The organism is Actinoplanes cyaneus (assembly GCF_016862095.1).
Lineage (GTDB): Bacteria > Actinomycetota > Actinomycetes > Mycobacteriales > Micromonosporaceae > Actinoplanes > Actinoplanes cyaneus.
Genome location: NZ_BOMH01000064.1, coordinates 1 through 56,877, shown reverse-complemented (window position 1 = coordinate 56,877; position 56,877 = coordinate 1). Strand labels below are relative to the sequence as shown.

51 protein-coding genes and 1 pseudogene are annotated in these 56,877 nt (G+C 72.5%); 22 read left to right on the top strand and 30 right to left on the bottom strand.

The annotated features are described in order from the left end of the window. Positions 1–61: 61 nt before the first annotated feature. Entirely contained in the window at positions 62–982 is a 921-nt protein-coding gene (locus Acy02nite_RS37375) for an STM4015 family protein (protein WP_203752353.1), read from the top strand. A 1-nt stretch (position 983) separates the two neighbouring features. Then, positions 984–2,351: an STM4014 family protein gene (locus Acy02nite_RS37370; RefSeq protein ID WP_203752350.1), complete on the top strand. Its 1,368-nt coding sequence runs from the start codon at positions 984–986 to the stop codon at positions 2,349–2,351. A 218-nt stretch (positions 2,352–2,569) separates the two neighbouring features. Here Acy02nite_RS37370 and Acy02nite_RS37365 read toward each other — a convergent pair whose 3' ends face one another. From Acy02nite_RS37365 to Acy02nite_RS37355, 3 genes are read right to left on the bottom strand one after another with little or no spacing between them, the layout of a single operon-like run. Further along, positions 2,570–3,841 carry a DUF6745 domain-containing protein gene (locus Acy02nite_RS37365; RefSeq protein WP_203752347.1) on the bottom strand — a complete coding sequence of 424 codons (1,272 nt, stop codon included), beginning with the start codon at positions 3,839–3,841 and terminating at the stop codon, positions 2,570–2,572. Between the two features lie 12 nt (positions 3,842–3,853). Next, positions 3,854–4,171, bottom strand: coding sequence for a DUF8820 family protein (locus Acy02nite_RS37360; RefSeq protein ID WP_203752346.1), 318 nt, complete (start codon positions 4,169–4,171; stop codon positions 3,854–3,856). A 38-nt stretch (positions 4,172–4,209) separates the two neighbouring features. Continuing rightward, positions 4,210–6,042, bottom strand: a complete 1,833-nt coding sequence (locus Acy02nite_RS37355) for an NAD-binding protein (RefSeq protein ID WP_203752344.1) — start codon at positions 6,040–6,042, stop codon at positions 4,210–4,212. 268 nt (positions 6,043–6,310) lie between these two features. On the opposite strand from Acy02nite_RS37355, the gene Acy02nite_RS37350 reads away from it, so the two are divergent. From Acy02nite_RS37350 to Acy02nite_RS37340, 3 genes are all read left to right on the top strand, one after another. Continuing rightward, the gene (locus tag Acy02nite_RS37350; protein ID WP_203752342.1) at positions 6,311–6,478 is read left to right on the top strand and encodes a hypothetical protein; all 168 of its coding nucleotides are present in this window, start codon (positions 6,311–6,313) and stop codon (positions 6,476–6,478) included. Then, positions 6,475–6,654, top strand: a complete 180-nt coding sequence (locus Acy02nite_RS37345; protein ID WP_203752340.1) for a hypothetical protein — start codon at positions 6,475–6,477, stop codon at positions 6,652–6,654. Before Acy02nite_RS37350 ends, Acy02nite_RS37345 begins: the two co-directional genes overlap by 4 nt. A gap of 106 nt (positions 6,655–6,760) precedes the next feature. Then, entirely contained in the window at positions 6,761–7,339 is a 579-nt protein-coding gene (locus tag Acy02nite_RS37340) for a dihydrofolate reductase family protein (protein ID WP_203752338.1), read from the top strand. A gap of 8 nt (positions 7,340–7,347) precedes the next feature. Here the strand turns inward: Acy02nite_RS37340 and Acy02nite_RS37335 are convergent, their stop codons facing one another. The 9 genes and pseudogenes from Acy02nite_RS37335 to Acy02nite_RS37295 all read right to left on the bottom strand — a co-directional run bounded on the left by Acy02nite_RS37335 (position 7,348) and on the right by Acy02nite_RS37295 (position 17,336). Then, complete coding sequence (locus tag Acy02nite_RS37335) at positions 7,348–8,286, bottom strand: glycosyltransferase family 9 protein (protein ID WP_203752336.1); 939 nt, start codon at positions 8,284–8,286, stop codon at positions 7,348–7,350. Beyond that, positions 8,283–8,966, bottom strand: a complete 684-nt coding sequence (locus Acy02nite_RS37330) for an SDR family oxidoreductase (protein ID WP_203752334.1) — start codon at positions 8,964–8,966, stop codon at positions 8,283–8,285. Before Acy02nite_RS37330 ends, Acy02nite_RS37335 begins: the two co-directional genes overlap by 4 nt. Before the next feature lie 5 nt (positions 8,967–8,971). Next, positions 8,972–10,375, bottom strand: coding sequence for a PfkB family carbohydrate kinase (locus Acy02nite_RS37325; protein ID WP_203752384.1), 1,404 nt, complete (start codon positions 10,373–10,375; stop codon positions 8,972–8,974). 228 nt (positions 10,376–10,603) lie between these two features. Next, positions 10,604–10,969: pseudogene (locus Acy02nite_RS47815) on the bottom strand (D-sedoheptulose-7-phosphate isomerase); the annotation flags it as partial. Continuing rightward, positions 10,969–12,171: a glycosyltransferase gene (locus tag Acy02nite_RS37315; protein ID WP_203752331.1), complete on the bottom strand. Its 1,203-nt coding sequence runs from the start codon at positions 12,169–12,171 to the stop codon at positions 10,969–10,971. The pseudogene Acy02nite_RS47815 and the gene Acy02nite_RS37315, both read right to left, overlap by 1 nt. Then, positions 12,156–13,082, bottom strand: coding sequence for a glycosyltransferase (locus tag Acy02nite_RS37310; RefSeq protein ID WP_203752329.1), 927 nt, complete (start codon positions 13,080–13,082; stop codon positions 12,156–12,158). Before Acy02nite_RS37310 ends, Acy02nite_RS37315 begins: the two co-directional genes overlap by 16 nt. Further along, the gene (locus tag Acy02nite_RS37305) at positions 13,079–14,656 is read right to left on the bottom strand and encodes an HAD-IIIA family hydrolase (RefSeq protein WP_203752328.1); all 1,578 of its coding nucleotides are present in this window, start codon (positions 14,654–14,656) and stop codon (positions 13,079–13,081) included. Before Acy02nite_RS37305 ends, Acy02nite_RS37310 begins: the two co-directional genes overlap by 4 nt. Further along, positions 14,656–15,711, bottom strand: coding sequence for a glycosyltransferase family 2 protein (locus Acy02nite_RS37300; protein WP_203752327.1), 1,056 nt, complete (start codon positions 15,709–15,711; stop codon positions 14,656–14,658). Before Acy02nite_RS37300 ends, Acy02nite_RS37305 begins: the two co-directional genes overlap by 1 nt. Further along, on the bottom strand, positions 15,708–17,336 hold the full coding sequence (locus Acy02nite_RS37295) for a carbamoyltransferase family protein (RefSeq protein ID WP_203752325.1): 1,629 nt from the start codon (positions 17,334–17,336) through the stop codon (positions 15,708–15,710). The genes Acy02nite_RS37300 and Acy02nite_RS37295 overlap by 4 nt, the downstream gene beginning before the upstream one ends. 111 nt (positions 17,337–17,447) lie before the next feature. Here Acy02nite_RS37295 and Acy02nite_RS37290 point away from each other — a divergent pair, with 111 nt between their 5' ends. Further along, positions 17,448–18,854 carry an aldehyde dehydrogenase family protein gene (locus tag Acy02nite_RS37290; RefSeq protein WP_203752323.1) on the top strand — a complete coding sequence of 469 codons (1,407 nt, stop codon included), beginning with the start codon at positions 17,448–17,450 and terminating at the stop codon, positions 18,852–18,854. Positions 18,855–19,115: 261 nt separating this feature from the next. Here the strand turns inward: Acy02nite_RS37290 and Acy02nite_RS37285 are convergent, their stop codons facing one another. The 3 genes from Acy02nite_RS37285 to Acy02nite_RS37275 form a co-directional block, all read right to left on the bottom strand. Further along, positions 19,116–21,617: a sialidase family protein gene (locus Acy02nite_RS37285; protein ID WP_203752321.1), complete on the bottom strand. Its 2,502-nt coding sequence runs from the start codon at positions 21,615–21,617 to the stop codon at positions 19,116–19,118. A gap of 89 nt (positions 21,618–21,706) precedes the next feature. Then, positions 21,707–22,651, bottom strand: a complete 945-nt coding sequence (locus tag Acy02nite_RS37280) for a glycosyltransferase family 2 protein (protein ID WP_203752319.1) — start codon at positions 22,649–22,651, stop codon at positions 21,707–21,709. 131 nt (positions 22,652–22,782) lie between these two features. After that, positions 22,783–24,057: an MFS transporter gene (locus Acy02nite_RS37275; protein ID WP_239175544.1), complete on the bottom strand. Its 1,275-nt coding sequence runs from the start codon at positions 24,055–24,057 to the stop codon at positions 22,783–22,785. A gap of 217 nt (positions 24,058–24,274) precedes the next feature. Between Acy02nite_RS37275 and Acy02nite_RS37270 the strand changes: the two genes are divergently transcribed. After that, positions 24,275–25,390: a sigma-70 family RNA polymerase sigma factor gene (locus Acy02nite_RS37270; RefSeq protein WP_203752317.1), complete on the top strand. Its 1,116-nt coding sequence runs from the start codon at positions 24,275–24,277 to the stop codon at positions 25,388–25,390. Here the strand turns inward: Acy02nite_RS37270 and Acy02nite_RS37265 are convergent. The 4 genes from Acy02nite_RS37265 to Acy02nite_RS37255 all read right to left on the bottom strand — a co-directional run bounded on the left by Acy02nite_RS37265 (position 25,379) and on the right by Acy02nite_RS37255 (position 27,744). Next, the gene (locus Acy02nite_RS37265; RefSeq protein ID WP_239175543.1) at positions 25,379–26,110 is read right to left on the bottom strand and encodes an ATP-binding protein; all 732 of its coding nucleotides are present in this window, start codon (positions 26,108–26,110) and stop codon (positions 25,379–25,381) included. The two genes, Acy02nite_RS37270 and Acy02nite_RS37265, sit on opposite strands and share 12 nt — an antisense overlap. A 60-nt stretch (positions 26,111–26,170) precedes the next feature. Further along, a complete protein-coding gene (locus tag Acy02nite_RS47335) occupies positions 26,171–26,305 on the bottom strand; it encodes a hypothetical protein (protein WP_264653382.1) in 135 nt (44 codons plus the stop codon). A gap of 112 nt (positions 26,306–26,417) precedes the next feature. Further along, on the bottom strand, positions 26,418–26,813 hold the full coding sequence (locus Acy02nite_RS37260) for a ChaB family protein (RefSeq protein ID WP_203752313.1): 396 nt from the start codon (positions 26,811–26,813) through the stop codon (positions 26,418–26,420). Positions 26,814–26,889: 76 nt separating this feature from the next. Next, entirely contained in the window at positions 26,890–27,744 is an 855-nt protein-coding gene (locus Acy02nite_RS37255) for a Rieske (2Fe-2S) protein (RefSeq protein WP_425548265.1), read from the bottom strand. 124 nt (positions 27,745–27,868) lie between these two features. Here Acy02nite_RS37255 and Acy02nite_RS37250 point away from each other — a divergent pair, with 124 nt between their 5' ends. Then, positions 27,869–28,213 (top strand): STAS domain-containing protein, encoded by a 345-nt coding sequence (locus Acy02nite_RS37250; RefSeq protein WP_203752310.1) that lies wholly within the window; start codon positions 27,869–27,871, stop codon positions 28,211–28,213. Between the two features lie 61 nt (positions 28,214–28,274). On the opposite strand, the gene Acy02nite_RS37245 is transcribed toward Acy02nite_RS37250, so the two are convergent. Then, complete coding sequence (locus Acy02nite_RS37245; protein ID WP_203752307.1) at positions 28,275–28,997, bottom strand: ATP-binding protein; 723 nt, start codon at positions 28,995–28,997, stop codon at positions 28,275–28,277. A 201-nt stretch (positions 28,998–29,198) separates the two neighbouring features. Here Acy02nite_RS37245 and Acy02nite_RS37240 point away from each other — a divergent pair, with 201 nt between their 5' ends. The 4 genes from Acy02nite_RS37240 to Acy02nite_RS37225 all read left to right on the top strand — a co-directional run bounded on the left by Acy02nite_RS37240 (position 29,199) and on the right by Acy02nite_RS37225 (position 32,366). Further along, positions 29,199–29,681: a hypothetical protein gene (locus tag Acy02nite_RS37240; protein ID WP_203752305.1), complete on the top strand. Its 483-nt coding sequence runs from the start codon at positions 29,199–29,201 to the stop codon at positions 29,679–29,681. 25 nt (positions 29,682–29,706) lie between these two features. Continuing rightward, positions 29,707–30,645, top strand: a complete 939-nt coding sequence (locus Acy02nite_RS37235) for an LLM class F420-dependent oxidoreductase (RefSeq protein ID WP_203752303.1) — start codon at positions 29,707–29,709, stop codon at positions 30,643–30,645. A gap of 52 nt (positions 30,646–30,697) precedes the next feature. Further along, positions 30,698–31,699: an NAD(P)H-dependent flavin oxidoreductase gene (locus tag Acy02nite_RS37230; RefSeq protein ID WP_203752301.1), complete on the top strand. Its 1,002-nt coding sequence runs from the start codon at positions 30,698–30,700 to the stop codon at positions 31,697–31,699. Positions 31,700–31,856: 157 nt separating this feature from the next. Next, on the top strand, positions 31,857–32,366 hold the full coding sequence (locus tag Acy02nite_RS37225) for a hemerythrin domain-containing protein (protein WP_203752299.1): 510 nt from the start codon (positions 31,857–31,859) through the stop codon (positions 32,364–32,366). Positions 32,367–32,553: 187 nt separating this feature from the next. On the opposite strand, the gene Acy02nite_RS37220 is transcribed toward Acy02nite_RS37225, so the two are convergent. Both Acy02nite_RS37220 and Acy02nite_RS37215 read right to left on the bottom strand, forming a co-directional pair. After that, positions 32,554–33,372, bottom strand: coding sequence for a hypothetical protein (locus Acy02nite_RS37220; RefSeq protein WP_203752297.1), 819 nt, complete (start codon positions 33,370–33,372; stop codon positions 32,554–32,556). 153 nt (positions 33,373–33,525) lie between these two features. Beyond that, positions 33,526–34,536, bottom strand: a complete 1,011-nt coding sequence (locus tag Acy02nite_RS37215; protein ID WP_239175542.1) for an alpha/beta hydrolase fold domain-containing protein — start codon at positions 34,534–34,536, stop codon at positions 33,526–33,528. A gap of 92 nt (positions 34,537–34,628) precedes the next feature. On the opposite strand from Acy02nite_RS37215, the gene Acy02nite_RS37210 reads away from it, so the two are divergent. Next, positions 34,629–36,026, top strand: coding sequence for a protein adenylyltransferase SelO (locus Acy02nite_RS37210; protein ID WP_239175541.1), 1,398 nt, complete (start codon positions 34,629–34,631; stop codon positions 36,024–36,026). Here the strand turns inward: Acy02nite_RS37210 and Acy02nite_RS37205 are convergent, their stop codons facing one another. The 4 genes from Acy02nite_RS37205 to sigK all read right to left on the bottom strand — a co-directional run bounded on the left by Acy02nite_RS37205 (position 36,027) and on the right by sigK (position 38,251). Further along, positions 36,027–36,188, bottom strand: a complete 162-nt coding sequence (locus Acy02nite_RS37205; RefSeq protein WP_203752388.1) for a hypothetical protein — start codon at positions 36,186–36,188, stop codon at positions 36,027–36,029. It lies immediately after the preceding gene. Next, the gene (locus Acy02nite_RS37200; protein WP_203752293.1) at positions 36,188–36,838 is read right to left on the bottom strand and encodes a fasciclin domain-containing protein; all 651 of its coding nucleotides are present in this window, start codon (positions 36,836–36,838) and stop codon (positions 36,188–36,190) included. Before Acy02nite_RS37200 ends, Acy02nite_RS37205 begins: the two co-directional genes overlap by 1 nt. A 70-nt stretch (positions 36,839–36,908) precedes the next feature. Next, on the bottom strand, positions 36,909–37,646 hold the full coding sequence (locus Acy02nite_RS37195; RefSeq protein WP_203752290.1) for an anti-sigma factor: 738 nt from the start codon (positions 37,644–37,646) through the stop codon (positions 36,909–36,911). Beyond that, positions 37,643–38,251, bottom strand: a complete 609-nt coding sequence (sigK, locus tag Acy02nite_RS37190; protein ID WP_203752287.1) for an ECF RNA polymerase sigma factor SigK — start codon at positions 38,249–38,251, stop codon at positions 37,643–37,645. Before sigK ends, Acy02nite_RS37195 begins: the two co-directional genes overlap by 4 nt. 104 nt (positions 38,252–38,355) lie before the next feature. Between sigK and Acy02nite_RS37185 the strand changes: the two genes are divergently transcribed. Further along, entirely contained in the window at positions 38,356–38,718 is a 363-nt protein-coding gene (locus Acy02nite_RS37185) for a DUF1304 domain-containing protein (protein WP_203752284.1), read from the top strand. Between the two features lie 46 nt (positions 38,719–38,764). Here the strand turns inward: Acy02nite_RS37185 and Acy02nite_RS37180 are convergent, their stop codons facing one another. After that, positions 38,765–39,079, bottom strand: coding sequence for a dihydrofolate reductase family protein (locus Acy02nite_RS37180; RefSeq protein WP_239175539.1), 315 nt, complete (start codon positions 39,077–39,079; stop codon positions 38,765–38,767). 376 nt (positions 39,080–39,455) lie between these two features. Here Acy02nite_RS37180 and Acy02nite_RS37175 point away from each other — a divergent pair, with 376 nt between their 5' ends. Both Acy02nite_RS37175 and helR read left to right on the top strand, forming a co-directional pair. Next, a complete protein-coding gene (locus tag Acy02nite_RS37175) occupies positions 39,456–40,613 on the top strand; it encodes a glycosyltransferase (RefSeq protein WP_203752281.1) in 1,158 nt (385 codons plus the stop codon). After that, positions 40,610–42,721, top strand: a complete 2,112-nt coding sequence (helR, locus tag Acy02nite_RS37170; protein WP_203752278.1) for an RNA polymerase recycling motor ATPase HelR — start codon at positions 40,610–40,612, stop codon at positions 42,719–42,721. The genes Acy02nite_RS37175 and helR overlap by 4 nt, the downstream gene beginning before the upstream one ends. Here helR and Acy02nite_RS37165 read toward each other — a convergent pair. After that, positions 42,690–43,172 (bottom strand): hypothetical protein, encoded by a 483-nt coding sequence (locus Acy02nite_RS37165; protein WP_203752276.1) that lies wholly within the window; start codon positions 43,170–43,172, stop codon positions 42,690–42,692. The two genes, helR and Acy02nite_RS37165, sit on opposite strands and share 32 nt — an antisense overlap. Further along, complete coding sequence (locus Acy02nite_RS37160) at positions 43,165–43,785, bottom strand: DUF6346 domain-containing protein (protein ID WP_203752273.1); 621 nt, start codon at positions 43,783–43,785, stop codon at positions 43,165–43,167. Before Acy02nite_RS37160 ends, Acy02nite_RS37165 begins: the two co-directional genes overlap by 8 nt. Before the next feature lie 696 nt (positions 43,786–44,481). Here Acy02nite_RS37160 and Acy02nite_RS37155 point away from each other — a divergent pair. Further along, complete coding sequence (locus Acy02nite_RS37155; protein WP_203752270.1) at positions 44,482–46,716, top strand: non-ribosomal peptide synthetase; 2,235 nt, start codon at positions 44,482–44,484, stop codon at positions 46,714–46,716. Positions 46,717–46,749: 33 nt separating this feature from the next. Here the strand turns inward: Acy02nite_RS37155 and Acy02nite_RS37150 are convergent, their stop codons facing one another. Further along, the gene (locus tag Acy02nite_RS37150; RefSeq protein WP_203752267.1) at positions 46,750–47,904 is read right to left on the bottom strand and encodes an MFS transporter; all 1,155 of its coding nucleotides are present in this window, start codon (positions 47,902–47,904) and stop codon (positions 46,750–46,752) included. A gap of 54 nt (positions 47,905–47,958) precedes the next feature. Between Acy02nite_RS37150 and Acy02nite_RS37145 the strand changes: the two genes are divergently transcribed. From Acy02nite_RS37145 to Acy02nite_RS37125, 5 genes are read left to right on the top strand one after another with little or no spacing between them, the layout of a single operon-like run. Beyond that, positions 47,959–48,693 carry an AraC family transcriptional regulator gene (locus tag Acy02nite_RS37145; protein WP_203752264.1) on the top strand — a complete coding sequence of 245 codons (735 nt, stop codon included), beginning with the start codon at positions 47,959–47,961 and terminating at the stop codon, positions 48,691–48,693. Between the two features lie 39 nt (positions 48,694–48,732). Further along, positions 48,733–49,608 (top strand): ABC transporter ATP-binding protein, encoded by an 876-nt coding sequence (locus Acy02nite_RS37140; RefSeq protein WP_203752262.1) that lies wholly within the window; start codon positions 48,733–48,735, stop codon positions 49,606–49,608. Further along, positions 49,605–50,282 (top strand): ABC transporter ATP-binding protein, encoded by a 678-nt coding sequence (locus Acy02nite_RS37135; protein ID WP_203752259.1) that lies wholly within the window; start codon positions 49,605–49,607, stop codon positions 50,280–50,282. Before Acy02nite_RS37140 ends, Acy02nite_RS37135 begins: the two co-directional genes overlap by 4 nt. Then, a complete protein-coding gene (locus tag Acy02nite_RS37130) occupies positions 50,279–53,407 on the top strand; it encodes an FtsX-like permease family protein (protein WP_203752257.1) in 3,129 nt (1,042 codons plus the stop codon). The genes Acy02nite_RS37135 and Acy02nite_RS37130 overlap by 4 nt, the downstream gene beginning before the upstream one ends. Next, the gene (locus tag Acy02nite_RS37125) at positions 53,404–56,100 is read left to right on the top strand and encodes an FtsX-like permease family protein (RefSeq protein ID WP_203752255.1); all 2,697 of its coding nucleotides are present in this window, start codon (positions 53,404–53,406) and stop codon (positions 56,098–56,100) included. Before Acy02nite_RS37130 ends, Acy02nite_RS37125 begins: the two co-directional genes overlap by 4 nt. The last annotated feature ends 777 nt before the right edge of the window (positions 56,101–56,877 follow it).

Genomic DNA, 56,877 nt, shown 5'->3' with positions numbered 1-56,877 from the left:
GAAAGTGTCGGTGGGGCTTGCTAGCGTCTCGGCATTGTTGAGTTGCGGCCGAGGGAGTCCTGTGACCATCAACGAGCACCTGACCACGTTCGCCGGCTTGCCGATCGTCTCGGTCGACGACGAGCGGAGCCCGGCGGACCCTGCCGCGGTGGCCTGGCGCATCGACCTGGAGGAGTTCGACGCCGAGACCTCGGAGTTCGAGGCCGCCCTGGAGAAGGTGCTGGAACGGGCCGGTCCCGGTGGTCCCGCTGCGCTCGTCGTCGGGGAGTGGGGGTCGTCGTATGAGACCGGGTTCCCCGCTGAACTGTTGATCCGCGACGCGTCCCGGTTCAGCGGGCTGCGGGCGCTGTTCATCGGCGAGATGACCTACGAGCAATGCGAGATCTCCTGGATCAACCAGGGCAACCTCACACCGGTACTGGAGGCATTCCCGCGGCTCGAGCGGTTGTGGGTGCGCGGCGCGCAGGGCCTGGCGCTCGAACCGGGGCGACATGCGGCGCTGCGCGAACTCGTCCTGCAGTCCGGTGGGCTGCCGACACCGGTGATCCGGTCCGTCAGCGCCTGCGACCTGCCCGCCCTCGAGCACCTGGAGCTGTGGCTCGGCGTGGCGAACTATGGGGGCGACGCCCGCGCCGACGACCTCGCGACGATCCTCGGCGGGCGCACCCTGCCGGCGCTGCGCCACCTCGGGCTGTGCAACGCGGAGATCGCCGACGAGGTGGCGGCGGCGGTCGCTGCCGCACCCGTCGTCGCCCGGCTCGACCGGCTCGACCTGTCACTGGGGACGCTCGGCGACGCCGGGGCCGAGGCGCTGCTCACCGGGCAGCCGCTGACCCACCTGACCGCGCTCGACCTGCACCACCACTTCATGACGGCGGAGATGGCGCAACGGGTGGTGGACGAGTTGCCCGGGGTGGCCGTGGACATCTCCGACCAGCAGAAGGAGGAGCGCTGGGGTCGTTACACGGTCTGCGCTGAGTAACGTGCGTCTCGCCGTCGTCGGCAACCCGGAGAATCGGCGGGTCGCCCTCTTCGCCGCGGCCGTGGCACGCGCCGGGTTGCCCGCACCGGAGATCTTCCCGTGGCGTGACGTGCTGATCTCCGGTCGTGTCCCGGGGCCGGGCGCGCTCGTCCGGATCGACTCCCCGGGAGAGGACGCCGAGGTGGACCGGCTGCTGCGCGGCCTCGGCGGCGACCACGCCTCGTCATCACACAGGTCGCCACCACACGGCTCGCTGTCCCACGCCGCGCCGCCACACGGCTCGCAATCGCGCGCCGCGCCGTCGCACGCCGCGCCGTCGCACGCCGCGCCGCCACACGCCTCGCTGTCGCACGGCTCGCTGTCGCACGGTGAGATCGCGGGGGTCGCGGCCTGGTTCGCGGGGTTGTCGATCGTGCTGGACCGGATCGCGGCCGGTGGCGGCACACTGCTCAACCAGCCCACCGACATCCTGACGATGACGGCGAAGCCGCGCTGTCACGCCGCCCTGACCGCCGCCGGCATTCCTGTGCCGCCGGCCTTGAAGGCCCCCGCGCCCGAACTTCCCGACCCGTCAGCGCCGCCCGGCGACGCGGTCTCAGCCCCAGCCCAGCCACCCGGCGACGCAATCTCAGCCCCGGCCCGGCTGCCCGGCGACGCGGTCTCAGCTCCGGCCCGGCCGCCCGGCGAACTGGGGGTGGTGAGTGGCTACCAGTCGCTGCGCGCGGCGATGGAGGTTGCGGGGTGGAGCCGGGTCTTCGTCAAAGCGGCCTACGGATCGTCAGCCTCGGGCGTGCTGGCCCTGGCGGTCGGCGGCCGCCGCGGAACCGAAGCCGGCCGGCGGATCATGGCAGTGACCTCGGTCGAGCTGAGCGAGGGCAAGATCTTCAACAATCTGCGGGTACGACGTTACGACGACGAAGCCTCGATCGCGGCGATCATCGATCGACTGGCGCCGGACGGGTTGCACGTCGAGCGCTGGTACCCGAAAGCGGCCCTCGACGGCCGTGTCCTCGACCTGCGGGTGGTCGTGATCGCCGGCCGGGCGCGGCACATCGTCGTCCGCACCAGCCGCTCGCCGATGACGAACCTGCACCTCGGCAACGCCCGCGGCGACGTGTCCGCCGTCCGGGCCGCGGCCGGCGAGCGGGCCTGGGACGCGGCCATGGACACGTGCGTCCGAGCGGCCGCCTGCTTCCCGCGCACGTTGCACGCGGGCGTCGACCTGATGTTCCGCGCGGGCTGGCGCGATCACGCGGTGGCCGAGGTGAACGCTTTCGGTGACCTCCTCCCCCGGGTCCTGTCCGACGACGGCCTGGACACCTACGACGCTCAGGTGGCTGCCCTCCAGCAAGGCTGGACACCCGCATGATCCACCGCCACTGACGGCCCGCCGCGACCCGGGCAACGCTCACGGCCGGCCACCGCTCACTGCCCGAGCTGGTCCCCACGTGTGCTTCGCCCACCTGAAACACCCCTGACGTCCAGCCGAGCTGCCTGGGCTGGAAACCGCCTGAAGCACCTCTGAGGGCCAGCCGAGCGTCCAGCCGAACACGACGGCCGCGCCTGGCACCAGCGGGCGTGAACGGGTCAGGTCTGGAGCATGGGCTGGTACTCCTCAGCGGTGAGGCCGAACGTCCACGCGACCCCTTCGCGGGCGGTCCGGGACTCCGGTGGAACCCGGAGCCAGTAGACGCGGCTGGTTCCGTCCGGCTCCGGGGTGGAGTTGACCACCTCGACCATGACCAGGGGCTCGTCGCCGGGAAGGTCGAGCCGCCAGAGCACACCGGTCTCGTCCGAGCCGATCCGGGAGGCGCCGGCCTCGCGCAGGTACCGCTCATACCCGAAGTGCTCCAGCATCACGCGGCGGATCTCGGCGTTCTCCTCCCGGCGGATCCGGTCGACGGTCAGCGCGGGCAGCTCGGCGGCGAGGGTCACCGGGATCGGCATGCCACGCCAGGCCCACAGCCCGTAGCCGTCGGCGAAGTCCAGCGCCGCCCCGTCACCGCGGTGCAGCCGGCCGACGTTGTCCCTGGCGAGCAGCCGGGGGCGCTCGGTGAGCACGGCGACGCGCTCGTTGGCCCACCACCATCCGCTGTGCCGGGCCACCGCGGCCAGACCGGTCAGGCCGCTCATCAGCTCCGCGCCGGGGCACAGCCGGTCGGCCGCGTCGAACGTGCTCAGCCACGCACCGTCGTGCTGCCCGTAGATCGCGTCGAGCACCGGGCGCCGTGCCGCCCGGCCGGCGTCACCGGGCAGGTCGGTGGCGAGATCCTCGCCGAGCCGGAGTCGCAGCCGACCGGCCACCAGGTCCATCACCAGCGCCCAGGAACGCCGGCCGGCCGCGGCGCTGAGCTGGGCCCAGCCGTCCGAGCCGAGCGCCTCCACCGCGGCTTTCCGGGCGGACGCCCACGGCTCTGTCCTGACCCGGCGCCGGACGGAGGCCCCGGCCCTCTCCCCCGGCGTCCACCCCTGCCCGCGCAGTTCCCCGACCACGTCGGCGACCCAGCCCGGACCCGGCGCGGCCGAGAAGTCACCGGCGAGATCACCGGAAGCCGCGACAGCCATGCGGCCGACGGCGGGACCACCCGGGGTCGCAGCGGGCGGAAGGTCCCCGGCGAGCTCGCCGGAAGCCGGATCGGCCGCGAGCTCCCCGGAGAGCAGAGCCACCGCCACAGCGCCGGCGCGCGGCGAGCCGAGCCAGTAGATCCGTTCCGGCGCGGGCAGGCCGACCAGCCGGTACGCCTCCCGCACCCCCGCCTCGGCCGCGGCCCGGTCGCCCGGCCCGGTGTCGACCGCCGCGGCCAGCCACTGGTCCTCGACGGCCGCGGCCGTCGCCTCCTGCTCGTGGGTCAGTCTCATCGCCGGCCCCTCTCAGTCCGCGACCGGCCGGAACGAACCCGGCACGTACTCCCGCTGGCGGACCACCCGGTAGTGCCCGGACGGCAACGGGATCGGGCCGTGTTCCTCGTGCGAGATCCGCGCGTGCGCCGGCACCTCGACGAACATCGCCTCCGGATCGTCGAGGTCGGCGAGCAGTTGCACGCCGGGCCCGCCGATGACGTGCGCATGACCGGTGGCCTCGCCGCGCGCCAGCACCATCCGGCCCCGGCGGTCACGGGGAACCGGCGCGCACGCGGGCAGTTCGCCCTGGTCGACCGGGATGATCAGCACATCGCCCTGCCGGTACATCGGCCCTCCTGACAAGCTCGGCTGCAGTCGGAAGGAACCTATCCACCGGGTACGACAGTTTCCGGCGAAGACGAGGCCGGCGCCGACGGCGAAGCCGGTCCCAGCCCGGCCGTGGAGAGCGCATCCCGCCGCAGGACCTGCAGCAACTCCTCGTACGGCCCGATCAGGAACGCCTGGTCCCCGGCCGCGAACCGGGTGTCGCGCCGCGGCGGGTGCTCCAGAGTCCCGCCGCCGGTGGCACGCCGGATCGCCACCACCCTCGTACGCGCGGAAAGGTCCTGCATGGCGAGCCCGTCGAGCCCGCCGCCGGGCGCCACTGTCAACCGCCCGACCAGCATCAACTGTGACCCGACGTAGAACGTGGCCAGCACGTCGAGGCCCAGCGCCGCCCCGACGAACCAGGGTGCCGCGAGCGCCGCTGTCGACCGGGTGACGCCGAGGCTGAGCGTGTGCTCGACGGTGGCCGCCAGCGTGCGGTCGAACAGCCGCAGCACGACCGGCACCGATCCCCACCGTTCGCCGAGGCGGTCCTTCACCGCCAACCCGGTCTCCAGGTTCACCAGGTCGTCGCTGGTCAGGACGGCGACCGCGCGGGCTGACCCGAGCTGGACCCGGTCCAGGGTGCGGGCCAGCGTCGCGTCCGCGATGATCACCGGCACGCCGCTGTCGCGCACCTGGGCGACGTACCTGTTGTTCTCGTCGGACTCGATGACGACGACGCCGGTGCCGATGGCGCGCAGCCGTTCGACGACTTGCGCGCCGACCGAGCCGATGCCGATGACGACCACGTGGTCGGTGAGCCGGTCGAGCAGCCGGTTCCCCAGCGCCTCCTGGATCCTGATGGACACGAGCATGTTGGTGAGCAGGGCGATGAACGTGGCCGCGAAGCACGCGCCGACCACCATCAGTCCGATGGCGAACACCCGCAGCCAGGCCTCCTGGTCGCGGAAGTTGTAGTCGCCGTAGCCGACCGTGGCGATCGACTCGACCGAGAAGTAGAGCGCGTCGAGCAGCGTCATCCGGGTGCCGTCGGGCTCCCGGTAGCCGAGCTGCAGCACCAGGACGGAGACGTTGAGCAGCGTGATCAGGGCGACCAGCGCGTACGCGATCCGCCTGTCCAAGGCCCGCAGCACGGAACCGGCCAGTTCGACGGCTCGCGCCAGCCGCCCCGGGCCGGTGTCGGCCGGCGCCTCGTCCCCGCCGACCACGCGGGCCTCGGCGAGCTCTTCCGGCGTGCCGAGCACCGTCACCCGGTCACCGGCCCGGATCGGATGGTCACGACCGGGACAGATCACCACCTCACCGCCGTCGTGCGGGGTGACGGCCAGGGGCGCGAGTGATCCGTACCGTGATCGCAGGGTCCCGGAGTCCTCGGCGGTCACCTGCGCCGCGACGAACGGCTGACCGTCGAGATCCAGCTCGTGGGTGCCCCGGCGCAGGCAGGCCTCGACCACCGACGGCGCGGACAGCCCGGCCACGTCGAGCACCGCCACCCGCATCGCCGACAGCGCCCGCCCCACCGCCGGATTCCGCAGTTGCACGACGAGCCGCACGTCGTCGCGCTGCTCCCGCATCAGCAGCGCCGCCTCGAGCGTGTGCAGGTCGTCCGCGAGCACGCAGATGACCGCCACCGCCCCGGGCAGCCCCGCCTCGTCGAGGGTCTCCTGCAGGCGCGGGCTGCCGACCACGACCGGCACACCCCAGCCGCGGACCACCCGGACCAGGCGCGGATCCGCGATGTCCTCGACCACCACGACCCGTACGCCGGCGTGGTAAAGCTGCTCGACAGTGCGCAGCCCGACGTCGTCGAGCCCGCACACGATGATGTGCCCACGCCAGTCCCGGGTCACGGGAACATCGGCGGGGGCCATGCCCTCACGGTAATCGCGCGGCCCGCCGCCCGGTGATCCCTTTGCCCAGCTCAGAACCGAGATCAAAGCCAGCTTCCGGTACGTACGTCGTGGCGCGGTTCACGCCGGGTGGCAGCAGCCGGCCGGGCAGGCCGTGACGATCCACCGATACGCACGCGGTCAGCCGCCCCGGTTCACAGGTGCGGGTAGTGTGTCGTGATCGGGGAGATCCTGTGAAGGGCGGCGCGACGGCTGGCATCGCCCCGGCCCCGTCGACACCCTTGCGGTGGTGATCGTCGAACGAGTACCCGGTCGGCCCGATGTCCGCGTGCGGTTCGCCGCGGCAGTGGGCTGCGCCTTCGCGGGTCATGTCGTCGCCGGCGCCCCCTTGCTGTACACCGCTTTCCTGTTCACCGCGTATGCCGCCCCGGACTCGGTGTTCATGGGGCCTGCTTGACCGGGGCCTTGGAGCTGATGCTCTTCGTCCTCTGCGTGCCGCTCGGCATCGGTCTTCTGTACAGCCGGCGGTGGCACGTCGCCGGGAAAGGGCTGTTACTCGGCTGGTTCGCCGGCGTGTTCGCGGTTCTCCTCAGCGGGATCTTCGTGACCGCGCTGTTCGCTGAGGTGATGTGACGGGCGAGACGACACCGCGCGAACATCCAGGGCCGGTTGATTTCTTACAAGAGCGGCGCCTGGCGACACGCTAACTTGAGGGCACCCCAGAGCAGAGGAGAGCCCCGTGGGCAAGGTGGTCATGTACGGCTCGGTGTCGGTGGACGGTTTCATCGCGGACGAGAAAGACCAGCCCGGACCACTCTTCGACTGGTTGACCAGCGGTGACGTCCCGTTGGACGAGAGCGGCGCGTTGACGGTCTCGCAGACGTCCTACGACTACATCCGGCCGTACTGGGACGCGATCGGGGTGACGATCTGCGGCCGCCGCGTCTTCGACCTGACGGACGGCTGGGACGGGAAGCCGCCGAGCGGGATCGACCAGGTGGTCGTCGTGACGCACCGGCCGCGGCCGGAGGGCTGGGATCCGGCGGCGCCGTTCCACTTCGTCGACGGTGTCGAGGCTGCGGTGGCGAAGGCGCGGCAGCTCGCGGGTGACCGCGTCGTCGAGGTCGCCGCCGGTGACGTGGGTGGCCAGGTGCTGGCCGCCGGCCTGGTCGACGAGGTGCGCATGGACGTCGTGCCGGTCGTGTTCGGCTCCGGCAGGCGCTACTTCGGGCCGGTCGGCGGGCAGCACCTGCTGGAGGATCCTGACGTGATCCAGGGCAGCCGGGTGCTGCACCTGCGCCATCGGGTGCGCCGGTAGGTCCTCTGTCAGGAGGCGTCCCGGCGTTGTTCAGCCGCAGCCGTCGCGACGTCCGCGGCGGTCAGCACCTCGTCGACGCCGACCCGCAGCAGGGCCGGATGCACCTCGTCGCCGGGCAGGTCGCCGCGTTCGCTGCGGGTGCCGTGCCAGATGGCCTGGTGCCACGGCCGGTCCGGCGGCGGCCCCCAGTAGGCGGGCGACATCGGCCCGAACAACGTGACCGACGGCGTCCCGTAGGCCGTGGCCACGTGCGAGATCCCGGTGTCCCCGCTGATCACGAGCCGCGCGTGGGCGACCATCCCGGCCAGTTCGCCGAGGTCGGTGGCGGGCACCGCCGACGCCGCGAGCCCGGCCTGGGCCGCCACCTCGGCGGCCACCGGCCGTTCCGACGCGCTGCCGGTGACCACCACCGTGTGCCCGGCTTCCCGCAGCCGCCGGGCGACCGCCGCGAACCGGTCGACCGGCCACCGCCGCGACGCCGACTTGGCCCCAGGGTGCACGATCGTCAGCCCGCGCGGCCCCGCCGGGGCGGTGAGGCGCAGGTCGGCAGGGTCCGCGGTGATGCCGTAGTAGGCCAGCATCCGGCACCAGCGCTGGACCTCGTGCTCCTCGACGACCCATTCCGGGCCGTCGAAGTGCTGTGCGGCCACACTGCGGAAGCCCCACAGCTTGCCGGGTCCCGCGTCGAGCAGCATCCGATGCGACTCGGGCCCGCTGCCGTGCAGGTTGACGGCGAGGGACGGCCCGTCGATCGGCCAGGCGGCCGGGCCGAGGCCGTCGGTGGGCAGCACCCGGTCGACGCCGCCGATCAGCGAGATCAGCGGCGTCAGCCACGCGGGCGCGGCCAGCGCCAGTTCCTCGCCGGGGAAGGCGTTGCGCAGGGCCCGCAGCGCCGGCACCCCGGTGACGAGGTCACCGACGCCGAGGGCCCGGAGAACCAGGATCACGGGTACGACGTCTCCGTCTCGCCGGCGATCACGAGTTCCCGCACCGCACATCCGGCCGGCTGCTGCAGCGCGAACAGGATGGCGTCGGCGACGTTGCCGGGGTCGTTGAGCTTGGCGTCCGGGCCGGGCTTGTACCGCTCCTCCCGCTCGTCGAAGAACTTCGTCCGCATCCCGCCGGGGATGATCAGCGTGACGCCGACCTGGCCCGCGAGTTCGGCGGCGAGTGCCCGGGTGAAGCCCACGACGCCGAACTTGGCCGCGCAGTAGGCGGTCGCGTCCGACACCGCTTTGATGCCGAGCGTCGACGCGATGGTCACCACGGTCCCGTGCGACTCCTTCAGCGCCGGCAGCGCCGCCCGGACCACCGCCGCGGTGGCCAGCAGGTCGACGGCGACGATCCGATCCCAGACTTCCCCGGGTACGTCGTCGAGCGCTCCCGGCACGTCGAAACCGGCAGCGGTCACGACGCCGCTGACACTCCCCCCGGCCTGCTCGATCGCCTTGCGGGTGGCCTGTTCGGCGGCGCGCGTGTCGGCCAGGTCGCATTCGACCCAGGGCACCCCGTCGCGCGCGGGCGCCTGCCGGTCGATGACGTACGGCCGGCCGCCGGTCTTGAGCACGGCGTCGACGACGGCGGCGCCGAGGCCGCTCGATCCTCCGGTCACGATGACTGCGTCCATGGGGGTTACCTTCCGCTGGTCGTTGCGGCCTGGGCCGCGGCAATGGTGCGAGTGGTGGAGCGACCGTCCAGGTACGGCACGATCACCGTCTGGCCGTCCCACCGCTTGACGAGTTCGGCTTCGGGCAGTTCCGCGTAGTCGCCGCCCTTGACCCAGACGTCCGGGCGCAGCCAGGAGAGCACCGCCTCGGGGTTCGGCTCGTCGAAGATCACGACGGCGTCCACACAGTCGAGGGCGGCGAGCAGGCGCGCGCGGTCGATCTGGGAGTTGATGGGCCGATCCGGGCCCTTCAGTCCGCGTACGGAATCGTCGCTGTTCAAACACACGATGAGGCAGTCGCCGAGCCCGCGGGCGGCGCGCAGGGTGGCGAGGTGGCCGGTGTGCAGCAGGTCGAAGCAGCCGCCGGTCGCCACGACGACCCCGCCGCGGTCGCGCACGGAGGCCGCGAGCCGCCCGGCCTCGTCCGCGCCGATCCGTTCGGGCGACGCGATCGCGGCCTGCTCGGGGGCCGGCGCCAGGGCCGCTGTCACGCCGCCGCCCAGCACGTACGCGGTGGCCGCACCGACCGCGTCCTGCACCGCCTCGGAGACGAGCGCCCCCTCGGCCAGTGACAGCGCCGCCTGCGCCGCGAACCGGTCCCCGGCGCCGCAGGTGTCGGCGTCCCCGGCGTCGCCCGGCGCGGGGATCACCAGCGGGGTCGGCCCGGCCTGGGTGAGGATCGCGCCGTCCGGCCCACAGGTGATCGCGACCGCCTGCGCCCGCCACTCGTCGCGCAGTTTCTGGCCGGTCCGCTGGGCGGTGCTCAGCGCGGAGCCGTGCGCGGCGTCCCCGGTGAACTTCACGGCCTCGGCCAGGTTCGGCGTGACCAGGCGTACCCCGGGCACCGGTGGCGGCCCGGCCGGGTGCGGGTCCCACACGATCGGGGCGGACGCGTGCTCCAGGGCCGCGCGCACGGCCGGGTGCCGGGCCACCCCGCGCCCGTAGTCGCTGACCAGGATCGCCTTGGCCGCGGCGAGCACGTCGAGCAGCCCGTCGGGCGCGTCACCGGGCGGCTGGGCGGGCCCGCCCCGGTCGAGGCGCATCAGGACCTGGCCGCGCGAGCGCATCCGGATCTTCTGCGGTGTCGATCCGGGCAGCGGCAGGGCGTGGACCTCGACGCCGGCATCCGTGAGCAGCTCGCTCAGCCGGGCCCCGGCATCGTCCGGCGCCAGCGCGGTGACCAGCGCGACCCGGTAGTCCTCGTGCCCGGCCGCGAGCAGCGCGGCCAGTCCCGCGCCGCCGGGCCGTTCCGAGACGGATTCCTCGTCGAGCACCGGCGCCGGGGCGTCCGGCGCGATCCGGTGGACCGCGCCCTCGACGTCCCGGTCCAGCAGGGTGTCGCCGACGATGACCAGTAGTGGTTTCTCCACGATCGTCCTCTCCGGTTCCCCGCCCAGCACCCGGGGCAGGGTGAGATCGATGTGCTCGCACATGACGTGCACCGAGACCAGGTGCAGCTCCTGGACGACCTGCGACTCCGGCGACGGGCAGTGCAGCACCTCGTCACAGGCGTCGCCGACCGGTGACGGGCCGGGCCCGACCATCGCCCAGGTGCGCATCCCGCACTCGCGGGCCGCGTGCACCGCGGCGACCAGGTTCGGGCTGCGACCGCTGGTCGACATGACCAGCAGCACGTCGCCGGGCCGCCCGTGCGCCCGGACCTGGCGGGCGAAGATCTCGTCGAAGCCGTAGTCGTTGCCGATCGCGGTGACCGCCGACGAGTCCGGGGTCAGCGCGATGGCGGACAGCGGCATCCGGTCCTCGCGCAATTTGCCGACCAGCTCGGCGGCGAGGTGCTGCGCCTCGGCGGCGCTGCCCCCGTTGCCGGCGACCAGCAGCCGCCCGCCCCGGCCGAGATGCCAGGCGAGCTCGGCGCCCCAGTCGGCGAGCCGGGCCGCGACCGTCCGGTATGCCCCGAGCGAGGCGGAGAGCGCGCTCAGGTGTTTGTCGAGCGGATCGGTCATCACGCCACCGCCGCCGGGATCGCGGCCACGCTCGCGTAGACGGCACCCATCCGGGCGGCGATCCTGGGCCAGGCGTACGCGTTCTGCGCCCGGTCCACCGCGGCGGCCGCGTAGCCGAGCCGCCGGTTCTCGTCGCTGAGCAGCCGCCGCAGCGCCGAGCCGAGCCCGGCCGGGTCGCGCGGCGCCACGAGGTCGCCGGTCACGCCGTCGACGACGGTGTCGGTGAGGCCGCCGACCGCTGTCGCCACGACCGGCACGCCGCAGGCCATCGCCTCCAGCGGGGTGAGCCCGAACGGCTCGTACCAGGGGGTGGCCGCGACGACGGCGGCCGAGCGGTACCAGGCCGGCATCTCGGCCGCGGGCACCGACCCGGTCAGGCGCACCCGGTTCTCCACGTGGTTCTCCTTGGCGAGGCGGAGCAGGTGCTGGGCGTACGGATCCTGGTCGAGCAACTCGGCCTCCGGCCCGCCGACGATGACCAGCTCGGCGCGGGGCACCTCGGGCAGCGCCCGGATCAGGTCCTCGAAGCCCTTGCGCGGGACGAGCCGGCCGACGCTGAGGATCCGCCGGACGGTCCCGCCGGGGGCGACCGGCCCGTCCTTGCGGAAGCGGTCGGTGTTGACGCCGGACGGCACCATGGTGGTCCGTGACCGCGGGACGCCGAGCCCGACGAGTTCGCGCACCTCGTCCTGGCACTGGACGATGACGCGGTCGACGACGCGGCCGAGCTGACGTTCGTACCCGATGCGATGTTCCGGGCTGGTGTCGGCAGCCCCCTGGTGGCGCCGTTTGACCGAGCCGAGCGCGTGGTAGGTCAGCACCACCGGCACGTCGCAGCGGCGGGCCGCGGTGACCGTGGCCAGCCCGCTCATCCAGAAGTGGGCGTGCGCCACGTCGGGTTTCCAGCCGCCCTGCCAGTCACGGGCCATCCAGTCGGCGAACCCGCCCATGTACGGCAGCAGCTCGTCCTTGGGCAGCGGCGACGCGGGGCCGGCCGGCACGTGCACCACGTCGACCTGGTCGCTCAGCGACACCACCTCGGGCAGCGTGGCGTCGTCACGCCGGGTGTAGACCCGCAGTTCGTGACCCTCGGCGGCGAGCGCCGCGGCCAGCTCGGCGACGTGCGCGTTCTGGCCGCCCGCGTCGACCCCGCCGAGCACGGCGAGCGGGCTGGCGTGTTCCGAGATCATCGCGATGCGCATGTGTGCCCCTCCAGAAGGTGATCCCAATCAGCCAGGAAGCGGTCGAGGCCGTAGCGGGCGAGCGCGGCGGCGCGGGCCCGTTCGCCCATCCGGCGGGCCTCCTCGGGCTCCTCGATCAGCCAGTGGGCGGCCTCGACGAGCGTGTCGACCCGGGTGGACAGGATCCCGGCGCCCTCGGGGATCGCGGCGATCGCCTCGGTGGTGGCCAGCGCCAGGACCGGCATGCCGATCTGCATCGCCTCGATCAGGCTCAGTCCGAGCGAGGTCCACCGGCACAGGTGCAGGTAGGCGCGGCGCCGGGCGAGCTGCTCGTGCATCGCGGCCTGCGGCGGGTCCTCGTGGGCGGTGATCCGGGGGCCGTCCAGGTCCCGGACGCCCATGCCGAACACGTCCAGCGGGGCGACCGGCGTGAACCGTTCGAACAGATCAGTTCCGGTCACCCGGCCGCGGCGGACCGGCTCGTTCGTGACGATCGCCAGTCGTTCCAGCTCGCCGGTCCAGCGGGCCTTCGGCTCCACGACGCCGTGCTCGATGACCGTGGTCGGCGTCGAGCCGGTGTCCCAGAACAGCTGATTGAAGTGGGTGACGTGGGCGATGATGAGGTCGTCGCGGTCGGCCATCGGGTGCCGGGTGTTCGGGACGTCCCCCTTCGGGGTGTTGTGCTCCACGTAGATGACCGGCAGGCTGGGCGGGATCAGGTCGATCTCCTCGGGCCGCTGCACGATCGCCACGTCCGCGTCGCGGATCTGCTCCAGCGGGAGCTCCTCGACGGTGTCCGGCCAGTCGAAGGTGCGGGCCCGGCCACGTCCCCACGCGTCGCGCGCGTCGTTGACCGGAATCAGATAGCGGTGTTTGCCCTGGACGAACGAGGTGGTCCAGGAGCCGTGCACGTGCCAGAGCAGGATGTTCAAGCCGCTACCTCACGGGCGAGTTCGGCCGGGCGGGCGCCGAGCCGGGTCAGGGCTGCGAGCACGTCGTCCGGGCCGATGGTGGACAGACAGGGATGACCGGGCACCGGGCAGACGGTCGCCCGGGTGTCCCGGCAGGGGGCTCCGGCGACGCCCAGCCGCACCGCCGGGACGCGATAGGGACCCCATTGCGCGTACGGCACGGTGGGCGCGAACAGGCTCACCACCGGAGTGCCGACGGCCGCGGCGAGGTGGGCCGGGCCGGTGTTGCCGACGACCAGGCACGCGGCGTCCGCGAGGAGCTGGGCCAGATCGGTCAGCGTGGGGGGCGTCTCGACCTCGGCGACGGTGCCGGCGACGTACGCCGCAAGCGTCTTCTCCCCGGGACCGGCGGTGACCAGAACCCGGAAGCCGGCACCGGCGAGGGTTCCCACGATCGCCCTGAGCTGCTCGGGCGGGCAGGAGCGCGCCTCGACGCTGGCGCCGGGATGCACGACCACGTACTCGCCGGAGCCGCGGCGCCGCACCCCGCGCACCCGCAGGGCTCCGTCGTCGGCATCGGGCAGCGTGAAGCCCGCGGCCGCCGCGACGCTGCGCGCGCGCTCGGGCTCCGGCACCCCCGGTGGCACGCCGCGGTGCCGCACATCGAGAAGCGAGCCCGGATAGTCCTCGCTGATCGCGGTGATCCGCTCGACGCCGGCCTGCCGCAGCAGCAAAGCCAAAGGCAGAGCCGACTGGTGGTACGACGTGAAGACGACCGCCTCGTCGATCCGCGCCCCGCGGAGGCGGCCGACCAGGCCGTCCAGGTCGGCGTCACGGACCGGATCCGGCTCCGGGTCGATCCACGGCAGTTTCCACTCGATCAGCTCGTCGACACCGGGCAGCAGCTCGGCCGCCGCCCGGCCGCGTAGCCCGCACAGCAGGACCACCCGCTCGCTGTGGTGCGCGATCGCGCGGATGGCCGGGCCGGTGACCAGCACGTCCCCGGCCGAATCGGAGCGGACCGCGAGCACGGTCCCGGGCCTGCGCCGGCGGGGAACGGCGGTGACCAGCTCCTCCCGGGCCAGAATCAGGTCCACCGCGGCGGTCAGGGTGCCGGCGACCGTGGGCGCCGCGTCGACCTCGCCGGGCAGGGTGACCGGCGTCGGGACCAGGATTCCGGCCGCGCCCGCGGCCAGGGCCGCCTCCATGTCGCGCCCGATGTCGCCGACCACGACGCAACGCTCCGGCGTGGTGCCGAGCGCCGCGGCGGCAGCTTCGATCAGCCCGGGCCGGGGTTTGCGGCAGGAGCAGCCGGCGGTGTCGTCGTGCGGGCAGATCTGCCATGTGCCGAACGGGCCGAGCAACTCCTCGACGCGCTCGTTGACCTGCGTCAGCTGCTCGGCCGTGAACCTGCCGCGGGCCAGGCCGGACTGGTTGGTGACCACACCGAGGCGCAGGCCGGCGGCGCGCAGCCGGTCGAGGGCGGCCCGCGCGCCCGGGACCGCCTCCACCTTGCCCGCGTCACCGTTGTAGGGGACGTCCACGATGATCGTGCCGTCCCGGTCGAACAGGACGGCGTCGTAGAGCCGTGACATCAGACGGCCACCGACCTGTCCGCGGCTCTCGTCCGCTCGTCGGGCGCGACGCGGGCGGGGGCGATGCGGGTGACGGCATCGTGGGTGGCGACACCGTGGGTGGCGGCGCTGCGGACGGTCTGGACCGGCTTCGCGGCACGCCAGCGCCACCAGCCGCGCAGCCAGTGCGCGACCGCGACCGGTGGGATGGCGGCGCTGGTCAGCAGCATGGTGGTGACCTCGTGCCGGTCGCGCGGGCCGGGCAGGATGCGCGCGGCGGCGAACTCGGCGGTCCCGGCGGCCCATCCGGCGGCCGCGGCGAGGGCCCAGCCGCGGCGGCCCGCCACGGTCGCGGCGAGCGCGGCGACCCCCAGGGCGGTGATCGCCGCGTGGCGGGGACGCCGGCCGGGCGGGATCTCCAGCACGCTGCGCCAGTGGGCACCGTGGAGCCGGCGGAGCAGGGCGTCGTCGGCGTTGCCCCGCTGGGTGCGGAGGCTGACCCAGCGCGACTCCGGTCGTACCGGATGGACGATCCCGCGATGGCCGGCCTCGAGGCGCCACCCGGCCCGGCGCACCCGGAAGGCGATCTCGGCGTCCTCGCGGAAAGCCCGCGGCAGGCGCTCGTCGAAGCCACCGACGGCGGTCAGGGCCGCGCGACGGTACGCCATGTCGGCGGTCAGCCACTTGCCGTCGGCGAGCCCCGCGGTGACCCGCTCCCAGTCGGTGGGGCGGCGGCCGGCCGGCAGCGGAACGCGCAGCACGCCCTGGACGCCGCCGACGTCGTCACCCGCGCCCGCCAGGTCCTCGGCGAGCCGCTCCGCCCAGTCCGGCTCGGGCACGACGTCGTCGTCGAGGAAGACGATCCACCCGTTGCGGGCGGCCCGCCAGCCGGCGTTGCGCGCCGCGGCGGGCCCCCGGGCCGGGCCCGGGATCACCGTCACGTGATCAGGAACGGTCAGCGGCGCCTCCGGAGAGGGACGGTCGTCCACCACGACGATCTCCGCGTGCCGCGGGAGCGCCTCGAGGAGGACGTGCAGCGAAGGCCGGCCGAGCGTCGGCACCACGATGCTGATCACGCGCCGAACGCCTGCGCTCGGTGGACCGCGAACGGCCCGATCGCGAGAAGGTCGACCGGGGCCGAGCCGAAGAGCTCCATCGCCTCGCGCGGGGTGTCGACCATCGGGCGCCCGGCCGTGTTCAGCGACGTGTTGACGACCACGGGCAGGCCGGTGAGCCGCTCGAACTGGGCGAGCATCTCGGCGACGAGCGGCTCGGTCTCGTGGTGGACGGTCTGCACCCGGGCCGTGCCGTCGACGTGCGTGACGGCCGGGATCCGGTCGCGCCAATCAGGTTTGACCCGGTGCACGAAGAGCATGTACTCACTCGGGAAGACCCCGTCGAAGATGTCGTGGAAGCGTTCGGCGCGGACCATCGGCGCGATCGGCCGGAACTGCTCACGGCCCTTCACGTCGTTCATCCGCCGCTGCGTGTCGGACTGCCCCGGGTGGGCCAGCAGCGAGCGGTGGCCGAGCGCGCGCGGGCCGTACTCGCTGCGCCCCTGGTACCAGGCGACGATCCCGTTGCGGGCCAGCACCTCGGCGGCCTCCGCGGCGATCGAGGCGGGCCGGGTGTACGGCAGCGCCGCCCGCTTCAGCTCGGCCTCCAGCTCCTCGTCGGACCAGCCGCGCCCGAGCGCCGCCGTGGTGAACGGGATGCTCTGCCCGTGCACGGTCAGCGCCGAGCCCAGCGCGGTGCCCGAGTCGCCGGCGGCCGGCTGCACCCACACCCGCTGGAACGGCCCCTCCTCGGCGATCCGCCCGTTCGCGACACAGTTCAGCGCGGTGCCGCCGGCCATGGTCAGCGTCGGCAGGCCGCCGGACGCTTCGTAGGTCCAGCGCGCCAGGTCGAGAATGACCTCCTCGAGGCGCTTCTGGACACTCGCGGCCAGGTCGGCGTGCGCGTCGGTGAGCTCGCCGCCGGGCGGGCACGGTTTCGCCAGGGCGCTCCAGTCGATGCGGTCCACGACGAACCCGCCGTCGCCGGTCGTCCTGATCAGCTCCCGCAGGAGATCGAGGAACTTCGGCGTCCCGTACGACGCCAGGGCCATCACCTTGTACTCGTCGCTGGAGTGCAGGAAGCCTAGGTGCCGGGTCAGGTCCTCGTAGAGCAGGCCCAGCGAGTGCGGCAGCTCCTGGGTACGCAGGACGGTCAGCTCGCCGTCCCGGTAGGCCCCCGCCAGGTGACCGGCGACCTCGCCCCGCCCGTCGAGCACCAGCACCGCGTTGTCGTCCGGCACCGACAGTCCCGCCGACGCGGCGTGCGCCACGTGATGCGGCACGAACCGCACCTGCTCGGGGTCGAGCCCGGGCAGCGCCGCGGCCAGGAACTGCGGCGCCCGCCGCGCGTAGTCGATCCGCAGGTGGTCCCACGGGTCGTCGAGTCCCAGATCGGCGGCGTCCCGGCTGATCCCCGGGTCGAACGAGTAGGCGACGGCGTCCAGATCGCCCGGGCGCAGCCCCGCCTCGGTCAGGCACCAGGCCGCGGCGAGTTCCGGCAGCTCCCACGCGGCGAACGGCACCGGCCGCTTGCCGTGCTTACGCCGGCTGAAACGTTCCTCCTCGGCGGCCGCTACCACCTGACCGTCCACGATCAGCGCCGCCGCCGGATCGTGGAAGATCGCGTTGATTCCCAGCACTCGCATGTTTCGGCGGATACCCCGCTGTTTTCCAACTACTCGCAAGGTCACCGAAAAACTTCGACGGTCGAAGTGCTTTTACGTTTGCGCAGGTGAAGGAGGGGCATCCGAGCTGCCATGTATGAGGTCAGCCAACTCATCGCCGGTTCCCGGCGGCTCGGCGGCTCCGGTCGCGAATTGATCGTCATCAGTCCCAGCGACGGCTCCCCGGTCACCCGGGTCGCCGTCTCCGACGAAACGGATGTCCAAGAGGCCGTGGCCGCCGCGCGGTCCGCCGCACCGGACTGGGCCCGCACCGCGCCGGCCGCCCGGGGCGCCGCGCTGCACGCGGCGGCCGACGCGGTCGCCGCCGGCGCCGACGAACTGGCGCGGCTCATCTCGGCCGAGATGGGCAAGCCCGTCGCCGACGCCCGCGACTCCGTGCTGGCCGGGGTCGGCACGCTGCGGCAGTACGCGGAACTCGGGCCGGTCCACCGCGGGCGGGCGCTCGCCGGCAACGACGAGGCGATCGACCTGATGGCGTACGGGCCGCGCGGTGTGGTCGCGGTGATCACCCCGTGGAACGATCCGGTCGCCGTGGCCTGCGGGCTGCTCGGCGCGGCCCTCGTCACCGGCAACACGGTCGTGCACAAGCCCAGCGAGCGCACCCCCGCCACCGGGCACCACCTCGTGACGCTGATCGCCCCGCACTTCCCCGACGGCGTCCTCAACCTGGTCAACGGCGACGGGGCCACCGGTGCCGCCCTCAGCAACGCGGCGGTCGACGTCGTGGCCCACGTCGGCTCCACCGCGACCGGCCGCGCGATCGCGGCGGCCTGCGCCCGGACCGGCGCGAAAGCGCTGCTGGAGAACGGCGGCAAGGACCCGCTGCTGGTCGACGCCGGAGTCGACCCGGCGTGGGCGGCCGGGCAGGCGGCGCTCGGGTCGTTCGCCAACTCGGGGCAGATCTGCGTCGCCGTCGAACGCATCTACGTGGTCGAGTCCGTGGCCGAGGCCTTCCTCGACGCGCTCGTCGCCGAGGCCGACGCCTGGCAGCCGCGGATCGGGCCGCTCGTCGACCGGCGGTTGCGCGACACCGTGGACGAGCAGGTGCAGCAGGCCGTCAAGGACGGCGCGACCGCCCTGCGCGGCGGGACCGTCCCGGAGGGGCCGGGCGCGTTCTACCCGCCGACCGTCCTCAGCGGCTGTACCGACCGGATGACGGTGATGCGGGAGGAGACGTTCGGGCCGGTCGCGCCCGTCGCGGTGGTGCCCACGTTCGCCGACGGGCTGGACCGGGCCGCGGCATCCGACTACGGGCTCGCGGCGACCGTGCTGACGCCGTCGATGGGCAACGCGCAGCAGGCGTGGCGGACGTTGCCGGTCGGCACCGTGAAGATCAACGCGGTCTTCGGCGGGGCGCCGGGAGGTGCCGCGCATCCGCGCCGTCTCAGCGGGCAGGGCTTCGGGTACGGCCCCGAGCTGCTGGACGAGCTGACAGCGGTGAAGGCCGTGCACGTGGAGGCGCCGCCCGCGGGCTGGTGAAAGGCCGCTCCGGAGTTATCCACATTGTCGGCTCGTCCACAGGCAGCCGACCTGATCTTCCCGTTCTGCACCACACTTGACGCCAGTGGAGGTGGCCCCCCTTTGGGAGGGCGGGATCTGTCCACTTCAGGGCAGGTTCTGTCCGCTTCAGGGCAGGCATCGCCACTCACGCAGGCATTGCCACGAACGGCATCGTCCCGCGATCGTGGATCGCGGGACGATGCCGTGGCCGTACGCCAGCAGGATCTTGACCTTAGAAGGTCACTCGAAACTGATGTCGTCGTAGACGGCCTGGTCACCGATGCCGGCGGTGCTGCCGCTGGCGGCGGAGAACCCGGTGATGGACCTGACGCCGACGCCGTCGACCTCGGGGATCGTGCCGATCAGCGTGCGCTGCCCGGCGGAGTCCACGGTGTAGAGGGTGGCGCCGGTCGTGGTCGCCACCACCTGGAAGGTCGTCCAGCTGCTGAGCGGCACCTCGGCACCGCCCAGGCCGACCCAGCCGCCGGCCTTGGTGTAGGCCGCCCAGCGCCCGCCGTTGACGATGCCCAGGTGGTAGACCGAGCCGGTCGCGCCGTCGCTGCTGCGCACGCCGTTGATGTCGAACAGCAGGCCGTTGGTGATCGACACCGGGTAGACGCTCGCCTGGAGGGTCCGGGTCGAGGCGGCCGCCAGGCTCACCCCGGGCCCGGGGTAGGAGAACTTGCCCAGCGTGCTGTCGCCATCGCAGAAGGTGGCGTTCGTGCCGTCGACCAGGCGGATGCCGTTGCCGCTGTCGTGGCCCGGGTCGCCGTTGGCCCAGACCGAGGTCATCCGGGTGCAGGCCAGGTCGGCAAGGCCGCGCGGGATGGCGAACTCGTTCTCGAACGAGTTGACCGTGGAGTACAGCTCCAGCTCGTTGATCATGCTGCACTGTGCCGGGCCGCCGACAGCGGCGCAGCTCGACGCGTCCGTCTGGATGCGCAGGTAGCGAGCGGTCGCGTCGAGCCCGTAGTAGCGCAGGGCCCGGTCACCGGACGTCTCGATCAGACCGGAACCGGCCGCCCCGGTCAGCGGGGCCGGGGTCCAGGTCGTGCCGTCGGCCGAGATGTCCACGTGGGCCTTGGCCGCCGCGCCCGGCAGCAGCGCCAGACCGATCTTGGTCAGGTGGTAGGACCGGTCGAGCTTCAGCTCGTACGTGCCGGTGCCGGCGGTGTTGCTCGACAGCGCGCCCGACCAGAACGCGGTGCTGCCGTCGACGGCGCCCTGCGCGGTCGACCAGTAGGGAGTGCTCGTCGCGTCGGCCGCGGACGGGCCGCTGCCGTACGGCGTCGGCGGCGTGACCGCTCCGGCCGGCGGCACCCCGGTCAGGTCGGTGGACAGGGTGACCGTGCCGTGCTTGAGCTTGCCGAGCAGGTCGATCTTGCCGAGGCCCGGGGGCAGGACGGCCACCTGCTTGTCGACGATCTTGTACGCGCGGCCCTTCTCGAAGTTCAGGTTCGACGCGCAGCCGTTCACCCCGTTGGTCCCGTTCGGCGCCTGGCAGTTGTCGGCGAACTGCAGCAGCCGGGTCCCGCCGGTCGGCACCAGCGCGGTGTAGCCGGACGATCCGTACCACCACTGGCCGCCGTTGGTCGGGGCGTTCCAGTAGGTCTGCTGCTCCTGCGTCCAGCTGGTGCCGGAGGCGTCGGTGGAGATCGCCAGCCAGTTGTCCGGCCGGCCGCTGCCGAGCACGAGCTGACCGGTGGGCAGCATCGCCAGCTGCGGGTAGACGCCGCTGACGGCGCAACCGGGCTGGTCGGCGAAGGACAACGCGGTACTCGCGCTCCAGGTGGCGCCGGCGTTGGTGGAGACCCGGTACGACAGGGTCGGCGTCGGAGCGGTCTCGCGGCGCGTCACCGCGAGCAGGGCGCCGTCCTGGCGCTCGATCACCGCGGTCTCGTCGAAGCTCAGCGTCGGGTTCGAGGTCACCGGGCGCATCGTGAACTGCCACCGGGCGGAGGTGTCGACGGCGCCCGCGGCGGTGAAACCGGGCTTGGCGGTCAGCACCGCAGCGAACGTGATGTTGGTGGTCGCCGTCAACGCCATGGCGAAGTAGACCGGGATCACGATGGTGCCGTCGGTCATCTGGATCGGACGCCCGGCCGCGCGGACACCCCGGATCGAGTTGACGTTCGGGTTCGGCTGGTTCGACGGGATCTGCGCGTCGGTGAAGACCGTCTGGGCGTTCACCGACGTCCAGTTCCGGCCCTTGTCCGCGGAGAGCGAGAGGATCAGCGGCATGGTGACCTGACCGGGCACGGTCGTGCGGTCGAGCGCGCCGTTGATGATGAACTGCGCACCGAGGAGCCGCCCGTCGAGCAGCTGGCCGACCTCGCTGAGCTTCCACGCGGGCACCGTCGACGGCGCCGTGGTGAAGGTGGCGCCGGAGTCGGACGAGACCCGGGCGCCCCCGTCGGAGGGGTCGGGGGCGTTCGAGACGTCGAGCGTCCGCGTGTACGCCACGGTGATCTGCCTGGACAGGTTGCCGTCAGCGCTCACGACGTCCGCCCCGAACGCGCGAGGCGCCCAGGCGATGCCGGTGTCAGCGGTGTCCGACACGGTGCCGGTGTTCCCGGTCACCACCGTCGTCTGGTCGGCGCGCGGCGTGATGCCGCTGGTCGGAATCGTGATCGGCGTCGTGCAGGCGGCCTGCGCGGCGCCCGGCGTGGCCGCCACGGTCAGAGCTGGAACGACGAGGACGGCAGCGGTCGCGGCCGTCCAGAGTCGCGTGCGAGATGTCAAAGGTCTCCCTCCCCCATTTGGCGAAGGGACCATAACAGTAAAGATCGTCTATGGCGTTCCCGCCTCGGCCCCGGGCGAGGAGAACCAGATCAGCTCTCCAGGCGGCGCAGGTGCGACTCGATCGCGGCGGGAAGCGGGCGGCGGTTGCGCAGTGCCCAGGGCAGGTCCGACGCGAGGTCGGCGAGCGCGGCCGGGCAGGTGCGGCCGACCTCGGACAGGACCCGGGCGATGACCGCGGGCGGGCGGCGCAGCACGGCGGTCAGGGCGCGGTTGCGGGCCTCGCGGCGGGCGCGGGCCCGGTTGTCGCGGCCGGCGGGTTCGGGGAAGTGACGCACGGTCAGCTCGGGGACGTACGACAGCTCGTGCCCCGCGGCGGCGAGGTCCATCGCGAGGAGCGCCTCCTCGCCGTACACGAAGAGTTGCGGGAGGAATCCGCCCGCCTTGAGGAAGGCCTCCCGGCGGACGACGACCGCGCAGGAGAGGAAGCCCAGCACCGACGGGCCGGCCGCGCCGGGTGGTGTGCCGATCGGGGCGGTGGCCATGTAGTCCGAGACCGGGTCCGGGCGGGCCTCCGGGCCGATCAGCACCCGGCCGGTGAGCAGGGCGGCCTTCGGGTGGGAGCGAAGGATCTCCACTGCCCGGGCCAGGGATCCCGCTTCCCAGTACGAGTCGTCGTCAGCGAACGCGACGAAGGGAGTGCGCGCCCACAGGACCCCGGTGTTGCGGGCCGCCGCGCCGATGTTCTCCTCGAGCCGGACCACGTCGACCCGGCGCTGCGATCCGGCACTCTCCGCCACCACGGGGCTCGGGACCACCCCGGCCGGCAAGCCGGTGTCTTCCTCGTCCGCGAGGTCCGCGTCGTGCGCGCCCGGGACGTCGAGGGGCTCGTCGGAGCCGTTGTCGACGATGATCGTCGGGGCGCGGTGGTGCGGGACGGTCTCGCGGAGACGGTCGGGCCGATTGCGGGTGGCGACCACCACTGTCACTTCGTCGGTCTCGACGACGGCCGGCGCCGGCCTGTTGATCACTGACATGGGGCCGCGCATACCCGGATACCGGCGAATCAGTCCATACCCGGGAGGAAGGTCCCGCTACCGGGGGACCGCCCCGCAACGGCGAAGGCCCGGCGCGGGAGGCGCCGGGCCTTCGGTGGGAGAAACGTGGATCAGGCCATCTGCTCGGCCGCGAGGCGCGGCTCCGAGTGCGGAAGGTGCTGGAGGTGCGGCAGGTGCGGCAGGTGCGGCAGGTGCAGGTTCTCGGGGTGCGGCAGGTGCACCTTGCGCCCCTGGACCCGGGCGATCGCGACCGCCCCGGCCACCGCCGCGACGGTGGTGATCGCGCCGCCCAGCAGCAGCGCGCCGCGCGGCCCGACGGTGTCGCACAGCCAGCCGACGGCGGGCGCGCCCACCATGCCCGACAGCGACGACACGATGCCGACCGCGGCCAGCACCCGCCCGCGCATCTCCTCGCGGGTGTCCAGCTGGATGCGGGTGGAGACCACCGTGTCGAAGACGACGGCGCCGGCCGCGATCGGCAGGATCAGCGCGGCGAACGAGGTCACGTTCGGCGCCAGGCCCGCGCCGAGCTGCAGGAGGCTGATCGTCACGCCGGTGCCCAGCAGCACGCGCAGGGTCGACTTGCCGGTGCCGGCGAGCAGCAGGCCGCCGAGCACGGCGCCGACCGCGAAGACGGTGGAGAGCAGGCCGTACGCGCCGGAGCCCCCGTGCAGCGGGCCGGCCACCATCGAGGCCATGCTGACCTGGTAGTTGCGGCCGAGCGAGCCGAGCACGAACGAGAGCGCGAGCACGATCAGAACGATCGGCTGCCGGGCGATGTAGCGCAGGCCGGAGAGCACGCCGCGCTCCCCCGCGGCGGCGACGGGCAGGTCGCGCAGCTCGCTGAGCCGCATCGCGGCAAGCGCGCCGATGACCGCGAGGTACGACACCGCGTTGATCACGAAGAGCACGGCCGGGCCGGTGATGCCGACCAGGACGCCGCCCAAGGCCATGCCGCCGATCCGGCCGGCCGAGCTGAGCACCGAGCCGAGCGCGAGCGCCGAGCCCAGCGCTGACGGCGGGACCAGCGCGGACCCGAAGCGCCCCAGCGCCGGGCCCTCGAACGAGCTGATCACGCCGGAGGCCAGCGCCACCGCGAAGATCAGCGCGTGGCCGCCGTGGGCGACCAGGGCGAGGGCGAGCAGCGCGCGGACGGCCTGGCTGGCGATCAGCAGCGGGCGGGCCGGCAGCCGGTCGGCGAGCGCGCCGCCCCAGGTGCCGAGCACCAGCACCGGCAGCGCCTGGAGCATGACGACCAGACCCATGGTGGCGGCCGAGCCGGTGTCGGAGAGGATCAGCCAGTTCAGTCCGAGCACCTGCATCCAGGTGCCGGCCGTCGACACGAGGTCGGCGGCGGCCCAGAGCCGGTAGTTGCGCTCCCTCAACGGTGCGAACATCGGTGCCAAAGCGGCGATACCCCCTGGAAAAGCAGCAGCGCCGTCCCTCGGCGCTGCGAGACTCTTCGACAGGGGTCCGGAGCCGCTTCGCCGGAAACGGCACGCACTACCGGACCGCAACCGCCGCGGTTGCGAAGTCCGATGTTTGCGGTAGGGCAAGCGAGGGCACGGAGTAAGCATCGTGTGTTTCGGAGGGGGTCAGAGCATGCGGGAGACCGATCAGCTGGAGCCGTTCGAGGATCTTGACGTGCTCGCCGACCAGTACGCCCGGGCGTGCGACGGTGCCGACGCCGCGAGACGACGCCGGCTGCGCGAGGCGTTCGTGCGGCAGGCGCTGCCCTTCGCTGGGCGCCTGGCCCGGCGTTACCGGGGGCGTGGCGAGCCCACCGACGACCTGGAGCAGGTCGCCCGGCTGGGCCTGGTGAAGACGGTCGACCGCTACGACCCGGAGCGAGGATCCTTCACGGCGTACGCGATCCTCACCATCACCGGGGAGATCAAGCGTCACTTCCGGGACCACACCTGGGGCGTGCACGTGCCCCGCGGCCAGCAGGACCGGGTCCTCGAGTTCGTGCACGCCAGGGCCGCCCTGACCAGTGAGCTGGCCCGCACGCCGACCGTCACCGAGCTGGCGCGACGGCTCGGGATCGGGGAGTCGGAGGTGCTCGGCACCCAGACGTCAGCGGCCGCGCACAGCACCGAGTCGCTGAACTCGCCGCTCGGCGAGGGCACGAACGGCAGCGAGCTGGGCGACCTGCTCGGTGACGTGGACGGCGACCTGAGCCTGGTCGACGACCGGGCGACGGTGGAGACCCTGCTCTGCGAGCTGCCGCCCCGCGAGCGGCGGCTGCTGGCCCTGCGCTTCTGGGGCAACCTGAGCCAGGTGGAGATCGCCGACGAGCTCGGGATCTCCCAGATGCACGTGTCGCGCCTGCTCACCCGGGCGCTGGCCTGGCTGCGTGAGGCGATGCTGTCGGACACCACGCCGCCCTGGACCGGCGCCGGCGGCCCCGAGCACCGGGTGCTGGTCACGTCCGGGCCCGACGGGGTCCACGCCAGGGTGCACGGCGAGATCGAGCGGGACAATGCCCATGTGGTACGTCGTGAGCTCGTCACCGCCGCCGGAAGCTGCGGTCACGGGCGACGCCTGGTGGTCGACCTGTCCGGTGTCCCGCTGCTCAGCGCGGCCGGGATCGCGATGCTCGGTGCGGTCCACGCGGTGGCCCGCGGGCGGGACGTGCGGATGCTGGTGACCGGCGTCCAGCCGTACGTGATGAGGGTCCTGGAAATCTCCGGGCTGCGCGCGGTCCTACAGGGCTAGGGTCGCCCAGACCACCTTGCCGTCGCGGGTCGGCAGCCAGCCCCAGTCGACCGCGAGGCTGTCCACCAGCAGCAGACCGCGGCCACGGTCGGCGTCGTCGCCCTCCGGCAGGCGCGGCTCGGGCGGGCGATCCGAGCCGTCCCGGACCGCGAGGTGCAGGTACCGGTTCCGCCGGGTCAGGGTGAGCGTGATCATGGTGCTGGCGTGCTCGACAGCATTCGTGACCAGCTCGGTGACGATCACGCTCACCGGCCCGATCAGGTCGGGCAGGCTCCACCGCAGACAGGCCTCGGTGGCCAGATCGCGGGCGTGCCGGGCAGCGCCGGTCACCGGGAGCAGCTGATCGGTGATCATCTGCACCACCACCTCGTTCCGCGTCACCTCGCCGACCGCCTCCTCCACGCCGGCGCGCACCTGCAGGGTGCCGTAGCGATGCCGGGAGAGCAGGTCGGCCACCTCGCCCCGGGGCGCACAGACCAGCACCGGCGTGCCGGGCCAGATCGCCGACTGGTGATGGATCGTGGTGAACACCGACAGCGCGGTCTCCTCACCCAGCGACATCTCCGACAGGTCCGCCAGCAGCGCCGCCGGCTGCTCGGCCAGGCACTTCTGGAGGACGCCTTGCAGCCGGGGCGTGCCGCTCAGCTCCAACCGGCCCTGAACGGTGACGATCATGCAGCCGTCCCGCTCCCCAGTGGTCCAGCTCAGCGCAGCTGCCATCGGTGTCGCCGCCCTCCGTATCAGCCGGACCTTCGGATGCCCGCACCCAAGGGGGTCAAACTACTCGGTGCCGCTCAACGCCTGCATGACCACTGTGCTCCCGGCCGGCCCGCCGGCGACGTCCAGCAGCGGGCTGCACTCGACCCGGACGGCGATCGGCCGTCCCCGCCGGTTCACCGCGTCCAGCCGGAGCACGGGGGCGTCGGTCTCCCCGCCGTGGACTGGCGGACGACTAGGCGGATCTGGTCGAACGGCAGGCCGATGTCGAGGTTGAACACCGAGGCGCCGACCACGATCAGATCCCGGTTCAGCTGCGCGCCTTCCTCGTGCTCCTGGCGTTGGCCTTCTGGATCGCGTCGACCAGCTCGCTCTTGGTCATCCGCGAGCGGCCTCTGACGTCCAGGCGCTTCGCGAGGTCCATCAGGTGCGCCTTGCTCGCGTTGGCGTCCACACCACCGGCCGTCTCCGCCTTCGTGTCGCGTCCGCCGGCGGCCTTCGCGTCGCTCGGGCCCTTCTTCTCCTTCGGCTCCCAGTGGTCGCCGACCTTCTCGAACGAGTGCTTCACAGCGGAGAACGCGGTGCGGTGAGCGCGCTCACCCTCGCCGTACTGCTCCACGGCGGAATCGTGCGTCTTCGCGTACGTCTCCTGCGCCTTGCGGGGGGATCGCTTCAGCGTGGACGGCATGTCCTCACGTGCGGGCACGACAGAACCTCCTCGGGATCGGACGGGCTCAGAGTTGGACGGGCTCAGAGTTGGACGGGCTCAGAGTTGGACGGGCTCAGGGCTGGCGCAGCTCGATGCGGCCCTCCCGCACCCGAACCGGGATGACAGGCTGGTTGTTCGCGGCCGGGCCGTGCACCACGGCGCCGTCACTGAGCCGGAACGTGCTGCCGTGCCACGGGCACACCACGCACGCGTCCCAGCCTTCGCCGACCACATCGCCCTCGCCCAGCGGGCCGGTCTCGTGACTGCAGCGCTCGACCAGCGCGGACACCTGATCGGCGATCCGGTAGAGCAGCACCGGCACGTCGCCGACGAGCCGCACGACGGTACGCCGTTCCGGGACCGAGGCCAGGGAGCACACCTCGGTCCACTCCTCCGGCAGCCGCCCGGTGTCCGGCGACGCCTGATTCATCCCGGCGCCCTGCGCGTACGCGAGGTGCCCGCCCAGGTAGGCGCCGAGCCCCGCAACGGTCAGCCCGGCGTATCCCAGCGCCCGCCCACGGGCATGCCTGCCGCCCAGCCTGGCCAGCAGCGAAGCCGTGTACAGGCCGACGGCCACCGCGTTCGCGCCGGCGTGCACCAGGCCCACCCGGCGGCGGTCCCGGGTCAGTTGCGACCAGTCCACCCAGCCGGCCGCGACCGCCGGCACCGCACCGGCGACCCCGACCGTGACCAGCGTGGTCGCGGCCTTCTTGGAACCCGGCAGCAGATCGAGGATCGCGGAGCAGACGAACGCGCCGACCGGCACCTGCACCAGCACCGGGTGCAACGGATGGCCGAGCCAGGTGCCGTGCAACAGATCACGCAGCCGCTGCGGGCGGACCGCGGCGGTCACCGCGGACTGGATGCGGTCGCTGACGCTGTCGAGGCTTCGGGCTTCTTCCAGACGGTTGAGGATCGGCATACTCATCGCATTCCCCGTCACAATCAGCCGAAACGCCGACTCCGAGCGGGCGCGGCCCGTCACGGTTATGGTGACAAGTCCGGCTGGTGAACCTCCCGCAGGCGCACCTGACACGAACGGCGGAGGGGATATGGACAGCTCGTTCTCGGTGAGCAAGCACGACGAGGGCGCCGGCTCCATCCGCCTGGCCGTCAGCGGCGAGATCGACGACGAGGTGAGCGACGCGCTGGCCCAGATCATCGGCAACGCGGCCGCCCAGCCCGGCGTCGCCGTCGTGATCATCGACCTGGAACGCGTGCCGTTCCTCGCCGCCGCCGGAATCCGGGCGCTGCTCGAGGGCCGCGCCGCGGCGCTGTATCACGGACGGGCCTATCAGGTGGTCAACGCCCGCGGGGTGGTTCACGGGGTGCTGGCCACGGCGGGGCTGCTCAGCCTGTTCCACACCACGATCCGCCGCTCCACCCCGGCCCGGTAACGCGTCCCCGCCGGCCTCAGCCACCTGCGCGCCGCCTCAACCCGGCGCGGTTTCCGGCCGGTCAGCGGCGCAGGCTGGCCCAGACGACTTTGCCGCCCTCGGCCGGGACCGTTCCCCACCGCTGCGCGAACTGCCCGACCAGGAACAACCCACGCGGCGCGTCCAAGTTGAACAGCGACACATCCGGCGTACGCGGAATCTCGTAAGACCCGTCCCGCACCGCGATCAGCAGATACCGTCTCCCGAGGGAGATGCGCAGGTCGATGAGCGTCTGAGCGTGCAGCACGGCGTTCGTCACCAGCTCGCCGGCCACGATCCGCGCCGGATCCGTCAGGTGTCCGAGGCTCCACCGCTCGCAGGCCTCCACCGCCAGCCGCCGGGCGTGCGCCGCCGCCCCGGCGACCGGCAGCAGGCTGTCGGCCAGCCACGGCAGCGGGGCCCGCGCCTCCATCTCGAGGGCTTCCTCGGTGGTCGCGAAGACCGGCAAGCGGCCGAACCGCCCGCTCGCGAACCAGCCCGCCACCTCGTCGCTGGGCGTACTGAGCAGCAGCGGAGTCCCCGGCCACATCGCCGCTTCGCGGGCCACCGCCCCGAACACCGTCAGCGCCACCGGCTCCGGCACTGTCGTCCGCGCCAGGTCGACGACCACCGCGTCGGGCCGCTCCACCAGGCACTTCAGCAGCGTGGCCCGGACCCGCGGCAGTGCCCTCGGGCACAGGTCACCCTCGATCCGCACCACTGTCCTGGTGCCGAGCTGGTCGACCGTGCAGTTGATCCCCGCCATTTCGACATTCTTGCCCCGGCAAGCGGCAAATCCCACCTGCGATCCGCGACCAGTCTTTCTCGCACCCCGCAGTACGCGGGGTGCTGAGCGGCTCACCCCGCGGACCGGCGCGGGACTACCCATGGTGCTGCTGTCGCACGCCCTTGCGCCGCGGGCAAGGGGCGAGCGCTGCCGTCCCGGTTACTGACTAGCATTCGCGTCGTGACGACCGACGACGACACCGAGCTCGCGCGGCTGCTGCACCAGCACGTCCTCGATGTGCTGGACTGGCTGGCCGGCGAGCACGACGCCGACTACCCGCAGGTGGACTCGGACGCGCTGGCGTTGTTTCACGGGGCCGTCCTGCCGCTGGACGCGGTGACACTGCCGGCCGCCGCCGGGCTTTTCACCGACCTGAGCTGGTGGCTGGACTCCTGCGACGACGAGGACCTGGACCCGGACACCGCGGTGAAGCTGCTGGAGGGCAACGCCGAGGTGATCACCAGCCTCTCCGCCGAACAGCGCGAGCGGCTGCTGAACGTCATCGACGAGCTCGCGACGGCTGAGCCGCACCCCGTCCGGCGGTATCAGTTCCAGTTCTTCCCGTACGCGTTCGGCCTGCTCGACGACGGCGAGGAGCCGGACCTCGACGAGCCGGAGTCCTTGGAATGGGTTCCTCCGGAGGAGCGCGACACGATTCGGTGATCGCCAAGGGGGTATCGGGTCGGGCATGCGAATCGGATACTTCCTGTCCTGTGAGGAATACACCCCGGCCCAGCTCATCGAGCAGGCGAAGCTGGCCCAGGACGCCGGCTTCCAGGGCCTGTGGATCTCCGACCACTACCACCCGTGGAACGACGAGCAGGGCCAGAGCCCGTTCGTCTGGTCGATCATCGGCGCGCTCAGCCAGGTCGTCACGATCCCGATCACCACGGCGGTGACGTGCCCGACCGTCCGCATCCACCCGGCGGTCGTGGCGCAGGCCGCGGCGACCAGCGCGGTGATGCACGAGGGCCGTTTTGTGCTCGGCGTCGGCAGCGGCGAGGCCCTCAACGAGCACATCACCGGCATGCGCTGGCCGGTCGCCGAGGAACGCCTGGAGATGCTCGAGGAGGCCGTCGAGGTGATGCGCGAGCTGTGGAAGGGCGAGTTCGTCAGCCGCCGGGGCGCGCATTACGAGGTGGACCAGGCGCGCATCTACACCCGGCCGGAGACCCCGCCGAAGGTTTACGTCTCGGCGTTCGGCCCGAAGGCGATCGAGGTCGCGGCCCGGATCGGTGACGGGTACATCTCCGTCATGCCGGACGGTGACCTGGTCAAGCAGTTCCGCGAGGCGGGCGGCGGCGACAAACCGGTCCAGGGCGGTTTCAAGGGTTGCTGGGCGCCGAGCGAGCAGCAGGGCGTCGAGACCGCGCACCGGCTGTGGGCGAACTCCGGCGTGCCCGGCGAGCTCTCCCAGGTGCTGCCGTCGCCGCGCCACTTCGAGCAGGCATCCTCGCTGGTCACGCCGGATATGATCAAGGACTCGATCGTCTGCGGACCGGATGCGGCCGGGCACGCCGCCCAGATCAAGGCTTACCGCGAGGCCGGTTTCGACGAGGTCTACGTCGCCAACATCGGCCCCGATTACGGCCAGCTCATCGACCTTTACCGCCGCGAATTCCTGTGATGGGTCCGTCGGCTGACAGTTCGCGCGGCCGGCTTGCGCCATCGTCATCGGGATGGAGCTGAGAACCAGATTCACCGAGGCATACGGCCTGAGCACGCCCATCGCCCAGGCCGGCATGGCGTTCGTGGCGTCCACCCCGGACCTGCCGGTCGCGGTCAGCAATGCGGGCGCTCTGGGAGCACTCGGCGTCGGCTTGATGCCGGCGCCGATGCTCACCCAGGTCATCGGCGCGATCCGAGCCGGAACCGAGCGGCCCTTCAACGTCAACTTCATCACCGGCCTGACCGTGCCGGACCAGATCGACGCGGCCTGCGAAGCGGCAGTGCCGGTCGTCTCCTTCCACTGGGGCCACCCGCCCCGTGACTGGATCGACCGGCTGCACGCCGCCGGAACGCGAGTCTTCGAGCAGGTCGGCTCGGTGGACGCGGCGCGGCGGGCAGTCGGCGACGGTGTCGACGTGGTCGTCGCGCAGGGCCTGGAGGCGGGCGGGCACAACTTCGCGACGCTGCCCACTTTCGCCCTGGTGCCGCAGGTCGTGGACGCGGTCGCGCCGGCGCTCGTGCTCGCCGCCGGCGGGATCGCGGACGGCCGCGGGCTCGCGGCGGCGCTCATGCTCGGCGCGGACGGGGCCTGGATCGGCACCCGCCTGGTCGCCACCGACGAATCCGGCGCGCACGACGGATACAAGGAGCGCCTCGTCGCGGCGGGGCCCACGGCGACGGTGCGAACCTCGCTCTTCGGCCCGGAGACCCCGGCCTTCAACCCGATGCGGGTGCTGCGCAACCGTGTCGTCGACGAATTCCCCGAACCGCCGCCGGCCGACGCGCCGCGCCCGGTCATCGGCCGGACCAGTGTCGGCGGCCCCGAGATCGACATCCCCCGTTTCGCCAGCCTGGTGCCGATGCGCGGCGTCACCACCGGTGACCTCGAGGAGATGCCGCTGCTCGCCGGGCAGGGCGTCGGTCTGATCGACGCGGTGAAGAGCGCCGCCTCCCTGATCGCCGACATCACCGCCCAGGCCATGGAGGTCATCGCCCGCCACAGCCAGGACTGACGCCGGGCAGCCGCGGATTCGAACACCTGTTCGTCTGACATGCCCGGGACGCTACACCGGAGGGCCGACAGGAAATCGAGTTGTCCACAGCGCGCGGGGCGGCGAAGTTGTCCACAGCCCCCGGGCGGCGGGGCGCGCGGGTTTGTAGGGTGCGGGCATGGACGAGATCACGGCGCTGATCATGGAGGACCACCACACGTTCCGGGTGGGGTTCGCACGGCTCGACGATGCCCAGGGTGAGGAGCAGTTGCGGGCGCTCTGGGAACCGCTCGCGCTCCACCTCGACATCCACGCGGAAGCCGAGGAGGAGATCCTCTACCCGCACCTGCTGACCGACAGCGGCGGTGAGGAAGCGGAGGAGGAGACCGACGACGCGATCCGGGACCACAACAAGATCCGGGACGGGATCGTCGAGGCGTCGAAGCATCCGGTCGGGTCGGACGGCTGGTGGGCCGGGGTCTGGCAGGCGCGCACCGAGAACAGCGAGCACCTGGCCGAGGAGGAGGACGAGGTGCTGCCCGACTTCCGCAAGCACGCGAGCATGGAGTTGCGCATCGAGCTCGGGGCCAGGTGGCTGCGGTTCTTCGCCGAGCACCCGCAGGGCAAGGGGCTCGACTTCCACAACAAGGACCCGAAGCGCTACATCGCCGAGCACGAGCAGGACTGACAGAAACCTGCGCGCCGGCCGCACTCCGTCGGCTGGTCGCCAGAGGTGTCTCCGACGCGGTGATGCACCTCTGGCGGCCGGCCCCGCGCTGCCGGCCGGCCGCCACAGGTGTTTCCGATGGGGCGAACACCCCTGAGCACCAGCCGGAGGATGCCGGCTGGTGCTCCACGAGTGCGCAGTCAGCCGGTCAGTTGCGGGTGGCGGCGAAGACGATCAGGGCGACGAGGGCGAACGGGATCACCAGGCCCACCCAGGTGAGCGGGCGTTCCAGCAGGCGCGGGCCCGGGTCCGCCGGCGGGTGGCTGGTGCCGTACGGGTTGGGCTGCGGCGGCGCGAGGGCGGCGACCTTGCCGCGGCGGATGAGGTTCATCAGGACGGTGAAGGGGGTGATGATGAACGAGCCGTAGCCGTACCAGCCCTGGACCAGGGTGCGCGAGGTCATGTGCCGGAAGACGCCGAGCCCGCAGTCGCGGCAGAACGGGCCCTCGCTGCTGAGGAACCGCATCAGCACGATCATGCCCTGGTGGCCGCGGAACTTGACCTGCGCGGCCGGGATGGAGCCGCAGAACCGGCAGGGCAGGACGCCTTCCGGAGCGTAGGCAGGCTGGGCTCCGGGGGCGGGCTGACCGGCGTACGGCGGCGGGAACGTGCTCTGCCCCGGGGCCGCGCCCGGGTAAGCGGGCTGACCCGAGGCCGGGTACGCGGCCGGCTGGCCGGGATGGGCAGACGCAGGCTGACCGGGGTAAGGAGCGTGCTGACCGGGGTAGGCCCCAGGCGCGGGCTGACCGGGGTAACCGCCAGGAGCAGGCTGGGCGGGGTAGGCGCCAGGAGCGTGCTGACCGGGGTAAGTGCCGGGAGCGGCCTGACCGGCGTAACCGCCAGCAGCGGGCTGGGCGGGGTAGGCGCCGGGCGCGGGCTGGCCGGGGTAGGACCCAGGCGCCGGATAGGCGGGCGCGGTCGGGTCGGGGGTCGCGCCACCCCACGGAGTCGGCTGCGGCTGGGACATGGTCACCTCATGGCGAGAAAACTGCGAAGAACCTGTGAGCGCGTCAGGGTACTGGTTGATCAGTGATTCCCGCTGCCCCCCATCAGGGTGCCTCTCCCGCGACTATCGGGGTGCCTCCCCCGCGACTGTCGAGGTGCCAGCCCCGCGACCCGGTTACTTCGCGCCGAGCCAGTCGCTGATCAGGTCGATCGTCCGCACCCCGGCCTCGGTGAACGGCTCGTTGAGCGTCCCGTGCGCCGCCCCCGGCAGCAGGTGCACACTGGTCTCGGCCCCGGCCGCGCGCAACTGCTCGGCGTAGAGCTCCCCCGAACGCCGCAACGTGTCCGCCTCGCAGTTGACGATCAGGGTCGGCGGCGTGCCGACCAGGTCCCCGACGCCGGGGAACGCGTACGGATCGGTCAGTCCCGCGGCCCCCGCGTAGTGCACGCTCAGGTCGTGGATCCACTCCGGTGAGAAGTACACGGCGTCCCGTCTCGCGCGGATCGCGGCCAGCCCGGCCTGGTCCCACCCGGTCAGCTCGGGGTGCACGCCGGGATAGGCGAGCACGACCGACGCCGGTGGGCGGCCCTGCCCGTCACGCAGGCGTTTCGCGACGCCCGCGGCCAGGCTGCCGCCCGCGCTCGCCCCGCCCAGGTGCATCTTCGCGGCCGGCACTCCCATCCGGTCGGGGTGGTTGACCGCCCACGACCATCCGGCCAGCACGTCGTCGGACGCCGCGGGGTAGGTCACCCCGTGCAGCGCCTTGCGGTAGTCGAGCGTCAGCACCGGAATCCCCCGCGCGGCCAGCATCAGCCCGGTCCAGTGCGACTCGGCCATCTCCAGGTCGCCCCAGACGAACGCGCCGCCGTGCACCCACACCAGCGCCGCCGGGGCGTCCTGCCCGGGCCTGCGGTAGAGCCGGGCCGGGACCGCGTCGATCGCGGGGTCGGTCACCTCCACGTCCGACAGCGCCGGGTAGCGCGCGATCAGCTCCGCGTGGGTCGGGCCGGAGTTCGGCATGTTCCCGGCGATCTCCAGTATCCGCACGAAGTCCGCGACCGGCGGCAGATCGCCCGAGCCGGCGCCGTCGAGGACGGCCCGCCGGACGGGGCGGGGCAGTCGCCGCAGGGCCTTCATCGCGTACCCCATGACGGTGGCCCTGGTCCTGAGGTGGGTGTCAGACATGGCCACCATCTTCCACGGCGCGACCGTCGGCAGTGGGCTGCGACACCTGCGACGCGCGCGGTTCACCGCCTCCGGCGGGCTAGGGTCGACGGGTGGACGTGACGCTGGAACATCGCTTCGCCGACGAGCTGCCGGAGATGGCGATCCCGTGGGCCGCCGAGCAGACGCCCGACCCCCGCCTCCTGGTCCTGGACGAGGACGTGGCCGCCGAGCTCGGCGTCGACCCGTCGCGGCTGACGGTCGGCCTGCTCACCGGCACCGAGGTGCCCGAGGGTGCGAAGCCGGTCGCGCAGGCCTACGCCGGTCACCAGTTCGGGGGCTATTCTCCCCGGCTCGGCGACGGCCGGGCCCTGCTGCTCGGGGAGATCAACGGGCGCGACCTGCATCTCAAGGGCTCCGGCCGCACCCCCTTCGCCCGTGGCGGCGACGGCCTGGCCGGGATCGGCCCGATGCTGCGGGAGTTCATCGTCAGCAAGGGCATGCACGCGCTCGGCATCCCGACGACACGTTCGCTCGCCGTGGTCGCCACCGGCCGCAAGGTGCTGCGGGAGCAGCCGCAGCCGGGCGCGGTCCTGGCCCGGGTCGCCGCCAGCCATCTGCGGGTGGGCAGCTTCCAGTTCGCCCGCGCGACGGGTGACGCCGAGCTGCTGCGGCGGCTCGCCGACCACGCGATCGACCGGCACTATCCGGCGCTGAAAGGTGACTACCTGGGCTTCTACGACGCGGTGGTGGACGCTCAGGCCTCGCTGATCGCGAAGTGGATGCTGGTCGGGTTCGTGCACGGGGTGATGAACACCGACAACATGACGATTTCCGGCGAGACCATCGACTACGGGCCGTGCGCGTTCATGGAGGCCGTCGATCCGGCCGCGGTCTTCAGCTCGATCGACACCGGCGGGCGGTATGCGTTCGGCAATCAGCCCGGCATCGCCCAGTGGAACCTGGCCCGGCTCGCCGAGGCGCTGCTCCCGCTCCTGCACGAGGACGAGGAGCAGGCGATCCCGCTGGCCGTGGCGTCGCTGGAGCGGTTCGCGCCCCGGTTCGACGCCGCGTGGACCGTGGGCATGCGCGACAAGCTGGGCCTCGCCGAGGACCCGCCGGCCGAGCTGACGACCGAGCTCGCCGAGCTGCTGCGCGCCGGGAAGATCGACTACACGACCTTCTTCCGTACGTTGTCGGAGGCGGCCCGTGGCAACGCCGGCCTCACGCGGGCCCTCTTCGACGACCCGGCCGCCTTCGACGCCTGGCTCCCGCGCTGGCAGTCCCTGAGCCCGGACGCCGAGCGGATGGATCGCGTGAATCCGATCTACATCCCGCGCAACCACCTGGTCGAGGAGGCCCTTGCCGCGGCGGTCGACGACGACCTGGACCCGTTGCACCGCCTGGTCGACGCGATCTCGGACCCGTTCCACGAGCGCCGCGGCCTGGCCCGTTACGCCGAGCCCGCACCGGGCGACTTCGGACCGTACCGGACGTTCTGCGGCACATGATCAGCCCACGGTCACCGTGATCGTGGCCCATCCGGTCGCGTCGATCACCGTGACCAGCGGACCCGATCCGGGCCGGATCGCGGCCGCGAACAGTTCCGCGGCCGCGATCCCGGAGCCCGCCGCGACGATCCCGTCGATCGCGGCGCGCAAACCGTCTCGCATCAGCTCTTCGGCATCAGGACGGAGTCGATGATGTAGACGTTGGCGTTCGCCGTCTGCACGTTGCCGCAGATCACCGACGCCTTGTCGGTGCCGACCGTGAAGCTCTCGCCGCTGCCGGCGACCATCAGCTCCTGCCCCTGCAGCGTCTTGTGGGTGCCGGCCAGGTCCGCCGGGGTGAGCTTGCCGGGCACCACGTGGTAGGTGAGGATGCTGGTCAGCGTCTTCTTGTCGGCGAGCACCTTGTCGAGCGTGGCCTTCGGGATCTTGGCGAACGCGTCGTTGGTCGGCGCGAAGACCGTGATCCCGTCGGCGGAGTTGAGCGAGTCGACCAGGCCGGCCTTCTTGACCGCCGTGACCAGGGTGGACAGCAGCGGGTTGCCGGAGGCCGCGGTCGCCACCGGGACCTTCGCCATCGCCTCGAAGCTGCCGGCGTTGGCCGGGTCGGCGGGCACCGCGGCGCAGCCGGTCCCGAAGTTGGCCATCGAGTCCATCGGGGCGGCCGAGCTGGGCGCCGCCGCGGCGGAGGTCATCGTCGGTGCCGGCGCGGCCGCCGTCCCGCTGCCACTGTCGTCGGAGTCGCTGCCGCAGGCCGACAGCGAGATCGCGAAGAGGGTGGCGGCGGTCAGGGCGGTGAACTTCGTTGCACGCATCGTTCTTACCTCCATCATCGGGACTTTCATGAAGGATTCGGAGCGAAGCGTGCAGCGGATTGGTGCGATCTCAAACAATCTTGAGATCGGCCAGCATCGGGTCCGTGGGCACGCGCGAGCCACCGGCCGGCTCGGCGGTGACGCCCACGTCGGACGCCGACGGCATGTGATCGATCACCTTCACGACCGACGTCTGGCCGACCGCGAGGACACCCTCGTCGACCGGTTTCGTCGCGTGGACCGTCCACAGCTGGAAGACCCGGCCGCCGGTGGGCGGGGCGTCGGCGATCAGCGAGACGACCCCCGCGTCCCGCAGGCGGGAGTACGCGATGGTGACCCGGCCGCCGCCGTCCAACTGCTGGGTGCGCACCGTGAGATCGGGCGACGCGAGGATGCTGTTGACCCGCTCCTGCTCGGCGCGGGTCGCGGCGGCGCTCGCCTGAGCATCCCGTACGCGCTGATCCTGAATCTGATAGGCGGCCGTGCCCGCCCCCGCGGCCGCGAGCACGACGGCGGCCGCGACAGCCACCAGACGGCGGCGACGGCCGGCCGGCGCCACGACCGGCTTCGCAGCGCGCGGCGGGAGCTGCCGCGTCTTCCTGATCTCGTCGAGCACGTTGTCGCGCAGCCGCGGCGGAGGCACCGACCAGGTGCCGCCGGCCAGCCGGACCGCGGCCTCACGCAGCTCGCCGACCTCGCCACGGCAGGCGTCGCACTCGCTCAGGTGCCGGTCGAAGGCGGCCCGTTCCAGGTCGTCGACGGCGTCCAGCACGTACGCGCCGGCCAGCGCGTGAATGTCCGCGATCATGCCGCCACCCCCGCTCCCAGGCAGTCCCGCAATCGGATCAGGCCGTCCCGCATCCGCGTCTTGACCGTCGCCACCGGCGTGCCGAGCAGCTCCGCGACCTGCGGATACGAGTAGCCCTGGTAGTACGCCAGGGTGACCGACTGCCGCTGCAACTCGGTCAGATCGTCCAGGCAGCGCCGGACCTGCTGACGTTCCAGGCGGCCGGACACCTCGTCGGCCACCGAATCGTACGGCGTGTCGATCGCTGCCGCCCCGGCCCGCATCGTGCGAGCGGCGGCGGTCTGCTCGGCACGAACCCGGTCCACGGCCCGGCGATGCGCGATCGTGAACACCCACGCCGTCGCCGACCCGGATGCCGGATCGAAGCGCGCCGCGGTCCGCCACACCTCCACCAGCACCTCCTGCGCGACCTCCTCGGCCAGCGCGGGATCCTTCAACATGCGCCGGATCAGGCCGTAGACGCGCGGCGCGACCAGGTCGTAGAGCCGGGCGAAAGCCGGCTCGTCGCCGCGCGCCACCGCCCGCAGCAGTTCGTCGGCGTCCGGCGGCGCTGTCGGCACCGGTGTCAGATGATCGGGCCGGCGCCCCGTGCCACGTTCCGCCATTGCGTCCGCCCTTCGCTGCACGTGTTCCTCCGAACCGGGATTCGGAGCGGCCGGGCGAGCGGATGGGTCGGATCGCCGAAAACTTCTGCCGGTACCCTGCCGGGATGATCATCGCAGGAAATGTGCTGACCGGGATCGTTGCGCTCATCCACGTCTACATCCTGGTGCTGGAGATGTTCCTGTGGACCAAGCCGCGGGGATACAAGGCGTTCGGGCTGACGCCGGAGTTCGCCCAGCAGACCAAGACGCTCGGGTTCAACCAGGGCCTCTACAACGGCTTCCTGGCCGCGGGGCTGATCTGGGGTCTGATCGCCGGCGGCGACACCGGCTTCGCGGCTAAGATCTTCTTCCTGGTGTGCGTGGCCGTGGCGGGGATCGTCGGCGCGCTCACCGCGAGCAGGCGCATCCTCTACGTGCAGACGGTCCCGGCTGTGCTCGCCCTGATCTTCGTGCTCCTCGGTCACTGACTTCCGCTCTGGCCGATGCGTCGGACGCCGCTCCGCGTCTCAGGGGCTATCGGTCACTGCCCGGGACGCGGTAGTGCAGGTGGACGACGCCGTTCTCGAATCGGCGCTCATCGAGGAGCTGCAGTTCGGCGCGTACGCCGGTCGGCAGCCCTGGCTTACCCCCGCCCAGCAGGACGGGCAGGACAACCAACCGGCACTCGTCGACCAGCCCGGCCCGGAAAGCCCGCCCCGCGAGGTCGGCACCGCCGATGGTGAGATCACTGCTGGCCGCGGCCTTCAGCTCACGTACCGCGGCGGGGTCGAAACGGCGTTCGAGCCGGGTGCCGGCCGTTGACACCGCGGCGAGGGTCGTGGAGTACACGACCTTGCTCGCTGCCTGCCAGGCGCCTGTTCTACGAACGACCCGCGGCAGATCCGACACCGTGCCGGAAACGTCCTCGCCACCCGTGACCGCGAAGCGCCCATGGCCCACCGAGATCGCTCGACCGGAGGGCGTCGCGTCGGCCGCGGCCGGGCACGGAAACAGGTCCGGCGTTGGCTCGTCAGCCGGAGTCGATCGTTGAGGGCCGCCATGCGTGAGCCGACCTCGGCTAGCAACCAGGAGGCGGAATGAAGGGGGCGGACACACCCCTTCCCATCTCTAACCTATAGCAGACCCGGGGGCTTGCGGCAAGGCCCGGGTGGTCCGGCACAATCGCTCAGTCAACGCTGTGAGCTGCAAAAATGGGGGAACCAGAGTGCGTGTGGTGCTGTCGGCGTACGACTCTCGGGGCGGCGTCGAACCACTGATCGGCCTGGCGGTGCGGCTACGGGGGCTCGGCGCGGAGGTCACGGTCTGCGCGCCGCCGGACGAGGTGCCGCTGCGCGGGGTGCCGTTCGTGCCGGTCGGGATGTCGCCGCGGGAGCTGATGCGCGGCCCGGTCACCGGGACGATCCGGGATCGTGCGGGTGCGCTGATCGCCGACCAGTTCGCGAAGCTCCCGGCCGTCCTGGAGGGCGCGGACGTGCTGGTGGCGTGCGGGATCCTGCCGTCGGTCGCCGGGGCGCGGTCGGTCGCGGAGATGCTGAACATCCCGTACGTCTATGCGGCTTTTCAACCGAATTCTCTGCCGTCGCCGCATCACCGGCCGATCGCGCGGCCCGGTCATCCGCTGGACCCGGCGGTCACCGACAACCGCGTGCTGTGGGAGCAGGACGCTACGGCCGCGAACGAGCTGTTCCGCGACGTGCTCAACGCCGAACGGGCCCGGCACGGCCTGCCCGAGGTCAAGGATGTCCGCGACCACGGTTTCACCGATCTGCCCTGGCTGGCGACCGATTCGCTGCTGGGACCGTGGCTCGAGCCCGCCGATCTGGAGGTGGTCCAGACGGGCACGTGGATCCTGCCCGACGAGGGTGACCTGCCCGACGAGGTCGAGGCATTCCTCGATCAAGAGCCACTTCCGGTGTACGTCGGTTTCGGCAGCATGCCGGTCGCGGAAGAGCTCGCCCGGGCCGCCGTCGACGCGGCCCGCGCCCAGGGCCACCCGGTGATCCTCTCCGCGGGCTGGGCCGGGCTCGACGCCGAGGATTGCCTGGTCGTCGGCGAGATCAGCCACCCGGCCCTGTTCAAGCGGGTCGCCGCGGTCGTGCACCACGGCGGTTCCGGCACCACGCACACCGCGGCCCGGGCCGGCGTCCCGCAGGTGATCGTCCCGCACGGCGGTGACCAGCCGTACTGGGCGGAGCGGGTCACCGCCCTGGGCATCGGCGCCACCGGTGAGTCCGTCGCTGACGCGCTGAAGGTGGCCATGGCCCCGGAGACCGCCGCGCACGCCGCCGCCGTGGCCGCCGCGATGTACCCCGACGGTGCCGCCGTCGCCGCCGAGATGCTGATCGAGGAGTTCCGCCCGTGACCGTCTTTGATCTGCGCAACCACCCGGCGAAGGACGACCCGGACCAGATCGGCGAGGACGAGAAGCACTTCGTCGCGATGGCGGAGAGCCTGGCCCGGTCCATCGCCGAGCTCGAACAACGCCTGGAGATCGAACGCAAGGCCCCGGCCGGCAAGGGCCGTCAGGCCGTCGACCGGGACGACGCCGTGCACCGGATCAGCGCTCGGCTGCGTACGCTGCGCCGGTTCAGCCTGGACCTGTGTCTCGGGCGGATGGTCCACGAGTCGGGCGAGACGGTCTACATCGGGCGGCTCGGGCTGACCGACGGCGAGGGCGGGCGACTGCTCGTCGACTGGCGGTCGCCGGCCGCCGAGCCGTTCTTCGGTGCGACCCACGCCAACCCGGACGGGCTGGTCAGCCGGCGGCGGTACCGGTGGCTGGAGGGGCGGATCACCGACTACTGGGACGAGGTGTTCACGGCCGACGGGCTCCGGGCCAGTGCGGCGCTCGACGACCAGTCGGCGTTCATCGCCAGCCTCGGCGCGAGCCGGTCACCGCGGATGCGCGACGTGCTCGGCACGATCCAGGCCGACCAGGACGCGATCATCCGGGCCGGGTCGCGCGGCACCCTCGTGGTGGACGGTGGACCGGGCACCGGCAAGACCGTGGTGGCCCTGCACCGGACGGCATACCTGCTCTACTCCGACCCACGCCTGGGTGCCCGCCGCGGCGGGGTGCTCTTCGTCGGCCCCCATGAGCCCTACCTCGCGTACGTCGCGGATGTCCTGCCCTCTCTCGGTGAGGAGGACGTGCAGACCTGCACGCTACGGGACCTGCTCGCCGAGGGCGCGACAGCGGTGCCCGAGCAGGATCCGGAGGCGGCTCGGCTCAAGTCGTCGGCGCGGCTGGTCCGGGCGATGGAGACGGCCGTGCGGTTCTACGAGGAGCCGCCGGCGAAGGCGACGACCGTCGAGACCCGGGACGGGGACGTGACCGTCACCGCGCGGGACTGGGCGGCGGCGTTCGAGGCGGCCGACGGCATCCCGCACAACGAGGCGCGCGACGAGATCTGGGACGAGCTGCTCGCGATCATCGAGGAGCCCGGCGGGCGGGAGCTGCGGGCGGCGCTGAACCGGGCGTGGCCGATCCTGGACGCCGCCGACATCGTCGCGGACCTCTGGTCGGTGCCGGCCTACCTGCGGAAGGTCGCGCCCTGGCTGAGCGTCGACGAGATCCGCACCCTGCAGCGGGACGATCCGCGGGCGTGGACGGTGGCCGACCTGCCGCTGCTCGACGCGGTCCGGCAGCGGCTCGGCGACGCCTCGGTCTCCGCACGCAAACGCCGGCAGAAGGCCGCGACCGCCACCGCCCGCAAGGACATGGACCGGGTCGTCGAGGACCTGATCGCGTCCAACGAGTACGACGACGGCGAAGGCCTGATGACCATGCTCCGCCAGCAGGACCTGCGCGAGGTCCTCGACGAGGGCAGCACTGTGCCGAAAACCGACCCGGATCTGCTCGCCGGCCCGTTCGCGCACATCGTCGTCGACGAGGCGCAGGAGCTGACCGACGCCGAGTGGCAGATGCTGCTGCTGCGCTGCCCGTCGCGCAGCTTCACCGTGGTCGGCGACCGGGCGCAGGCGCGGCACGGCTTCACCGAGGCGTGGGAGGACCGGCTGCGGCGGGTCGGGCTGGACCAGGTGACCATCTCGTCGCTGACGATCAACTACCGTACGCCCGCCGAGGTGATGGCCGAGGCCGAGCCGGTCATCCGGGCCGCGCTCCCCGACGCGAACGTTCCCACCTCGATCCGCACCAGCGGGGTTCCGGTCGTACACGCGGCGCTTTCCTCGCTGGAGACCATGCTCGACGCATGGCTGTCGGAGAACGCCGAGGGCATCGCCTGCGTCATCGGCCATCCGTCGTTCCGGGAGCGCGACCGGGTCCGCTCGCTCACGCCCACGCTGGCCAAGGGCCTGGAGTTCGACCTGGTGATCCTGATCGACCCGGACCGCTTCGGCGAGGGCATCGAGGGGGCGGTGGACCGCTACGTCGCCATGACGCGTGCGACGCAACGACTGGTCATCCTCACTTCCACTACGGAAGGTAGCGCTGGTACGTCTTCTTGATCAGGGAGTTGAAGGCGTAGCCCCACAGGCGAGTGCCGCGGAAGGTCCAGACCCGGCCGGCGGTCACGTCGACCACGGCCGGCTGGGCCATCACCGCGAAACCGCCCGACCCCAGGCTGTAGGACTTCTGCGTGACGGCGACGGCCGCCTCGTCCACCCCGGTCGCTACCAGGATCGGCAGGACGATCACGCCGGACTGCATGCCACGCCACTGGCCCTTGCGATCGGTGGCGAGCGTGACCGCCGCGTCGGTGAAGCCGCGCAGGATCGGCTCGGTCACGTGGTCGGCGGTGTCCACGACGGTGAAGACGTGCTGCTTCGTCAATGCCTTGATCTTGGACTTGTAGCCGACCAGAACGGTCCGGTCGCCCAGCTTCTCGTGCGTCACCGTGCACCCGTCGGCGACGAGCCGCTCCTGGAGCCCCTGGACGTAACCGTTCACCTCAGTCATTGCTGGACCTCGCCACCTTTCGCTGCCACCACCGAATGACCACGAGATACCGCGGTGCCCCCAGCACGGCGGCCAGGAAATAGAAACACACTGCCGCCAGCATGAGGAAGATCAAGAAGGGGCCTACCAGGCGGATGCCGGCGGCATAGAGCTGCCAGCCGGCACCAGCGGCCTTGCCGTAGGTGCAGGTGTCGCCAGGCTTGTCGCCACAAGCTTCCCGCAGGTCGACCGACCGGCCGACGTCCTCCTTCGACACGATCGACCGGTCCACCACCGCCTCGACATCACCCCGGTCTGTCGTCGCCACCCGGATGTGGCAGACCCACCAGTAGCCCAGCCCCATGTCGCTGACCGGACCGACCCGCTCGCAACTCTGGACAGTCGCCCGGATCGACCGCTCGGCCGGGCCTGTCGCCCCGATCGAGTAGGTACCCGAATAGAAGCTCAACAGCGTAGTCCCGACGAGCATCGTCGCGTAGGCCAGAACCAGCCCGCCGAAGCCTTGGGCCAGCTTGACGAGCCGCCAGCCGACCGAACCTCGCCGTTGCCACGCCGACCGCTCCCGAGCTTCGAAGCCCCGGGAGCGGTCGCCGTTGTTGGTGTCACTTGTCACTAGCCACCGAATGATCCTTCTGCAAGAGCCTTAGGCAACAGCCAAGGCTCATCGTCGCGTTTGTCCGAACGCCAGCACTGCGGTTCCGGGACTCAGCGAAAGGTCGACGTCGGCCCAGCCGTCGCTGCGACGGGCGCGCTGCGGCACCACCGCCGACTCGAAGCGCAGGTGCCCGTCAGGCTGAGCGACCACCTGGGAGAACTCGTTCCGGCTGGCGTCAACCGCGACCGGTTGTGCACAACTGACCGCCAGCCGACGGGCAGAGGCCTCGTCATCGCACGCGGCAACGGCCGGGCCGGTCAATGCCGGAGCGACGAGCCCGGCGGCTATCAAAACCACTGCTCCGCGGGCAGCAAGGACCTACGCCACATCGTATCCCCCGTTTTCGATCTAGCGGCGCGGGTCAGATTAAGATACGTATCAATACAGCGCTAGCCCTTGCGGAAGAACGCGGCCGGAGCGGCGGCTTTGTCGCTAGTCTGTCCGATTTAGATCGCCGCGGTTCCGCGTCTTTTTGCCCCCGCCGAGGACACTCCTCGCGAACATTGACGACGTGTAGTCCACCGTCCACGAATACAAGGCCCGGGCCTGGCTCGGTGCGCGTGACCGTACCCCAACCCCGTCGAGCGGGCTCCTATAGTGACGCGGTGCTCGAGGGACTGGACGAGGTCGATTGGTCGGCGTATCACGCACCAGGTGGCGCTCGACGTGCCGGACTCCCGGTGCGTGCGCCCCGAGGACATCCCGGACGTCGCTCCCTCCGCGCCGGAGCACGTCGGCGGGCCGGACTCGCTCGCCTACGTGATGTACACGTCGGGGTCCACCGGCCGCCCCAAGGGCGTCCGGGTGCCGCACCGCCAGCTCACCAACTGGCTCAGCGCCCTGGAGGCGCGGGTGCCGTTCGAAGCCGGCGAGGTCGTGGGCCAGAAGACCACCGCCGTCTTCGCGGTCGGCGTCAAGGAGCTGTTCGCGGGCCTGCTCAACGGCTGCCCCCAGGTGGTCCTCGCCGACCCGGTGGTACGGGACACGCCGGCCTTCGCGGACGCGCTGGCCGAGCACCGTGTCACCCGCCTCAACCTCGTCCCGTCGCACCTGGCCGGTCTCCTGGAGCACCTGCGGGCGAGTGGGAAACGGCTGCCGGCACTGAGGATCTGCGTCACCGCCGGTGAGCCGCTCCCGGGCAGCCTCGTCGTCGCGTTCCGTGAACTGCTCCCGGGAGCCCGCCTTCTCAACAACTACGGCTGCACCGAACTCAACGACATCAGCTACTACGACACCGCCGGGTTCGGCGGGGACGACGGGTTCGTGCCGATCGGGACGCCGATCGCCAACACCAGGGTCTACGTGCTGGATCGGCACGGCCGCCTGGTGCCGGACGGCGTTCCGGGTGAGCTGCACGTCGCCTCGGCCGGCATCCCCGACGGCTATCACGGCCGCGACGACCTGACCGCCGAGCGCTTCGTTCCCAACCCGTTCGGCGACTGGCCGAGCGACCACCTCTACAACACCGGCGACGTCGTCAGGCACCTTCCGGACGGCACGCTCGACTTCATCGGCCGCTGGGACTTCCAGGTGAAGGTGCGTGGCTTCCGCGTCGAGGTGCGCCAGGTCGAGAAGGTGATGGGCGACTTCGACGGGATCGGGGCCCGCGCGGTCGTGGGTCAGGGCGACCGCCTCGTCGCCTTCTACACCAGCCGGCCGGGCCGGACCGTCGACGGTGCGCGGCTCCGCGCGTTCCTGCACGACAGGCTGCCCGCCTACCTCGTAGCGGACGTGCTCGTCCCGCTCGACGCGATGCCGGCGCTGCCCAACGGCAAGCTCGACCGGCGCGCGCTGCTCGGCCTGCACGCCCGGCAGGGCCCCGGCGACGACCACGAACCTCCGGCCGGGGCGACCGAGCGTGCCCTCGCCGACATCTGGGCCCTGATCGTCAACGTGCCGGTCGCCCACCTCGGCCGCCGGACGCACTTCTTCGACATCGGCGGGCACTCGCTCTCGGCCATGCGGGTGCTCGCGAGGATCAAGGAGGAGTTCGGGGTGGAGGTCGGCCTGTCCGAGCTGTTCGACGCGCCCCGGCTCGACACGGTCGCCGCGACCATCGACCGCAAGATCGAGCGCCGCCGGTCGGACGGACCGACGCCGGCGCGGACTCCGGCACCGCAGCCGAGGATCACCGGCTCCGGGCTCCTGGCGGACAAGGTGGTGCTGGTCACCGGCGGCAGCCGCGGCATCGGGCTCGCCACCGCGCTGCTGGTCGCCTCGCACGGCGCCAAGGTGGCCGTCAACTACCGCACCGGCGAGGCGGATGCGCGGCGCGCCAAGGACCTGATCGAGGCCCAGGGCGGCGTCGCCGAGGTCTTCCGCGCCGACGTGACGTGCCCGGACGAGGTCGGCGCCATGGTCGCGGCGGTGACGGACCGTTTCGGGCGCATCGACGTCCTGGTGGCCAACGCCCACATGCCGTACCGGCAGGGGCCCGTTCTGGATCTCGACTGGGCCGACCTGGAACGCAAGGTGAACGACGAGCTCAAAGCGGTGTTCCATCCGTGCCGGGCCGTCGCGCCGGGCATGCTGGAGCGCCGGAGCGGCAGCATCATCGCCCTCTCCGGCACCGTGTCGAAGCAGAGCGACAACGGCTCTGTCGCCCAGAGCACGGCCAAGGCCGCGGTGGACGCCCTCGTGCGGTCCCTCGCGGCCGAGTTCGGCCCCCGTGGCGTTCGGGTCAACACGGTCGCTCCCGGGGTCACGCTGACCGACGCGGCCCTGGGGATGACGGCCACGGCCAGGGAGGACGCCGCCGCCCGGTCACCGATGCGGCGCAACGCCCTGCCCGAGGACGTCGCCGGCGCCGTGCTCTTCCTCGCCAGCGACCTGGCGCGGTTCATGACCGGCGCCTACCTGCCGGTCGACGGCGGCTCCACCACGGTGTAGCAGTCCATCGCCTGCGTTCCAGGCTGCTCATGGTCATACCTGGGCGAGGTCGGAGGCCTTCCGGGGGTCGGTCAGCAGCAGGCCGAGCAGCAGGGCGGGGATCGGGGTCAGGCAGAGCAGGGCGAAGACGCCTTCGGGGCCGTGGTGCTGGGCCGTCAGGCCGAACAGCGGCGCGAAGAGGCCGCCGATGCTGACGCCCAGGCCGAGGGTCACGCCGGCGGCGGTGCCGGGGCGGGACGGCAGGTAGTCCTGTCCGAGTTTGACCAGCACCGCGAACGGGACGTTCAGGGCGGCGCCGGCCAGCGCCGCGAAGATCAACGGCAGGATCGGGCCGCTGGTGAAGGCCAGTCCGACGAGCGCCGGCAATCCGGCGAGGGCACCCCATTGGACGGTACGGACGGTGCCCACCCGATCCGCGATCCGCCCGCCGAGCAGCGTCCCGGCCACTCCCCCGACCAGGAACACGGCCAGTGCCACGCCGGCCAGGCCGCGGCTGGTGTGCAGGTGGCGCAGCCAGTAGAGCTCGATGAACGTGTTCACCCCGAAGAACGCCGCCGACCGCACCACCTCGATCCCGGTGAGCGCCAGGAACGGCCGCCATTGATCAGGGCCTGTCCGCTGCGGAACGGCGGCGGACGCGGCGAGCCGGTGACGACGCAGCAGGAAGCCCGCGATGATCAGCGCCGGGATCACGAACAGCGCTGTCGACGGCACGCCGAAGTGCACGAGGACCGGGGTGGCCAGCACCGGAGCCAGGAAGAAGCCGACGCTTCCGCCGGCTGCGAAGACGCTCATCGCGCCGGTGCTGTCACCGGCCGCGACCCGGGCGGCACGGCCGGCCGCCGGGTGGAACATCGCCACGCCGAGCCCGGACAGCAGGATCAGCGTCCAGACCGCCGGATACCAGCCGCCGGCCAGTCCGGAGAGCCCGAATCCGAGCCCGGCGAGCGCCACCCCGGCCGCGGCGAGCCAGTCCAGCCGGTACTTGTCGACGAGAACGCCGATGAACGGCTGCGGGATCGAGCTGCCGAGCGCCGCCGCAAGGGTCAGGCCGGAGATCGCGACGTAGCTGTAGCCGTGATCGAGGACGAAGTACGGAACGGTGGCCGGGACCAGGCCCTGGTACAGGTCGTCGACGGCGTGCGCGGTGCCCCACAACCGCATCCGCCGCCAGGTCGAGTCACTCATGGCTCCCAGAATCGCCAGATCGATGGGTGCGGGCTTCCGATATTCTGCCGAGTTGTGTCAGTAGAACGCCAAGTCCTGACCGGCCCGACGATCCGCCCGCTGGGTCATCGGGAGCGGATCGAATGGCACGATCACGCCGTCCACCAATTGGTGTACCCCCTGCATGGAGTCCTGCAGGTGCACACCGGGCGCGGCCTATGGGTCGTGCCGCCGAATCGCGCGGTCTGGATCCCGGCCGAGGTGCCGCACGCCCATCAGGCGAACGGGCCGACCGAGATGCGCTCGATCATCTTCCCGGCGGGGACCAAAGCTCTGGCCGATCCGTCCGTGCTGGTCGTCGGGCCGCTGCTGCGCGAGGTGATCCGCACGCTCAGTGATGACGACGATTTGAGCGCGGACCATCGTCACCACCTGGAGCAGGTGGCGCTGCACCAGCTGCGCCGGGCCGAGGCGCTGCCGCTGATGCTGCCCACACCGAGCGACCCGCGGCTGGTCGCGCTCTGCGACCTGCTCGCGGCCGATCCGGCCGACCAGCGCTCGCTGCACGAGCTGGGCCGGCAGGTCGGCGCCGCGGAACGTACGCTCAGCAGGCTCTTCCGCGCCGAAACGGGCGTCACCTTCCCGCAGTGGCGCGCCCAGCTCCGCCTGCACCACGCGTTGAGCCTGCTCGCCGCGGGCCACTCCGTCACCCGCGTGGCCATGGACTGCGGTTTCCGTACTCCCAGCGCATTCATCGAAGCGTTCCGTAATCATTTCGGCACTTCTCCCGGACGGTACCTAACCGGTTAAGAAACGTGGTAGAAAGGCACGCCCAAGATCGGGGGATTGATGTCTGAGGCACTCATTGTCTGCGAGAGTCTGGTCCGCATCTATCAGACCGGGTCCATCGAGGTGCAGGCTCTTCAAGGGCTTGACCTGGTCGTGAACCGGGGCGAGATGGTCGCGGTGGTGGGCGCTTCGGGGAGCGGGAAGTCGACGCTGCTGTCGATCCTGGCCGGGATCGACGCGCCGACCGCCGGCAAGGCCCGCGTCGAGCAGTGGGATCTGCTCGCGATGTCGCGCTCCGACCGGGTTCGTTACCGGCGGCAGACCGTCGGATTCGTGCGGCAGCAGACCGCCAGCAATCTGGTGCCCTATCTGACGTCGCGACAGGTCGTCGACCTGCCGATGACGGCCGCGCGGAAACCGGCGAAAGAGCGCAGGGAACGTACCGACGAATTGCTTGAGGCTCTCGGGGTCGCCCAGTGCGCCGACCGGAAACCGAGCGAGATGTCCGGCGGGCAGCAGCAGCGCGTGGCGATCGCGGTCGCGCTGGCGAACCGGCCGCACGTGCTCTTCGCCGACGAGCCGACCGGCGAACTGGACACCGCGACCTCGTCGGAGGTGTTCGAGGCCTTGCGGGACGTCAATCAGCGGTACGGCGTGACGGTCGTCGTCGTCACGCACGATGCCGCGGTGAGCGGGCAGGTCGAGCGGACCGTGGCGATCCGTGACGGCCGGACCAGCAGCGAGGTGCTGCGCCGCACGGCGACCAACGAGGACGGCGACACCCACGTGATCGCCGAGGAGTACGCCGTCATGGACCGGGCCGGTCGCGTCCAGATCCCCCGCGAGTACCGCGACACGCTCGAGCTGACCAACCGCGTCCGGCTCGCGCTGGAGTCCGACCACGTGCAAATCCATCCGGATCGGAACGGCAAATGACCGACCCCATTGTTTCCGTACGGGGAATCGAGCGCACGTTCGGCAGCGGGCCGACCGCCGTCCACGCCCTGCGTGACATCTCCTTCGACATCGAACCCGGCACGATGGTGGCGCTGGTCGGCCGTTCCGGGTCGGGAAAGACGACGCTGCTGAACGTGATCGGCGGCCTGGACCGCGCCGACGCGGGAACCGTCGTGGTCGACGGCGACGACATCACCACGATGGACGAGGACGGCCTGTCGCAGTTGCGGCGTGACAAGGTGTCGTACGTGTTCCAGACGTTCGGCCTGATCCCGGTGCTGTCCGCCGCGGAGAACGTCGGCGCGCCGCTGCGGCTGGCCCGGACCCCGGCCGCGGACCGGGAGAAACGGGTGCGGCTGCTGCTCGAGCTGGTCGGGCTCACCGATCACGCCGAGCAGCGCCCGACCGAGCTCTCCGGCGGCCAGCAGCAGCGCGTCGCGATCGCCCGCGCGCTGGCCGCGTCACCGCGATTGCTGATCGCCGACGAGCCGACCGGCCAGCTCGACGCGGAGACCGGCCGCTCGGTGATGGCGCTGCTGCGCGGCGTCGTCGAGTCCGAGGGCGTCACCGCGCTCGTCTCCACCCACGACCCGGTGATGATGGCCCTGGCCGACCGGGTGATCCAGATCAGCGACGGGCGGCTGCACGAGTGATCTCCCTGCTGCTGCGCCGGGCGCGCGCCCAATGGCCGGTGCTCGCCGCGCTGCTCGCCGTCGTCACGCTCGGCGCGACCCTGCTCGGGGTGTGCGCGCTGCTGGTCACCCGCACCGCGCCGGTCGCGCTCTCGGTCGCCGCCCAGCAGAGCGACCCGCAGCGGATGGCCGTCACGGCGTACACGTCGGCGATCGCCGGCAAGGACGCGCGGGCCGTCACCGACGCGACCCGCTCGATCCTGGCCGGGGCCCTCGCGCCGTTCCCGTCGACCAGCGCGGCCCGCGCGTCGTCGGTGATGCGGGAGCTGCCCGGCCGCGACGACAAGGCACAGGCCTACCTGTCCGGCGTCGAGGATCTGCCGGACCGGGCCGCGCTGGTCACCGGGCGCTGGCCGAAGGCGGGCGCCGACCCGCGCCGGCCCGAGACCGTGCTGCTGGAGCCGACCGCGAAGCTGCTGCGCCTGACCGTGGGCAGCCGGGTGCGCCTCAAGGCGGTCGCGATCGGTGACGCGCCGGCGCCCGCCGTCGACCTGACCGTGGTCGGGATCGCGCGGCCCGCGCCGGGCGCCGGCTGGGACCGGGACCTGCTCGACGGCGCCGGGTTCGACCCGAACCACAACGACGGCACCTCGCTGCGGGAGTTCCCGGCGTACGGGCCGTTCCTCGTCGACCTGGGCGATCTGCTCGGCGGCGGCTCGTCGCTGCTGCGAATGGAGATCACCGCCCGGCCGAGCCTGGACAGCGCCACCCCGGCCCGGCTGAACACGGCGGCACGCAACGTGCTCGGCGCGGACGCACGGCTGACCGGGACCCTGGGGGAACGGGCGCAGTTCACCCGGGTCGCCTCCGATCTGCCGTACACGCTGAACGCCGCCCGCAACCAGCAGGACGTCACCCAGGCGGCGGTGCTCGCCGTGGCCGTGCTCGGGACCATGCTGACCGCGGCCGCGCTCGCCCTCGCCGGACGGCTCACGGCCGGGCTGCGCTCCTCCGAGACCGCGCTGCTGTCCGCGCTCGGGACCAGCCGGGTGCAGCTCGCGGTCACCGCGGCGCTGGAGGCGGGGCTGATCACGCTGGTGTCGGCGGCGGTGGCCGTACCCGGATCGTCGCTTCTGCATTCCGCGCTGAGCCATCTCGAGCCGATGGCCGGCGCCCGGCTGACCACCGGCCCGCAGGTGTCGGGCACGCAGCTCGTCACCGTCCTGGCCGGCGCCCTGATCCTGACCGTGGTGCTCACCCTGACCGCGTTGCGCGCCGAGGCCCCGCACGGCGTGCGCGGGCGTCGGGAACTGCTCGCCCGGTCCGGCGCCGACCTGCTGCTGGTCGCGTTCGCCGGGCTCGGCTGGTGGCAGCTGCACGCCCGGCGCACCGAGGCCGACGTGCTGCAGGTCCTCGCGCCCGGCCTGCTCCTGGCCGCCGGCGCCGCGCTCGCCCTGCGACTGGTCCCGCCGGCGCTGCGGCTCGCCGACCGGATGGCCGCCCGCTCGGACGGCCTGCCGCTGCCACTGGCCGCGTTCGAGGCGGCGCGGCGTCCGCAGGCCGCCGCGGCCGGGCTGCTGATCTGCCTGGCCGCCGCGACCGGCACGTTCGGTGTGGCGCTGGCTGCCACCTGGGACAGGTCGCAACACGACCAGGCCGACCTGTCCGTCGGCACCGACCTGGCGCTGACCCTGACCACGCCGCCGGTCGCCGGGCAGGGCACCGCGATCGCCCGGGCCACCGGCGCGCGCGTGGTCAGCCCTGCCACCGACCGCGGGATCGCCGTCGGCCAGTGGCTCGGCGGCTCCGACGAAACTCCCCGGCTGGTCGCGACCGACACCACGCACGCCGGTGAGCTGCTGCGCGGGCGGCTGCCGTCCGGGCAGGACTGGGCGTCGGCGACGCGCGGGCTGGCCCCGGCGAACCCGGTCACCGGCATCCCGGTCACCGCCGGCGCCACCCTGACAGTGACCGGGACCGCGACCGGGCCGATCCCGGTGCGGGTCGCCCCGCAGTTGCTCCTGCAGGACCCGGCCGGTTTGCGCTCGCTGTGCGCGGGCGCGCCGATCGAGCTGGACGGCAGGGCGCACCGGATCACCGGCTGCGCGCCGGTCGACGGGGTGCGCCTGGTGGCGGTGGCTCTGCCGGTCGACTACGACTTCAGCTACCTGGTGGACGTCGTGCGCAGCGACTTCACCGTGACGCTCGGCCTGCCCGGCGCGGCCGGGGACGTCAGCGGCTGGAAGACGTTCGCGGCGCAGGAGACCGGCCAGCTCAGCGGGGCGGCCATGACCGCGACCGGCAACAGGCTGACGATGAGCGGGACGGCGCTGCTCAATGGCGGTCCGACTACCGCGCTGAACCTGATCACGACGGCGTTCCAGGCGCCCGCGGCGGTGCCGGTGGTGGTGTCGCGGCAGTTCGCCGACGCCCTCAGCGTCTCCGCCGGGTCGGCTCTCGACCTGACCGTCGGCACCACCATCGTGCCCGCGAAGGTCACCGGGATCGTGCCGGCCGTTCCCGGCGCGGCGCGCTCCCCGGGCGTCCTGGCCGACATCGACGCGCTGTCCCGGGTGCTGACCGCGCACGGCGACCTGACCTACCCGGCCGACGCCTGGTGGGCCGGCTCGCCCAGCAGCGCCGACCTGGCCGAGCTGCATCTCGGCAACGCGACGACCCGGGCCGGGGAGACCCAGCGGCTGACCTCCGGCCCGCTCAACGCCGGGCTGCCCGCCGTGCTGCGGCTGCTCGTTCCGGCCGCTGTCCTGCTGCTGCTCGCCGGGGTGCTCCTGCACGTCACGCACGACCTGCGGGACCGCGCGGTGGAGGTGGCGCGGCTGCGCGGCCTGGGCATGACCGGCCGGGAGATCCGCACGACGCTGCTCGGCCAGCACGCTGCGATCCTGCTCCCGCTGCTGATGGCGGGAACCCTCGTCGGCGGCCTGGCGACAGTGGTCGTCGCACCCCTGCTGATCCGCTCCGAGACCGGCGCGACGCCCGTCCCGTCGGTCCTCCCGTCCTGGCCCTGGCCGGCCGAACTGCTGCTGATCGCCCTGCTCGTCGCCGGGTGCACGCTGGCGGCCGGCGCGGTCGCCACCGTCCAGGCCCGCCGCGCCGGCGCGGCCCAACTCCGGGTGGTCTCATGATCCGGCCCGCACTGCACTGGCCCAGCGTCCGCGGGCGGGCCCGTGCCGACGCCGGGCCGCTGCTGCTGTCCGCCCTGGTCGTCGTCGTGGTCACGATTCTGGGCGGGTCCGTGCCCGTGCTGCTGCGGACCACCGCCGACAAGGCCGTGCAAGAGGCCGTCCGGCAGTCCGGGGACGACGCCGACGTGCAGGTCCAGGCGCGCTGGGAATGGGATGACGGGCCGGACGGCGGACGGCTGCGGACCCCGGACTCCGCGGGGGCTCTCCACGACCTGCGGGACCGCTCGCTGGACAAGCTCGGGGCGCTGCGATCGGTGCTGCTGCCGCCGGTCGAGTACACCGAGAGCCCGTACCTGAAGATCCTCGACGGCACCGAGCCGCGCAGCTTCCGGATGAACTACCTGGCCGGGCCGAGCGGACCCGCGGTCACCTGGGTCTCCGGCACCGCCCCGAAGGCCACCTCCGACGAGCCCGACCTGGAAGTGCCGTTCAACGCGCCGCCGTGGCCGGTGCAGGTCGGCCTCTCCGAGACGTCGGCGAAGACGCTGGGGGTCGGTCCCGGCGACCGGATCAAGATCGAGGACGTCAACCACACCCCCAAGGACGTACGGGTGAGCGGCGTCTTCCGGCCCGTCGACCCGGACGCGGCGGAGTGGCGGGCGGCGCCCTGGCTGCTCCAGCCCGTGTACGGGCAGGACGGCGCGGGAATCACCCGGTTCGGCGGGCTGCTGTCGGCGCAGTCGCTGCCCGACGCCCGCCTCGCGTTCAGCCAGGACGAGATGCCGCGCATCATCCGGTTCAGCCCCGACCCGAGCCTGCTCACCCTGGACTCGGCGAACCGGATCGTCTCCGCCGTGATCGCGCTCAAGGCATCGTCCACCACGTCGTCCGGCGACCGGTCCCTGGAGGAGCAGTGGTCCACCCAGCTGGACTTCGTGCTGCGTGACGTGCAGGACCAGATCGACGCCGCCACGGCACAGGCCTCGGTGCTGCTCACCGCGGTGATCGTGGTGGCGGTGCTGATCCTGCTCCTGGCCGCGCAACTGCTGGTGGCGCGACGTGCCCCGGCCCTGACCGTGGCCCGGCAGCGCGGGGCGTCGCTGACCTCGCTCGGCCTCGAGCTGCTGCTCGAATCGGCGCTGGTCACGGTGATCTCGGCGGCCGCCGGGGTGCTCGTCTGCGTGCTGGTCGCCGGCGGCGTCTCCTGGGGCTGGCTGCTGCCGGTCGGGCTGGCCGCGATCCTCGCCGGGCCGGCGTTCGGGGTGGCCGCGGCGTACCGGGCCACCCGGGATCGGCGGGTCCCGGCCAACCGGAGCGCCCGCAAGATCGGTGAGCGGACCGCGGCGCTGCGCCGGCTGACCCTGGAAGCGGCCGTGCTCGCCGCCGCGGCGGTCGCGCTGACGCTGCTCCGGCAGCACGGGGTGTTGCCGTCCGCGGGCGGGACCGTGCTGCTGCCCGCTGCCGCTCCGGCCCTGGGCGTGCTGACCGGAGCGGTCGTGATGCTGCGACTGCTGCCGCTGGTCACCGGGTTGACGCTGCGGCAGGCGCTGCGGTCGACACGGCCGCTCGCGGTGTTCGGAGCCGCCCGCGCCGCTGTGGTCTCCAGCCGGGCGTTGCCGGTGCTCGCCCTGGTCACCGCTGGCGGGCTGGCCTCGTTCGCGCTGACCGTGACCAGCACCACCGATCGAGGGCTCACCGACGGGGCCTGGCGGTCGGTCGGCGCTGACGCCCGTCTCCAGGTCGCCAACGAGGGACTCGCCAAGGTCCCCGCGATGGTGAAACAGATCGCCGGCTCGCCCGGGGTGCACCACGCCGTTGCCGGGCAGGTCCAGGATCAGGCGCCGGTGGTCGTGGGCGACACCTCCCGGCCCGCGCGGCTGGTCATCGTCGACAGTGCCGCGTATCGCGAACTGCTCGCCGACACCCCCCTCCCCCAACTGCCCGAGCTGCCCGGCGCCTCCGGTCCCGCCGTTCCGGCTCTCGTCCGATACGCCGACGGGGACGTCCACCCCGGCGACCAGCTCCGGTTGTCCCGGAAAGGCGCGCCGGCGCTGACGTTCACGGCGGTGGGGACGGCTCCCCCGGTGGACGGCGCGCAGGACGTGGTGCTGGTCGACGCGGCGGCGATGACCGCGACCGGGTACACCGTCGAACCGGACACCGTCTGGATCACCGGCCCGGGTGCCGCCGCGGCGTCCGCAGGCCGCGACGCGCTGGTGACCCTGCGGCAGCCGCTGGAGGACAGCCGGCGCTCGGCGGCGCTGGTCACCGGGTTGATCCGGCTCGCCTGGGCGACCGCGGGAACGCTGCTCGCCCTGGGGCTGCTCGGGTTCGCGCTCGGCGCGGCGGCTGGGGCGCCCGCACGGTGGCAGACCCTGAGCCGCTTGCGGACCCTGGGCCTGCGCACCGGCGAGGCCCGGCGGGTCGCGGCCGGGGAACTGCTGCCGCTCGCCCTGGTGGCAGCCGTCGTCGGGCCGTTGCTCGGGGTGCTGTTCGCCCGGGTGACGCTGGGGCCGCTGGCGTTGCGGCTGCTGACCGGTCAGTCGGAGAACCCGGTTCTGGTTCTGCCCTGGCTGATGATCGGTGTGGTCGGGGTGTTGTTCCTGGTGATGGTGGTCGTGGTGGTGTCAGCGGAGGCGGCGGCCCGACGACGGCGCCGGCTGAGCGAGGTCCTGCGGGTCGGGGGCGCGTGACCGTTTCCGGTCACCGTCCTCGCCGCGCCCGGGCACTTCCGGTCCTGACCGCGCTCGGCCGTTTTCCGGTCCTCGCCGCGCCGGGCACTTCGGTCCTCACCGCGCCCCGGCCACTTGCGGCCCTCGCCGCGCTTGGTCGCTTACGGTCGCGCCCGGCCGCTTCCGGTCACGGTCATCGCCGCGGCGCACGGCCGCTGCTGGTGCGGTGGCTTGCCAGGCGGCCCCCGCCAAGACACCCATGACGTCCAGCCGACGCAACTCGGCTGGTGCTCACGGGTGCCACTACCCGCTGAAACACCCATGACGTCCAGCCGACGGAACTCGGCTGGGGCTCACAGCTGTCAAACGGCCCGAAGGCAACCCTCAGCGCCAGCCGACGAAAGCCAGCTGGTGCTCATGGCTGTCAAACAGCCTGGAAGCAACCCTGAGCACCAGCCGGGGTGGGCGCGCCGCGGCTGGGCGGTGATCACGACGTACCCGCGGAGCAACCGCAACCGGAGACGGCCGCGCGCGGCGGCAGGAACCGCAACCGGAAGCGCGGGCCGCCTGGCGAGCACCGCAACCAGCAGCGGATCCCAAGCGGCGGCCGCAAGATCACCGGAGTGCGACGCCGCCCAAAAGCACCGCGACCATTACCGGACCGGGCGGCGCGGGGCGGGCGCGGGGCGGCGCGGGGCGGCGCGGGGCGGCGCGGGGCGGCGCGGGGCGGCGCGGGGCGGCGCGGCGCGGGCGTGGCGCGGGCGTGGCGCGGGGCGGCGCGGGCGTGGCGCGGGGCGG

Excerpts from the sequence above, each read along its gene's own strand:
- Acy02nite_RS37365 (WP_203752347.1), bottom strand. The coding sequence starts at position 3,841 with ATGAGACTGACCCACGAGCAGGAGGCGACGGCCGCGGCCGTCGAGGAC.
- Acy02nite_RS37360 (WP_203752346.1), bottom strand. The coding sequence starts at position 4,171 with ATGTACCGGCAGGGCGATGTGCTGATCATCCCGGTCGACCAGGGCGAA.
- Acy02nite_RS37355 (WP_203752344.1), bottom strand. The coding sequence starts at position 6,042 with ATGGCCCCCGCCGATGTTCCCGTGACCCGGGACTGGCGTGGGCACATC.
- Acy02nite_RS37330 (WP_203752334.1), bottom strand. The coding sequence starts at position 8,966 with ATGGACGCAGTCATCGTGACCGGAGGATCGAGCGGCCTCGGCGCCGCC.
- Acy02nite_RS37315 (WP_203752331.1), bottom strand. The coding sequence starts at position 12,171 with ATGCGCATCGCGATGATCTCGGAACACGCCAGCCCGCTCGCCGTGCTC.
- Acy02nite_RS37305 (WP_203752328.1), bottom strand. The coding sequence starts at position 14,656 with ATGTCACGGCTCTACGACGCCGTCCTGTTCGACCGGGACGGCACGATC.
- Acy02nite_RS37295 (WP_203752325.1), bottom strand. The coding sequence starts at position 17,336 with ATGCGAGTGCTGGGAATCAACGCGATCTTCCACGATCCGGCGGCGGCG.
- Acy02nite_RS37290 (WP_203752323.1), top strand. The coding sequence starts at position 17,448 with ATGTATGAGGTCAGCCAACTCATCGCCGGTTCCCGGCGGCTCGGCGGC.
- Acy02nite_RS37280 (WP_203752319.1), bottom strand. The coding sequence starts at position 22,651 with ATGTCAGTGATCAACAGGCCGGCGCCGGCCGTCGTCGAGACCGACGAA.
- Acy02nite_RS37270 (WP_203752317.1), top strand. The coding sequence starts at position 24,275 with ATGCGGGAGACCGATCAGCTGGAGCCGTTCGAGGATCTTGACGTGCTC.
- Acy02nite_RS37265 (WP_239175543.1), bottom strand. The coding sequence starts at position 26,110 with ATGGCAGCTGCGCTGAGCTGGACCACTGGGGAGCGGGACGGCTGCATG.
- Acy02nite_RS37255 (WP_425548265.1), bottom strand. The coding sequence starts at position 27,744 with ATGAGTATGCCGATCCTCAACCGTCTGGAAGAAGCCCGAAGCCTCGAC.
- Acy02nite_RS37250 (WP_203752310.1), top strand. The coding sequence starts at position 27,869 with ATGGACAGCTCGTTCTCGGTGAGCAAGCACGACGAGGGCGCCGGCTCC.
- Acy02nite_RS37245 (WP_203752307.1), bottom strand. The coding sequence starts at position 28,997 with ATGGCGGGGATCAACTGCACGGTCGACCAGCTCGGCACCAGGACAGTG.
- Acy02nite_RS37235 (WP_203752303.1), top strand. The coding sequence starts at position 29,707 with ATGCGAATCGGATACTTCCTGTCCTGTGAGGAATACACCCCGGCCCAG.
- Acy02nite_RS37230 (WP_203752301.1), top strand. The coding sequence starts at position 30,698 with ATGGAGCTGAGAACCAGATTCACCGAGGCATACGGCCTGAGCACGCCC.
- Acy02nite_RS37225 (WP_203752299.1), top strand. The coding sequence starts at position 31,857 with ATGGACGAGATCACGGCGCTGATCATGGAGGACCACCACACGTTCCGG.
- Acy02nite_RS37220 (WP_203752297.1), bottom strand. The coding sequence starts at position 33,372 with ATGTCCCAGCCGCAGCCGACTCCGTGGGGTGGCGCGACCCCCGACCCG.
- Acy02nite_RS37215 (WP_239175542.1), bottom strand. The coding sequence starts at position 34,536 with ATGTCTGACACCCACCTCAGGACCAGGGCCACCGTCATGGGGTACGCG.
- Acy02nite_RS37205 (WP_203752388.1), bottom strand. The coding sequence starts at position 36,188 with ATGCGAGACGGTTTGCGCGCCGCGATCGACGGGATCGTCGCGGCGGGC.
- Acy02nite_RS37200 (WP_203752293.1), bottom strand. The coding sequence starts at position 36,838 with ATGCGTGCAACGAAGTTCACCGCCCTGACCGCCGCCACCCTCTTCGCG.
- Acy02nite_RS37195 (WP_203752290.1), bottom strand. The coding sequence starts at position 37,646 with ATGATCGCGGACATTCACGCGCTGGCCGGCGCGTACGTGCTGGACGCC.
- sigK (WP_203752287.1), bottom strand. The coding sequence starts at position 38,251 with ATGGCGGAACGTGGCACGGGGCGCCGGCCCGATCATCTGACACCGGTG.
- Acy02nite_RS37185 (WP_203752284.1), top strand. The coding sequence starts at position 38,356 with ATGATCATCGCAGGAAATGTGCTGACCGGGATCGTTGCGCTCATCCAC.
- Acy02nite_RS37165 (WP_203752276.1), bottom strand. The coding sequence starts at position 43,172 with ATGACTGAGGTGAACGGTTACGTCCAGGGGCTCCAGGAGCGGCTCGTC.
- Acy02nite_RS37150 (WP_203752267.1), bottom strand. The coding sequence starts at position 47,904 with ATGAGTGACTCGACCTGGCGGCGGATGCGGTTGTGGGGCACCGCGCAC.
- Acy02nite_RS37140 (WP_203752262.1), top strand. The coding sequence starts at position 48,733 with ATGTCTGAGGCACTCATTGTCTGCGAGAGTCTGGTCCGCATCTATCAG.
- Acy02nite_RS37135 (WP_203752259.1), top strand. The coding sequence starts at position 49,605 with ATGACCGACCCCATTGTTTCCGTACGGGGAATCGAGCGCACGTTCGGC.
- Acy02nite_RS37125 (WP_203752255.1), top strand. The coding sequence starts at position 53,404 with ATGATCCGGCCCGCACTGCACTGGCCCAGCGTCCGCGGGCGGGCCCGT.